Source organism: Methylobacterium sp. CB376 (genome assembly GCF_029714205.1).
Lineage (GTDB): Bacteria > Pseudomonadota > Alphaproteobacteria > Rhizobiales > Beijerinckiaceae > Methylobacterium.
In genome coordinates, this window is record NZ_CP121648.1 from 2,981,394 (window position 1) to 3,037,888 (window position 56,495).

Annotated in this window: 49 protein-coding genes (1 of these 49 only partly in view); 28 read left to right on the top strand and 21 right to left on the bottom strand. The window is 72.8% G+C overall.

Annotated elements, in window-relative coordinates; genetic code table 11:
• Positions 1-32: 32 nt before the first annotated feature.
• The 3 genes from QA634_RS13480 to QA634_RS13490 all read left to right on the top strand — a co-directional run bounded on the left by QA634_RS13480 (position 33) and on the right by QA634_RS13490 (position 2,336).
• On the top strand, positions 33-239 hold the full coding sequence (locus tag QA634_RS13480) for a hypothetical protein (RefSeq protein WP_018260826.1): 207 nt from the start codon (positions 33-35) through the stop codon (positions 237-239).
• A gap of 271 nt (positions 240-510) precedes the next feature.
• On the top strand, positions 511-1,278 hold the full coding sequence (locus QA634_RS13485) for a carbonic anhydrase (RefSeq protein WP_012332505.1): 768 nt from the start codon (positions 511-513) through the stop codon (positions 1,276-1,278).
• Positions 1,279-1,436: 158 nt separating this feature from the next.
• Entirely contained in the window at positions 1,437-2,336 is a 900-nt protein-coding gene (locus QA634_RS13490; protein ID WP_012332506.1) for a DMT family transporter, read from the top strand.
• 112 nt (positions 2,337-2,448) lie between these two features.
• On the opposite strand, the gene QA634_RS13495 is transcribed toward QA634_RS13490, so the two are convergent.
• On the bottom strand, positions 2,449-3,174 hold the full coding sequence (locus tag QA634_RS13495; RefSeq protein ID WP_012332507.1) for a fused DSP-PTPase phosphatase/NAD kinase-like protein: 726 nt from the start codon (positions 3,172-3,174) through the stop codon (positions 2,449-2,451).
• A gap of 230 nt (positions 3,175-3,404) precedes the next feature.
• Here QA634_RS13495 and QA634_RS13500 point away from each other — a divergent pair, with 230 nt between their 5' ends.
• Together QA634_RS13500 and ppa are read left to right on the top strand one after the other, a co-directional pair.
• Positions 3,405-3,911, top strand: coding sequence for a GNAT family N-acetyltransferase (locus tag QA634_RS13500; protein ID WP_012332508.1), 507 nt, complete (start codon positions 3,405-3,407; stop codon positions 3,909-3,911).
• Between the two features lie 197 nt (positions 3,912-4,108).
• Positions 4,109-4,645: an inorganic diphosphatase gene (gene ppa, locus QA634_RS13505; RefSeq protein WP_012332509.1), complete on the top strand. Its 537-nt coding sequence runs from the start codon at positions 4,109-4,111 to the stop codon at positions 4,643-4,645.
• Positions 4,646-4,688: 43 nt separating this feature from the next.
• Here ppa and QA634_RS13510 read toward each other — a convergent pair whose 3' ends face one another.
• The 4 genes from QA634_RS13510 to QA634_RS13525 form a co-directional block, all read right to left on the bottom strand.
• The gene (locus QA634_RS13510; RefSeq protein ID WP_012332510.1) at positions 4,689-4,922 is read right to left on the bottom strand and encodes a hypothetical protein; all 234 of its coding nucleotides are present in this window, start codon (positions 4,920-4,922) and stop codon (positions 4,689-4,691) included.
• Positions 4,923-4,981: 59 nt separating this feature from the next.
• A complete protein-coding gene (gene speG, locus QA634_RS13515; protein ID WP_012332511.1) occupies positions 4,982-5,530 on the bottom strand; it encodes a spermidine N1-acetyltransferase in 549 nt (182 codons plus the stop codon).
• A 61-nt stretch (positions 5,531-5,591) separates the two neighbouring features.
• On the bottom strand, positions 5,592-6,905 hold the full coding sequence (locus tag QA634_RS13520) for an MFS transporter (RefSeq protein WP_012332512.1): 1,314 nt from the start codon (positions 6,903-6,905) through the stop codon (positions 5,592-5,594).
• 164 nt (positions 6,906-7,069) lie between these two features.
• The gene (locus QA634_RS13525) at positions 7,070-8,452 is read right to left on the bottom strand and encodes a M20/M25/M40 family metallo-hydrolase (RefSeq protein WP_012332513.1); all 1,383 of its coding nucleotides are present in this window, start codon (positions 8,450-8,452) and stop codon (positions 7,070-7,072) included.
• A gap of 125 nt (positions 8,453-8,577) precedes the next feature.
• On the opposite strand from QA634_RS13525, the gene QA634_RS13530 reads away from it, so the two are divergent.
• Genes QA634_RS13530 through QA634_RS13540 form a run of 3 tightly spaced genes read left to right on the top strand, consistent with a single transcriptional unit; the run spans position 8,578 to position 12,412 of the window.
• Positions 8,578-9,153, top strand: a complete 576-nt coding sequence (locus tag QA634_RS13530) for a (2Fe-2S)-binding protein (RefSeq protein ID WP_415926907.1) — start codon at positions 8,578-8,580, stop codon at positions 9,151-9,153.
• Positions 9,150-10,163: an FAD binding domain-containing protein gene (locus QA634_RS13535; protein WP_012332515.1), complete on the top strand. Its 1,014-nt coding sequence runs from the start codon at positions 9,150-9,152 to the stop codon at positions 10,161-10,163. The genes QA634_RS13530 and QA634_RS13535 overlap by 4 nt, the downstream gene beginning before the upstream one ends.
• Before the next feature lie 11 nt (positions 10,164-10,174).
• Positions 10,175-12,412 (top strand): xanthine dehydrogenase family protein molybdopterin-binding subunit, encoded by a 2,238-nt coding sequence (locus tag QA634_RS13540; protein ID WP_012332516.1) that lies wholly within the window; start codon positions 10,175-10,177, stop codon positions 12,410-12,412.
• A gap of 25 nt (positions 12,413-12,437) precedes the next feature.
• Here QA634_RS13540 and QA634_RS13545 read toward each other — a convergent pair whose 3' ends face one another.
• Positions 12,438-12,968, bottom strand: coding sequence for a histidine phosphatase family protein (locus QA634_RS13545; RefSeq protein WP_012332517.1), 531 nt, complete (start codon positions 12,966-12,968; stop codon positions 12,438-12,440).
• On the bottom strand, positions 12,965-14,728 hold the full coding sequence (locus tag QA634_RS13550) for a hypothetical protein (protein ID WP_012332518.1): 1,764 nt from the start codon (positions 14,726-14,728) through the stop codon (positions 12,965-12,967). Before QA634_RS13550 ends, QA634_RS13545 begins: the two co-directional genes overlap by 4 nt.
• A 624-nt stretch (positions 14,729-15,352) precedes the next feature.
• Here QA634_RS13550 and QA634_RS13555 point away from each other — a divergent pair.
• Positions 15,353-17,116 carry an ethylbenzene dehydrogenase-related protein gene (locus QA634_RS13555; RefSeq protein ID WP_012332519.1) on the top strand — a complete coding sequence of 588 codons (1,764 nt, stop codon included), beginning with the start codon at positions 15,353-15,355 and terminating at the stop codon, positions 17,114-17,116.
• Between the two features lie 23 nt (positions 17,117-17,139).
• Entirely contained in the window at positions 17,140-18,198 is a 1,059-nt protein-coding gene (locus QA634_RS13560) for a 2Fe-2S iron-sulfur cluster-binding protein (RefSeq protein WP_012332520.1), read from the top strand.
• Between the two features lie 58 nt (positions 18,199-18,256).
• On the opposite strand, the gene QA634_RS13565 is transcribed toward QA634_RS13560, so the two are convergent.
• The 5 genes from QA634_RS13565 to QA634_RS13585 form a co-directional block, all read right to left on the bottom strand.
• Entirely contained in the window at positions 18,257-19,051 is a 795-nt protein-coding gene (locus QA634_RS13565) for a PstS family phosphate ABC transporter substrate-binding protein (protein ID WP_012332521.1), read from the bottom strand.
• A gap of 204 nt (positions 19,052-19,255) precedes the next feature.
• A complete protein-coding gene (solA, locus tag QA634_RS13570; RefSeq protein ID WP_012332522.1) occupies positions 19,256-20,431 on the bottom strand; it encodes an N-methyl-L-tryptophan oxidase in 1,176 nt (391 codons plus the stop codon).
• A gap of 105 nt (positions 20,432-20,536) precedes the next feature.
• Positions 20,537-21,721, bottom strand: coding sequence for an osmoprotectant NAGGN system M42 family peptidase (locus tag QA634_RS13575; RefSeq protein WP_012332523.1), 1,185 nt, complete (start codon positions 21,719-21,721; stop codon positions 20,537-20,539).
• Positions 21,718-23,433 (bottom strand): N-acetylglutaminylglutamine synthetase, encoded by a 1,716-nt coding sequence (gene ngg / locus QA634_RS13580; RefSeq protein WP_012332524.1) that lies wholly within the window; start codon positions 23,431-23,433, stop codon positions 21,718-21,720. The genes QA634_RS13575 and ngg overlap by 4 nt, the downstream gene beginning before the upstream one ends.
• 5 nt (positions 23,434-23,438) lie before the next feature.
• Positions 23,439-25,211 (bottom strand): N-acetylglutaminylglutamine amidotransferase, encoded by a 1,773-nt coding sequence (locus tag QA634_RS13585; RefSeq protein ID WP_012332525.1) that lies wholly within the window; start codon positions 25,209-25,211, stop codon positions 23,439-23,441.
• 271 nt (positions 25,212-25,482) lie between these two features.
• On the opposite strand from QA634_RS13585, the gene QA634_RS13590 reads away from it, so the two are divergent.
• From QA634_RS13590 to QA634_RS13600, 3 genes are all read left to right on the top strand, one after another.
• Complete coding sequence (locus tag QA634_RS13590; RefSeq protein ID WP_012332526.1) at positions 25,483-26,763, top strand: sensor histidine kinase; 1,281 nt, start codon at positions 25,483-25,485, stop codon at positions 26,761-26,763.
• Between the two features lies 1 nt (position 26,764).
• Positions 26,765-27,142, top strand: a complete 378-nt coding sequence (locus QA634_RS13595) for a response regulator (protein ID WP_012332527.1) — start codon at positions 26,765-26,767, stop codon at positions 27,140-27,142.
• 311 nt (positions 27,143-27,453) lie between these two features.
• Positions 27,454-30,408, top strand: coding sequence for a PAS domain S-box protein (locus QA634_RS13600; protein ID WP_012332528.1), 2,955 nt, complete (start codon positions 27,454-27,456; stop codon positions 30,406-30,408).
• Between the two features lie 141 nt (positions 30,409-30,549).
• Here QA634_RS13600 and QA634_RS13605 read toward each other — a convergent pair whose 3' ends face one another.
• A complete protein-coding gene (locus QA634_RS13605) occupies positions 30,550-31,224 on the bottom strand; it encodes a class II aldolase/adducin family protein (protein ID WP_012332529.1) in 675 nt (224 codons plus the stop codon).
• Between the two features lie 422 nt (positions 31,225-31,646).
• On the opposite strand from QA634_RS13605, the gene QA634_RS13610 reads away from it, so the two are divergent.
• Both QA634_RS13610 and QA634_RS13615 read left to right on the top strand, forming a co-directional pair.
• Complete coding sequence (locus QA634_RS13610) at positions 31,647-32,336, top strand: class I SAM-dependent methyltransferase (RefSeq protein WP_012332530.1); 690 nt, start codon at positions 31,647-31,649, stop codon at positions 32,334-32,336.
• A gap of 205 nt (positions 32,337-32,541) precedes the next feature.
• A complete protein-coding gene (locus QA634_RS13615; RefSeq protein WP_012332531.1) occupies positions 32,542-33,156 on the top strand; it encodes a hypothetical protein in 615 nt (204 codons plus the stop codon).
• Between the two features lie 103 nt (positions 33,157-33,259).
• On the opposite strand, the gene QA634_RS13620 is transcribed toward QA634_RS13615, so the two are convergent.
• Positions 33,260-34,381: an NADH:flavin oxidoreductase/NADH oxidase gene (locus QA634_RS13620; protein WP_012332532.1), complete on the bottom strand. Its 1,122-nt coding sequence runs from the start codon at positions 34,379-34,381 to the stop codon at positions 33,260-33,262.
• A 104-nt stretch (positions 34,382-34,485) separates the two neighbouring features.
• Positions 34,486-36,411: a propionyl-CoA synthetase gene (locus tag QA634_RS13625; protein WP_012332533.1), complete on the bottom strand. Its 1,926-nt coding sequence runs from the start codon at positions 36,409-36,411 to the stop codon at positions 34,486-34,488.
• Positions 36,412-36,617: 206 nt separating this feature from the next.
• Here QA634_RS13625 and QA634_RS13630 point away from each other — a divergent pair, with 206 nt between their 5' ends.
• Positions 36,618-38,249 carry an acyl-CoA synthetase gene (locus QA634_RS13630; protein WP_012332534.1) on the top strand — a complete coding sequence of 544 codons (1,632 nt, stop codon included), beginning with the start codon at positions 36,618-36,620 and terminating at the stop codon, positions 38,247-38,249.
• Positions 38,250-38,783: 534 nt separating this feature from the next.
• Here QA634_RS13630 and QA634_RS13635 read toward each other — a convergent pair.
• Positions 38,784-38,969 carry a YdcH family protein gene (locus QA634_RS13635; RefSeq protein ID WP_012332535.1) on the bottom strand — a complete coding sequence of 62 codons (186 nt, stop codon included), beginning with the start codon at positions 38,967-38,969 and terminating at the stop codon, positions 38,784-38,786.
• 338 nt (positions 38,970-39,307) lie between these two features.
• On the opposite strand from QA634_RS13635, the gene QA634_RS13640 reads away from it, so the two are divergent.
• The 3 genes from QA634_RS13640 to QA634_RS13650 all read left to right on the top strand — a co-directional run bounded on the left by QA634_RS13640 (position 39,308) and on the right by QA634_RS13650 (position 41,364).
• A complete protein-coding gene (locus QA634_RS13640) occupies positions 39,308-39,526 on the top strand; it encodes a YdcH family protein (RefSeq protein ID WP_012332536.1) in 219 nt (72 codons plus the stop codon).
• A 207-nt stretch (positions 39,527-39,733) separates the two neighbouring features.
• Positions 39,734-40,231 (top strand): 5-(carboxyamino)imidazole ribonucleotide mutase, encoded by a 498-nt coding sequence (gene purE, locus QA634_RS13645; protein ID WP_012332537.1) that lies wholly within the window; start codon positions 39,734-39,736, stop codon positions 40,229-40,231.
• Between the two features lie 23 nt (positions 40,232-40,254).
• Positions 40,255-41,364 (top strand): 5-(carboxyamino)imidazole ribonucleotide synthase, encoded by a 1,110-nt coding sequence (locus QA634_RS13650; RefSeq protein ID WP_043701174.1) that lies wholly within the window; start codon positions 40,255-40,257, stop codon positions 41,362-41,364.
• A gap of 22 nt (positions 41,365-41,386) precedes the next feature.
• Here the strand turns inward: QA634_RS13650 and QA634_RS13655 are convergent, their stop codons facing one another.
• Positions 41,387-42,748, bottom strand: coding sequence for a serine hydrolase domain-containing protein (locus QA634_RS13655; protein ID WP_012332539.1), 1,362 nt, complete (start codon positions 42,746-42,748; stop codon positions 41,387-41,389).
• A gap of 582 nt (positions 42,749-43,330) precedes the next feature.
• Here QA634_RS13655 and QA634_RS13660 point away from each other — a divergent pair.
• Positions 43,331-44,209, top strand: a complete 879-nt coding sequence (locus QA634_RS13660) for a tetratricopeptide repeat protein (RefSeq protein ID WP_012332540.1) — start codon at positions 43,331-43,333, stop codon at positions 44,207-44,209.
• Between the two features lie 240 nt (positions 44,210-44,449).
• On the opposite strand, the gene QA634_RS13665 is transcribed toward QA634_RS13660, so the two are convergent.
• The 4 genes from QA634_RS13665 to QA634_RS13680 form a co-directional block, all read right to left on the bottom strand.
• Positions 44,450-44,896 (bottom strand): GNAT family N-acetyltransferase, encoded by a 447-nt coding sequence (locus QA634_RS13665; protein ID WP_012332541.1) that lies wholly within the window; start codon positions 44,894-44,896, stop codon positions 44,450-44,452.
• 8 nt (positions 44,897-44,904) lie between these two features.
• A complete protein-coding gene (gene glpX / locus QA634_RS13670; RefSeq protein ID WP_012332542.1) occupies positions 44,905-45,903 on the bottom strand; it encodes a class II fructose-bisphosphatase in 999 nt (332 codons plus the stop codon).
• A gap of 44 nt (positions 45,904-45,947) precedes the next feature.
• On the bottom strand, positions 45,948-47,270 hold the full coding sequence (locus QA634_RS13675; protein ID WP_012332543.1) for a homoserine dehydrogenase: 1,323 nt from the start codon (positions 47,268-47,270) through the stop codon (positions 45,948-45,950).
• Positions 47,271-47,390: 120 nt separating this feature from the next.
• Positions 47,391-48,077, bottom strand: a complete 687-nt coding sequence (locus QA634_RS13680; RefSeq protein ID WP_012332544.1) for a ceramidase domain-containing protein — start codon at positions 48,075-48,077, stop codon at positions 47,391-47,393.
• A gap of 118 nt (positions 48,078-48,195) precedes the next feature.
• Here QA634_RS13680 and xth point away from each other — a divergent pair, with 118 nt between their 5' ends.
• From xth to QA634_RS13720, 8 genes are all read left to right on the top strand, one after another.
• Entirely contained in the window at positions 48,196-49,008 is an 813-nt protein-coding gene (gene xth, locus QA634_RS13685) for an exodeoxyribonuclease III (RefSeq protein ID WP_012332545.1), read from the top strand.
• Positions 49,009-49,204: 196 nt separating this feature from the next.
• Positions 49,205-50,809 carry an ABC transporter substrate-binding protein gene (locus tag QA634_RS13690; RefSeq protein WP_012332546.1) on the top strand — a complete coding sequence of 535 codons (1,605 nt, stop codon included), beginning with the start codon at positions 49,205-49,207 and terminating at the stop codon, positions 50,807-50,809.
• 142 nt (positions 50,810-50,951) lie between these two features.
• Positions 50,952-51,905 carry an ABC transporter permease gene (locus tag QA634_RS13695; RefSeq protein WP_012332547.1) on the top strand — a complete coding sequence of 318 codons (954 nt, stop codon included), beginning with the start codon at positions 50,952-50,954 and terminating at the stop codon, positions 51,903-51,905.
• A gap of 4 nt (positions 51,906-51,909) precedes the next feature.
• Positions 51,910-52,830, top strand: coding sequence for an ABC transporter permease (locus tag QA634_RS13700; RefSeq protein ID WP_012332548.1), 921 nt, complete (start codon positions 51,910-51,912; stop codon positions 52,828-52,830).
• Positions 52,827-53,870: an ABC transporter ATP-binding protein gene (locus QA634_RS13705; protein ID WP_012332549.1), complete on the top strand. Its 1,044-nt coding sequence runs from the start codon at positions 52,827-52,829 to the stop codon at positions 53,868-53,870. The genes QA634_RS13700 and QA634_RS13705 overlap by 4 nt, the downstream gene beginning before the upstream one ends.
• Positions 53,871-53,873: 3 nt before the next feature.
• Complete coding sequence (locus QA634_RS13710) at positions 53,874-54,884, top strand: ABC transporter ATP-binding protein (protein ID WP_012332550.1); 1,011 nt, start codon at positions 53,874-53,876, stop codon at positions 54,882-54,884.
• Between the two features lie 231 nt (positions 54,885-55,115).
• Entirely contained in the window at positions 55,116-55,436 is a 321-nt protein-coding gene (locus QA634_RS13715; protein WP_012332551.1) for a (2Fe-2S) ferredoxin domain-containing protein, read from the top strand.
• Positions 55,433-56,495, top strand: partial view of a lysylphosphatidylglycerol synthase domain-containing protein gene (locus QA634_RS13720; RefSeq protein WP_012332552.1) — the 5' portion only. 26 nt of this gene lie beyond the right edge of the window; the window shows 1,063 of its 1,089 coding nt (coding positions 1-1,063); the start codon lies at positions 55,433-55,435; the stop codon falls past the right edge of the window. Before QA634_RS13715 ends, QA634_RS13720 begins: the two co-directional genes overlap by 4 nt.

Sequence of the window (56,495 nt, forward strand, 5' to 3'; positions counted from 1 at the left end):
CTTCCGCGGTCCGGCCGCGCCCGAGACGGTTCATGACGGCCGACGATGCGGCGTGCCGCGCCTGCATCGCGCAGATGCGCGCCGTGCCCGAGAGCCTGCCGCATGGCCGGCTGATGGTGGTCGCCTCGACGCCGGTGGTGGAAGCGTTCGGGGGCGGGATCGAGACCCGCTATCTCTGCCTGGATTGCGGCCACACGCTGATGCACTCGACCGGCCGCTTCGGCCAGGGCTGGCATTAGGGCCCCGCGACAGCCGCAGGCGAGGACGCGCGCCGGACGCCGCACCGCGGCAAGATCATTAGTCCGTCCGGCTTAGCCTGCCCCTGCGTCCGCCGGCTGGCGGCCGCAGATGCGAATCTGATATGCCCCGGTGAGCCTCGATGAATACCAGCCCCGCCACTCGCCCTCGATTGTCCGTCCCGGACGTGCACGGTTCGCGTGTTGTCGTCCCCGGAATCGTGATCGGTCGATGCGCCTGCGGGACGGCGGACCGAGGCCGTGAAGGGGGGCGATGATGATCGAGCGGCGGGCGTTACTGAGCGGTCTCGGCGGTATCCTGGGATGCGCGCTCTGCGGAGCGGGCAAGGGCTTCGCGTCGGAGGCGCTGCACTGGAGCTATTCGGGCCCGACCGGGCCGGAGCATTGGGGCGAGCTGGACCACGCGGCGCAGGTCTGCTCGATCGGCGGGCAGCAATCGCCGATCGACATCGTCGCCTCGACCCGCTCGGACCTGCCGGCCGTCGAGCTCGCCTGGAACCCCCTCGCCGGCAAGGTGGTCAATAACGGTCACACGATCCAGGTCGACGTCGCCTCGGGCGGCACGATGGCGGTCGGGCCGGCCCATTACGACCTGCTGCAATTCCACTTCCACGCGCCCAGCGAGCACCGGATCGACGGGCGCAGCTTCCCGATGGAGGTCCACTTCGTCCATCGGGACGCGCAGTCCGGCAGCCTCGGCGTGCTCGGCGTCTTCGTGGTGGCGGGCCGGCCCAACCCGGCCTTCAAGGCGCTGATGGCCGCGCGGCCCGAGCAGCCGGGAAGCGCGGTCCCGGTCCCGCCCGGCACCGACATGACCGCCCTCCTCCCGGCCGGCCGGCGCTACTACGCCTACGAGGGCTCCCTGACCACGCCGCCCTGCAGCGAGACCGTGGATTGGCGCGTCTGCGTCGACCCGATCGAGGTCGACGCGGAGGACATCCGGCGCTTCACCGCGCTCTACCCGATGAATGCGCGCCCGGTGCAGGAGCGCCACCGCCGCTTCGTGCTGGTCTCCGGCTGAGGAGCGCCCCGCCCGGGCCATGCAGCCCGGGCGCGGCAGCGCCCCGCGGGCCCGCATTGCCGGCCCGCGGCGTTCGTAGTAGCGCCGCACTCGCATTCAGTGGGAGGCGCTACCATGGCGCGTGTCGCGCGCGGGGGCCGGGCCGTCGGCGGGCCGGCGTGAAACCCTTCCCGCCCCCGGTCGGCCTCGCTGCGCCGCGCCCCCGCACGGCCCTGGCGGGGATCGCCTGGGCGCTCCTGGCCGTCAGCATCTGGGGCGGCTGGTTCGTGGTGACGCGCCGCGCCGTCGGCAGCGGCGGCAGCCTCGCCCCGGCCGACCTGGTGGCGATCCGCTTCGGCTGCGGCGGGCTTATCCTGCTGCCGGTGGTGCTGCGCCTGCGCCGCCTGTCCCGGCGCGAGGCGGCCGACGCGGCCTGGCTCGTCCTCGGCCAGGGCGCGCCCTTCGCGCTGCTGATCTCGATCGGCCTGCGCTACGCGCCGGCCGGCCACGGCGCGGCCCTCACGCCGGGCACCATGCCGCTGATGGCCGCCGCCCTCGGCATCGCGCTGCTGGGCGACCGGCCCGGACGCGTCGCGCTCCTCGGGCTCGGCCTGATCCTGGCCGGGGCCCTGACCCTGGCGGGTGCCGCGACGACGGGCGACGAACTGCTGGGCGACGCCATGTTCCTGACCGCGGCCCTCCTCTGGGCGCTCGGCACGGTGCGGATGCGCCGCTCGGCCCTGCGTCCCGTCGAGGCCACCGCCCTGATCTGCGTCGTCTCGCTGGTCGGCTACCTGCCGCCCTACTTCGCGCTGGGGCTCTCCCGCCTGCGCGAGGCCGGGGCGGCCGAACTGGCCCTGCAGGTCGCCTATCAGGGCGTGCTGGTGAGCGTCGTCGGGCTCATCGCCTTCAACCGCTCGCTCGCCCTGATCGGCCGGCGCACCCCCGCCTTCACGGCGCTGGTGCCGGCGATCGCGACCCTGCTGGCGATCCCGGTCCTCGGCGAGGTCCCGAGCCTGCCGGCCGCCGCCGCCGTCGCGGCGATCGGCCTCGGGGTGCTGCTGACGACGCGCGGCTGAGGCGGGGTCATACCCAATCCGCTCGATCCCTTCGGGATGGCGGGTTCGGGCTTCGCTCAGGCGCCGCGCGGGCTCGTGGTCCGGGATCCGCTGCGATCAACCGGATCCCGGATCACTCCCGCTTGAGCAGGCGGTCGACGAGCATGTCCGACCAGAAGCCGGCCCGGAACTCCCGCTGCAGGGCCTCCGGGTCGTAGACGGTCTCGACCCATTCGAGGAAGCTCAGCCCGCGCCTCTCGCCCTGCGCGAGGTAGCTCTCGAAGAAGGCGTCGAGGATGCCGGTCTTGGCGAAGCGGAAATGCCCGAAGCGCGGGGAGAGCTGGCGCGCCGCCTCGGCCACCGGCCGGCCCTCGTGCAGGATCAGGTAGAGCGCCGCCGCGAAGCCCGCCCGGTCCGCCCCGGACTTGCAGTGCAGCAGGGCCGGGTACTCGACGCTGGCGAAGAAGTCCCGGGCCCCGAGCAGCATCTCGCGGTTCGGTGCCTCCCGCGAGCGCACCACGAATTCCCGCAGCACCAGCCCCTCGCGCTCGCATGCCTCGCGCTGGAGCTGCCAGGAGCCGTGCTCGCGCCCGCCGCGCAGGGACACGATGGTGCGCACGCCGTGGCGCTTGAACCAGGAGAAATCGTGCGGCGCCGGCTGCGCGGAGCGCCAGACCAGGCCGCGACCGACCCGGTGCCGGTTGAGATAGGCCAAGCGCAGCACGCCGTGGTCGACGAGCAGCATGTTGACCCAGGCGCGCAGGCGGCTCCGGCGTCCGGCGATCGGCTTCTCCCAGCGGGCGATGCGGGCCATGCGCCGGGCGTAGCGGGTCTCGGGCGAGAGGAAGCGGTTGAACACGCGGTCTGGATCGTTGCGAGAGACGGTCGGGCCGGCGCGGAGCCGCGGCGAGTCCGCCCACCCGCCGGTGTCCTGACAAGCCTTGCCCTGTAGCAGCCGCGTGGCGGCTCCGCAACGACGCGACGCGATGCGAGCCGGCTCACAACCGTGGCATTGCACTTGCTCGGATTCCTCCCGCATCCTGGCGGCCACACCCGCCGCGCGGGCGCCGGGTCGGAGGAGGATTCACCGTGAGCACGCAGGTCGTCAGCATCCGCCGGGCGCGGCAGCACGATGCCGGGATGCTGTCGGAGGTCTTCGACGCCGCGTGGCGGGAGGCCTATCAGGGCATCATTCCGGGCGTCGCCCTCGACCGCATGCTGGCCCGCCGCGGGCCGGCCTGGTGGCGGGCCACGCTGGGCCGGGGCCGGCCCCTGGTGGTGCTGGAGGTCGGCGAGGCCGTCGTCGGCTACGTCTCCTACGGGCGCTGCCGCGACCGCTCCCTGAAGGCGGAGGGCGAGATCGACGAGATCTACCTCGCGCCCTCCTACCAGGGGCTCGGCTACGGCACGCGCCTGTTCCGGGCCGTGCGCAACGACCTGCGCGACCGCGACGTGGCCCGCCTCGCCCTGTGGTCCCTGGCGGAGAACGGGCGGGCGCGCGCCTTCTACGAGCGCATGGGCGGGACGGTCGTGGCGGAGGCCGTCGACCGGATCGCGGGCGCGACCCTGGCCAAGGTCGCTTACCTCTTCGCGTGAGGCCCCGCGCGCGGGCGCATCGCCCGGCGCACCGTCGACGGTGCCGCACGATCAGCCGTCGAGAACTGGGCCAGAGGGCCGCCCGACCGCCGTCCGCCCAAGTCGAGACCAAGCTCAACGCGCTTGTCTTGACCGGCCCGGGTCTCTAAGCACCGAGCGACCCGGGGCACGGCGCCCCGCAGGGAAGGAGTGCGGTCATGCGTCTCGACGCCGTTTCCATCGGCAAGAGCCCGCCCGACGACGTGAACGTCGTCATCGAAGTGCCGGTCGGCGGCGAGCCGATCAAGTACGAGATGGACAAGGAGGCCGGGACGCTGGTCGTCGATCGCTTCCTGTACACGGCGATGCACTATCCGGGGAATTACGGCTTCATCCCGCACACCCTGTCGGGCGACGGCGACCCCTGCGACGTGCTGATCGCCAACACCCGCGCGATCGTCCCGGGAGCGATCATGAGCGTGCGCCCGGTCGGCGTGCTGGTGATGGAGGACAATGCCGGCGAGGACGAGAAGATCGTCGCGGTCCCCTCCCGCCACCTCACCAAGCGCTACGACCGGATCGAGAACTACACCGACCTGCCCGACATCACGCTGCACCAGATCCAGCACTTCTTCGAGCACTACAAGGATCTGGAGCCCGGGAAGTGGGTGAAGATCGTGCGCTGGGGCGACAAGGCCGAGGCGCACCGGCTGATCCTGGAGGGGATCGAGCGGGCCAAGACCGGCAAGGCCTAAGCACCGGCAAGGCCTAAGGAGCGGCAAGGCCTGAGCCGGGGCCTCAGCGGGCCCGCACCCCGCCCTCGTCCCACGCGCTCCAGGCGAAGACCTCGCGACCGGCGCCGTCCGTGACCCGGACGGTCTCCGCGATCGGGCCGAGGCGCTGAGGCACCCGGGCGCGGCGAAACAGCCGCAGCGCCCGCTCGCGGGCCGCCTCGAGCCCGGAGACGCGGATCGAGGCCCGCTGGACCAGGCCTTCCGGCCCCGTGACTTCGATGTGGAAGGTCTCGCGCAACGACGGGCTCCTCGGGGGCGCCCTCCATAAGGCACCCGGACCCGTCCCGCCAGGGCCGCTCAGGTCCTGAGCACCGGCTCCTGCACGTCGCCGCCGCCGCGCCGGGCCAGGTAGGCGGGCTGGAACAGGCACATCCGCACCGCGTCCCGGTAGCGCCCGTTCACGAAGAACTCGTCCTTCAGCACGCCCTCGATCGTGAAGCCGGCCCGCTCGTAGATCCCCACCGCCCGCCGGTTGTCCTTGTCCACGTGCAAGTAGAGCTTGTGGATGTTGAGGACGCTGAACGCGTAGTCGATGGCGATGCGGGTGGCCTGCGAGGCGTAGCCGCGGCCCTGGAAGGCCGGGTGGATGGCGATCTGGAACTCGCAGCGGCGGTGGAGATGGTTGATCTCCACGAGCTCGACCATGCCGGCCCGCTCCGCCTCGGGCGAGCCCACGATGAAGCGCCGCTCGGTCTGGTTGTGGATGTTGCGCTCGTAGAGCTGCGCGAGTTCGGCGAAGGATTCGTAGGCCTCCTCGAACCAGTAGCGCATGATGCTGTCGTTGTTGTTCAGCTGGTGGACGAAGAGCAGGTCCTCGCGCTCCAGCGGCCGCAATTTCACGGTCATGGGGATCCCGGCCGGCAGGCTGTCCTCGCGGTCGGGATCCTAATCGCGCGTCGCGGTTCCGTCACTCACCCGGGACCGGCCGGACCACGCCCGGGGCGGCGCTCGTCCCGGCCCGGCGGTAGATCAGGACCGTCGCGACCAGTCCGGCGAGGCCGCCGAACGCCATCCAGAGGCCCGGCGCCGCCTTGTCGCCGGTGACCTTGATGAGCCAGGTCGAGACGGCGGGCGTGAAGCCGCCGAACAGGGCGGTGGCCAGCGAGTAGGCGAGCGAGAAGCCGGCCGTGCGCACGCTCACCGGCACGATCTCGGTCAGCGCCACCACCATGGCGCCGTTGTAGCTGCCGTACAGGAAGGACAGCCACAGCAGCACGATCAGCATGTTGAGGAACGAGACGTGGCCGACGAGCCAGAGCAGCGCCGGGTAGGCGGTGAGCGCCGCGAGGCCCGAGAAGGCGATCAGCAGGGGCTTGCGGCCGACCCGGTCGCAGAGCGCGCCCATCACCGGCAGCCAAACGAAGTTCGAGACCGCGACGCAGAAGGTGACGACGAGGCTGTCGGTCGCCGAGAGCTTCAGCACGTCCTTGCCGAAGGTCGGGGTGTAGACCGTGATCGTGTAGAAGGAGATCGTCGTCATCGCGACGAGGAGCATGCCGAGCAGCACGATGCGCCAGTTCTGCCCGAGCGAGCGCGCGATCTCGCGGCCGCTCGGCCGGTGGCGCCGCTGCAGGAATTCCTGGGTCTCCTCCAGCGAGCGGCGGACGTAGAACAGGAACGGCACGATCAGGCAGCCGATGAAGAACGGCACCCGCCAGCCCCAATCCTGCATCTGCGGCGGCAGCAGCGCGAGGTTGAGGGCGTAGCCGATCAGCGCCGCCACCATGATGGCGACCTGCTGGCTCGCCGATTGCCACGCCACGTAGAAGCCCTTGCGGCCCGGCGTCGCCATCTCCGAGAGGTAGACCGAGACGCCGCCGAGTTCGACGCCCGCCGAGAAGCCCTGCAGCAGCCGCCCGATCAGGACCAGGAGGGGCGCCGCGAGGCCGATCGTCTCGTAGGCGGGCACGAAGGCGATCAGGATCGTGCCCATCGCCATGATGCCGAGCGTGACGATGAGGCCCCTCCTCCGCCCGACCCGGTCCACGTAGGCGCCCAGGAAGACGGCCCCGAGCGGGCGCATCAGGAAGCCGGCCCCGAAGGTCACGAAGGTCAGCAGCAGGGAGGCGACCTCGTTCCCGGCCGGGAAGAACGCCTTGGAGATGTAGCTGGCGTAGAACCCGAACAGGAAGAAGTCGAACATCTCCAGGAAGTTGCCGCTCGTGACGCGCAGCACCGTGGCGATCTTCGAGGCGGACGGATCGGGGGCTGGACCTGCCACCGGGGAACTCCCTCCCTGGGCGGGACGTGCGCCATCCCTATCGCCAGAGTTGAACGTCCGATAGGGACTTTTCATCCCGCGCCCGTCCGGGATTTCCGCCCGGCGCGGCCCGGCCGGGGACAGCCCCGGCGGCGGGCGCGAGGCCCGCCCCGCGCCGCCGCCGCTCAGCCGGCCAGGGCGGCCAGCACCCGGGCCCAGCTGCGAATGCCCTTGTGGAAGCTCTTCAGGTCGTACTTCTCGTTCGGCGAGTGCACGCGGTCGTCGTCGAGTCCGAAGCCGATCAGCAGCGTGTCGAGGCCGAGGCTGCGCTTGAAATCCCCGACGATCGGGATCGAGCCTCCCGAGCCGATCGTGGCCGGGGCGACGCCCCACTCGTCCTCCAGCGCCCGCCGGGCCGCCCCCAGGGCCGGCATGTCGAAGGGCAGCGCGATGGCGCGCGAGCCCTTGTGCGTCACGACCCGCGCCGTGCAATCCGCCGGCACCCGCGCCGCCACGAAGGTGCGGAAGCTCGCCGCCACCGCCTCGGGATCCTGGTCCTCGACGAGGCGGAACGAGATCTTGGCGCTCGCCTCCGCGGGGATCACCGTCTTGGTGCCCTCCCCGGTATAGCCGCCGACGATCCCGTTCGCGTCGCAGGTCGGGCGCGACTGCACCTGCTCGATCAGCATGCGGTCGCGCTCGCCCGCCGACGCCTTGAGCCCGATCGGCCCCAGGAAGTTCTCGGGGGTCAGGCCGAGGGCGCGCCAGCTCTCCAGCACCGCGGCGGGCGGCTCGCGCACCGCGTCGTAGAAGCCCGGCAGGGTGACGCGGCCCTCGGCGTCGTGCAGGTCGGCGACGATGCGCGACAGGACGTGGATCGGGTTCGCGGCGGCGCCCCCGAACAGGCCCGAATGCAGGTCGCGGTCGGCGCAGCGCACGAACACCTCGAAATAGGCGAGCCCGCGCAGCGAGGTGGTGATGGCCGGGGTGTTGCTGTCCCACATGCCGGTGTCGCAGACCAGGGCGAGGTCGGCCCTCAGCTCCGCGCGGTTCGCCTCCACCCATTCGGGCAGGAACTGCGAGCCGTTCTCCTCCGCCCCCTCGATCAGCAGCGTGACCCCGACCGGGAGCTCGCCCGCCACCGCCTTCCAGGCCCGGCAGGCCTCCACGAAGGTCATCACCTGTCCCTTGTCGTCGCAGGCGCCCCGCGCGCTGATCGCCCGGCGCCCGTCCGGCAGCGTCTTGAGCCGCGGCTCGAAGGGGGGCACTTCCCAGAGGTCGAGGGGATCGACCGGCTGCACGTCGTAATGGCCGTAGAACAGCACGTGCGGGGCGCCGGGCTTGGGGCAATGCGCCAGCACGACCGGATGCCCGCCGGTCTCGCGCAGCGAGGCGTCGAAGCCGATCGCCGCGAGGTCTCCCGTCAGCCACTCGGCCGCGCGCCGGCACTCCGCCGCGTAGGCCGGATCGGTCGAGATCGACGGGATCCGCAGGAAGGCGAAGAGCCGCTCCAGCGAGGTGTCGAGGTCGCGGTCGATGTCGGCGAGGATCGGGTCGAGAGCGGGCATGCGGCTCCTCCATCAGGGCCGCGAAGGGGTATCCCAGAGTCTTGCCGGCTTGAACCCCGTCCGGCGCGGGACGGGGGCCGCGGCGCCGCGGCTCCCCTGCGGAACGCGGTCAGCTTGGAATCGTTATGGCTGCGATCCGACGGAACCCGGCCCCGGGGCCGGCCACCAGGGAGTTCCGAGGCGTGAGCGAGAGCGGCACCAGCGCGGACGGCGAGCGGGTCGCCGTCACGCTGACGATCAACGGCGAGGAGCGCCAGCTCCGGGTCGCCCCCTGGACCAGCCTCCTCGACCTGCTGCGCGAGGAGCTCGATCTCACCGGCACCAAGAAGGGCTGCGACCACGGCCAGTGCGGCGCCTGCACCATCATCGTCGACGGGCGGCGGATCAATGCCTGCCTCGCCCTCGCGGTGATGAGGGACGGGGCGTCGGTCACGACGATCGAGGGCCTGTCGTCGGGCGCGCTGCACCCGCTCCAGGCGGCCTTCATCGCGCGCGACGCCTTCCAGTGCGGCTACTGCACGCCCGGCCAGATCATGTCGGCCCTGGCGCTGATCGAGGAGGGAAGGGCCCGCAGCCGCGAGGAGATCCGCGAATACATGAGCGGCAATCTCTGCCGCTGCGGCGCCTACACCAACATCGTGGACGCGATCGAGGACGTGCTCAACGCCCGCGCGGGCGCCGGGCAGGAGGCCGCGGAATGAACCGCTTCGCCTACATGCGCGCCGGCAGCGTGGCCGAGGCGGTGAGCGCCCTCGCCGCCGATCCGGCCGCCCGGATCATCGCCGGGGGCACCAACCTCGTCGACCTGATGAAGTACAATGTCGAGCGGCCCGACCGGCTGATCGACATCACCCGCCTGCCCCTGGCGGAGATCGAGCCGCTCCAGGGGGGCCTGCGCATCGGCGCCCTGGTCCCGAACAGCGCGGTCGCGGAGGATCCGCGCGTCGCGGAGCGCTACCCGCTGCTGGCGAGCGCCATCCTGGCCGGGGCGTCGCCGCAGCTGCGCAACGCCGCCTCGACCGGCGGGAACCTGCTGCAGCGGACGCGCTGCTACTACTTCTACGACGAGGGCACGCCCTGCAATAAGAGGGTGCCCGGCAGCGGCTGCCCGGCGATCAGCGGCGTCAACCGCATCCACGCCATCCTGGGCACCTCCGACCAGTGCATCGCCACGCACCCCTCCGACATGTGCGTGGCGCTGGCCGCCCTCGACGCCGTGGTGCAGGTGGAGGGACGCGGGGGCCGCCGCGCGATCCCCTTCGGCGACCTCCACCGGCTGCCCGGCGACGCGCCCGAGCGCGACACCACCCTCGCGGCCGACGAGATCGTGCTCTCGGTCGACCTGCCGGCCGAGAGCTTCCCGCACCACTATACGTACCTGAAGCTGCGCGACCGCCTCTCCTACGCCTTCGCCCTGGTCTCGGTGGCGGCGGCGCTGGAGCTGGAGGGCGACACGATCCGCTCCGCGCGCCTCGCGCTCGGCGGCGTGGCGCACAAGCCCTGGCGCAACCGGGAGGCGGAGGCGGGCCTGGCGGGCCGGCCCGCGACGCCGGAGAGCTTCCGGGCCGCCGCCGACCTGATCCTCGCCGAGGCGAGGCCCTACAAGCACAACGCGTTCAAGATCGAACTCGCGCGGCGCGCGATCGTGCGCGGCCTCGCGCAGGCCGCCGCCGGCACGCCGCAATCGCAGACCGACAAGCGCATCCGCTGAGGTTCCGCCGCATGGCCACCACCCCCCTCCACGTCGGCGCGGCCCGCAGCCGGGTCGACGGTCCCGCCAAGGTGACGGGCGCGGCCCGCTACGCCGCCGAGTTCAAGGCGGCGGACCTCGCCTACGGGGTGGTGGTGTCGAGCGCGATCACCCGCGGGCGCGTCACCGCCATCGACGCCGCCGCCGCCCTCGCGGTCCCGGGCGTGATCCAGGTCTTCACCCACGAGAACCGGCCGCGCACCGCCTGGCTCGACTACAATTACCGCGATCAGGTCGCCCCGCCCGGCTCGCCCTTCCGGGCCCTGCACGGGCCCGAGATCGTGTTCGGCGGGCAGCCGGTCGCCCTGGTGGTGGCGGAGAGCTTCGAACTCGCCCGCTACGGCGCGTCGCTGATCCGGGTCACCTACGCCGAGGAGGTCCCCCACACCGACCTCGCCGCGGTTCGCGACGCCGCCTACGTCCCGCCCAGGAAGCGCTCCGGGATCAAGCCGCCGCCCGACCCGCGCGGCGATGCCGAGGGCGCCCTCGCGGCCGCCCCGGTCCAGCTGCGCCAGGAGTACAGGCAGGCGATCGAGCACCACAACCCGATGGAGCCCCACGCCACCACAATCGTCTACGAGGGCGACGGCAAGCTCACCATCCACGACAAGATCCAGGGCGTGAACAACACGCAATCCTACGTCTGCAGCGTGTTCAATCTCAAGCCAGACGATGTGCGCGTGATCTCGCCCTATATCGGCGGCGCCTTCGGCTCCGGCCTGCGCCCGCAATACCAGCTGTTCCTGGCGGTCTCGGCCGCTCTCAACCTGAAGCGCTCGGTGCGGGTGGTTCTGAGCCGCGACCAGATGTTCACCCTCGGCTATCGCCCCGAGACGATCCAGAGCGTCGCCCTCGGGGCCGATCGGGACGGGCGGCTGCAGGCGCTGCTGCACGAGGCGGTCGCCGGCACCTCGACCTTCGAGGATTACCAGGAATCGGTCGTCAACTGGTCCGGTCTCCTCTACCATTGCCCCAACGTCAAGCTCGGCTACAAGCTCGCCAAGATCGACACCGCGACGCCGGCCGACATGCGGGCGCCGGGCGCGGCGACCGGCGTCTACGCGCTGGAAGTCGCGATGGACGAACTCGCCGACGCGACCGGGATCGACCCGCTGGACCTGCGGCTGCGCAACTACGCCGAGCGCGACGAGGGCGAGAACAAGGACTTCACCTCGAAGGCCCTGCGGGAGGCCTACGCGCAGGGCGCCGAGCGCTTCGGCTGGAGCCGCCGCGGCCGTGCGCCGCGCTCGATGCGCGAGGGCCGCGAGCTGGTCGGCTGGGGCCTCGCGACCGGGGTCTGGGAAGCCTACCTGATGAAGTCGAGCGCCCGCGCCCGGCTCGCCCTCGACGGCACGCTCGAACTCGCCTGCTCCACGGCCGATCTCGGCACCGGGACCTACACGATCCTGAGCCAGATCGGCGCCGACGCCCTCGGGGTCCCGCTCGACAAGGTCCGCACCCTGCTGGGCGACACGACCTTGCCCGAGGCACCCCTCGCCGGGGGCTCCTGGACGGCGGCCTCGTCGGGCTCCGCGGTGGAGATGGCCTGCCGCGCGGTGGCCGAGCAGCTCCTCGGCTTCGCCCGCCGGATCGACGACTCGCCCCTCGCCAACGCCGACCTCGCCCACGTCACCTTCGCGGACGGCGCGATCCGCCTGGCCTCGGACCCCTCCGCCAGGATCTCGCTCGCCGAAGCGATGCGGGCGGGCGGCGTCGAGAGCGTCGAGGCGACCGAGACCGTGAAGCCGAGCCTCCTCACCGGGCTGCGCTACGCCGCCTACACGCATTCGGCGGTGTTCGCGGAGGTGCGGGTCGACGAGGATCTCGGCGTGGTCCGGGTGACCCGGGTGGTGAGCGCCGTCGCGGCGGGCAGGATCCTGAACCCGAAGACCGCCCGGAGCCAGATCATGGGCGGTGTGGTGATGGGAATCGGCGCGGCCCTGGAGGAGGAGTCGATGCTCGACCACACCCTCGGGCGGTTCATGAACCACAATCTCGGCGAGTACCACGTGCCGGTGAACGCCGACATCCACGACATCGAGGTGATCTTCGTGGAGGAATCCGACGACAAGGTGAGCCCGATCGGCGCCAAGGGCCTGGGCGAGATCGGCATCGTCGGCACGGCCGCCGCGGTGGCGAACGCCGTCTTCCACGCCACCGGCAAGCGCATCCGCGAACTGCCGATCACCCTCGACAAGATCATCGCCTGAGCGGGAGCGGTCCCGGCCTCGCCGCTCAGGCGGCCGGGCCGCGCTCCAGGCGGACCCACTCGCCGTTCGAGAGGCTGCGTCCGGTCAGCGCCTGGATCACGCCCCAGTGGCAGACGACGAGGGTGTGGGCCCAGTCGGGATGGGCGTCCATCTCGGCCAGGAAGGCGGCGGTGCGGGCCTCGAACGCGTCGTGCGGCTCCTCCTCGCCGGGCCACCACACCTCCTCGATCGCCCCGAAATCGAGGTGGGGCCAGGCCGCCGCGAGCGCGGCCGAGCCGGTGCCGATGTCGCAGCTCGCCCCGAAGCGCTCGCGCACCAGCGCGGTGACCGTCACGGGCAGGCGCAGCCGCGCCGCGACCGGCGCCGCGGTCTGCAGGGCCCGCGTGTAGGGCGAGCAGAGGATGCGCCGCACGCCCTCGCCCACCAGGGCCTCGGCGGCCTCCTCGGCCTGCCGGTGGCCGAGTTCCGTCAGCGGCGCGTCCGGGATGCCGGGATCGACCCCGGTCGCCCCGTAATGCAGGTTGAACGCGCTCTGGCCGTGGCGGAGGAGGATCATCGGGACTCCCTCAGGAGGCGGTCGAGGCGGGTCGCGCAGGCCGCGGCGGCGGCCCGCAGGCGCAGGGCCTCGTCGGGCGCGGCCCCGCTCTCGGCCGCGAGCGTGCAGGCGCCGAGCCGGAAGGCGAGGTAGCACAGGGTGTGGAGCCCGAGGAGGTCCGGGTCCGGCGGGCGGATCCCGGCGGCCGCCAGCACCGCGCCGATCCGCTCCGCCGCCGCGGAGGGCAGGTCGAGTTCGACGCGTGCCCCGGCCACGTCCCAGGCGATGTCCTGACAGCCGACGAGGTCGTGGCCCGCGTGGTGGTCGAGGGCGTCCGCCTTGCGCAGGCTCCCGTCCGGCAGGACCAGCCATTCCCAGGGCTGCAGGCGGGCATCGACCCGGACGGGCCGGCGCCGCTCGCCGAGGGCGGCGAGCCGCGCCGCGCCGTAGGGGGAGAAGCCGCGGGCGGCCTCCTCGCCGAGGGCGGCCGCCGCGTTGTGCCGGGCCATGGCGACGAGGTCGGGCAGCGTCGCGCCCTCCTCCGGATCCGCCGGGAAGGCGGCCGCCCGGAAGGCGAGGTAGCGCCCGACCGCCTCCGCGAGGGGCAGCGGGGCGAGGGCGCCGGGCCGCAACGGGCGGGCCTCGGCGAGCCACCGCTCCACCAGGAAGCCGTGAACCAGCCCGGCGACGGGGGGCGTGAAGCCGGCCGCGTGGAGCCTCCGCGCCCGGGCGAGCGCCGCCTCCCCGGTCGGCCCGAGCCCGACGAACTTGACGAGCCAGGTCGCGCCGCCGGCCCGCGCCAGGAACTTGCGCCGCTCCAGCTGGGCGTTGACCGGCGGCCAATCGGCCTCCCGCGCGAAGTGGTGGCGGCGCCAGGCGCCGCCCGAGACCTCCTCCAGCGGCCCGTCGAGGGGCCCGAGCAGGCCGGAGACCCAGCCGGCGAGCCGGTGGGCGGGGTTCTCCGCGTCGAGCAGGAGGCGCTCGAAGGGGACCAGGTGGCGCCGCGCCCGCGCCCAGGCCCGCCGGTGGCGCGGCGCCGCCCGCGGGCCGGGCTCGCCCGGATGGCTCGGGAAGAAGGCGAGGCGCTCCGGCCCGGCCCCCCGCGCCGCGAGCGCGTCGGAGGCGGCGCCGAAGGAGCTGCCCGAGAGGCCCGGCCCCTCGTCCACGATCGCCACCTCCCCCCGGGCGGCCTCGGCGAGGGCCCGCTCGGCCCCGGGGCCGAGGGCGAGGCGCCGGTCGAACGGGTGCCCGACCGGGCGCACCGACAGCGGGGCGCGCGCGCCGAGCGCGGCGGCGACCATCGCGGCGAGGGGCAGGCCGATGCTGCGGATGCCGAGGCAGGTCGTGCCCGGCGTTAGGCCGGAGCCCGCGGCGGCGGCCCCGTAGCCCTCGGGGTAGAGCGCGTAGAAGGCGAAGCCCTCGGCGCGGCGGCCGCTGATCCGCGCCGGCAGCGCCGCTCCCGCGAGGGCGGCGAGCGGGCCGGGCGCGACCGGCGCGCCCGCGCAGCCCGCCCGCCAGGAATGCCACGCCGCCCGCGCCAGGGCCATGAGCAGGGCCGTGGCGAGGTCCTGCGCCCCGGAGGGCGCGTCCTCGCCGCGCGCCGCGAGGTCCGCGTCGGCGATCCCCTGCGCGAGTTCCCCGGCCTCGATCAGGCTCCCGACCAGTATCGCGTGCCGCGCGAGGCCGGGCGGTGCCCCGCTCTGGGCGCGAAGCGCCGCCTCGATCCGCGCGATCCAGGCACCCGGATCCCCCTCCCGCGCGCGATCGCCGAAGACCAGCATTCCGTCCCGTGCCCCCGCCCGCCGCGCCCGGCCCGCTCCCTCATCGCGCGCGCCCGCGCCGGGTTCCCTGCCCGTCCCGGCCGGCCGCCCGGTCGCGCGCCGTCGATCTCCGCCGAGATGAGGTCAGATCTCGCCGCCCGGGCGAACACTTCCCGCCAAGCTGTTCGCTCCGGTGGGCCAGTCGATCGCCGTCCCGGCCGCGCGGCCTTTGCAGTGGAGGCGGTATTCGATCCGGTTCTTCTCGCCTGACCCTGCTGCCGCCCCGCGCCGGAGCGGCGGCGCGCCCTGACGAAACCGGCGCCGCAAGATGCAACCTGAGGTGAGCGGCCGATCGGGCAGCTTCGCGGGGCCGCGCGACCGCCTGGACTGTCGCTGGTCTTTCGGCGAATTGCCGCAGCGGAGCGACATTGCAGGAAGATCGGGACGGCCTCGGTGTCGACATCGTGAGTGAGCCATTCCCCAGCGGATCAGGATGGCAGTCCTCGGCCAAGCTGCGGTTTACCATACCCAAAAAAATCGCCCGATGCTGGAACCGCGCGTTGCAACCCGGGCGAGCTTGGATAAAGTTTTCTTACGAGCAAGCATAAAGTCTGGCGATCGGCTGCGTGCCGCCCGGGGGCCGTCATGAACGAGATGGTGTCGAAGGATCGCTTGGCGGGCGCGCAGCCCCAGTCGACGGACGGTTTGCGACCGAGATTGCAACCCAGAGGGAGCGGGCTGCCGACGAGCGACGTCGGGACCGTGATCCTGCACTGGACGAGCGCCGTCGCCATGACGGCGAGCCTGGTCACGGGCCTCCGGATCTCCGCCGACGCGCTCGACGCCGTCGTGGCGCGCTGGCTCTCCCCGATCCTGCCCCAGGGCGAGGTCTGGACCGTCCACATCTATGCCGGGCTGCTGCTCTTCGGCGTCTCCGTCGCCTACGTCGCCTACATGGCCCGCAGCGGCCTCGCCAACCGCGTCGCGCTGCGCAAGGCGCGGGCGCTGAAGCTCGCCCAGAACGCCCAGCTGCGCTGGATGGGCGCGAACGTGCTCCTGCACTGGCTGCTCTTCGGCCTCGTGATCGTCCTGACGGCGACCGGGATCCTGCTCTATCTCGGCCATGGCGGCCTCGTGGTGACCATCCACGAGGCGGCGGCCTACGGCACCCTCGCCTACACGCTGCTGCACCTCGTCGGCCATTTCGGGTATGGCGGCTGGCGGCAATGGCTGCGGATCTTCCGCCCGGCGGCGCTCGCCCCCAATCCGGCGCAGCGCAGCCGCCGGCCGATGCTGGTCGCCGGGCTGGTCACGGTGCCGGCCGTGGCCGCGGCGGTCGGCCTCGACCTCGTCGACCGCGACACCCTGACCGTCGAGACGGTCGCCCAGGCGCCGACCCTCGACGGCGTGCTCGACGACGCGGCGTGGCGGGCGGCGCGGCCGGTGCGGGTGCGCACCCAGCAGGGTGCCAATCTCGGCGGCACCGGCGAGTCCACGGTCGAGATCCGGGCCGTCCAGGACGGCACCAGGATCTACTTCGCCTTCCGCTGGCAGGATCCGACCCGCTCGATCGCCCGCGTGCCGATGATCAAGGAGGCCGACGGCTGGCACGTGCACGCGAGCCGGGCCGGCGAGGCCGACGTGGTCGACTTCTACGAGGACAAGTTCGCGGCGATCTTCTCCCACTCGGACGGGTTCGGCGCCGGCGGCGTCACCCATCTCGGCCCGCGGCCGCTGCCCGACAAGCCCTCCTCGCTCAACCAGCGCGGCCTGCACTACACGACCGACGGCTCCTACGTGGACATGTGGCAGTGGAAGTCGTCCCGCGGCGGCCTCCTCGGCCACGTCGACGACCAGTACATGGGCCCGCCGCGGGAGCCGACGCCGGACGAGGCCCGGAAGCGCGCCCGCTACCAGGGCGGTTACTGGAACGACCCGGGCTCGACGATCTACAGCTACAATTTCCCGTTCGAGGGTCCGGGGGGCTATGCCGGCCCGGTCAAGCCGAAGCGCCTGCCGGTCGATCCGGCCGCGACCATGGCGGCGCTCGGCCACTTCGACCTCAAGAACCCGGACACGCACCAGGACGAGGGCGCCCGCTGGTGGCTGACCGGCGCGGATTCGAAGCCCTACACCGAGGAGGACGACGCCCGGATCCCGGTCGGGACGGTGATCCCGGGCGTCCTCAACACCGGCACCTACGAGGGCGACCGCGCCGACCTCAGCGGCGGGGCCAAGTGGAAGGACGGGTACTGGACGCTCGAGGTCTCCCGCGCCCTCAGGACCGGCAGCCGCTACGACGTGGATTTCGTGCCGGGCGAGCCGCTCTATCTCTGGGTCGCCGTCTTCGACCACACGCAGACGCGGCACACCCGGCACGTCCGACCGGTCCGCGTCGTCCTGCGCTGATCCCCGCCTTCCGGAGCGCATCCATGGCCTCTTCCTGCTCGCTCGTCGTCAACGGCAAGACCATCCGGGCCGCGCGCGGCGACACGCTCGTGGACGCCGCGATGACGGGCGGGGTCGTGATCCCGCACGATTGCGCCACCGGCCAGTGCGACACCTGCCGGGTGCGGGTCTACGCGGGGGAGGTGGACGAGTCCGGCACCCGCCAGGGCGACACGGTTCTCGCCTGCCAGGCGCGGGTGGCGGGCGACGCGGTGATCGAGTTCGACGCCGTGCCGCCGGTCGCGAAGCGCCGCGGCACCCTCGTCGGCATGGTCGACCTCTCGCACGAGATCGTCGAGGTGACCGTCGCGCTCGCCAAGCCCCTCACCTCCCTGCCGGGGCAGTACGTGTCCTGCGCCTTCGCGGGCTTCCCGGCCCGCGACTACAGCCCGACGCTGCGCAGCGACGGCTCGGGCGAGATCAACGAACTCATCTTCCACATCCGCCGCGTCCCGGACGGCGCCGTCTCGGCGGAGCTCGGCGGGCGGATCCGGCCCGGCCACGACGTGCAGATCCGCGGCCCCTTCGGGAGCGCCTTCCACCGGCTCGGGCCGGGGCGCCTCGTGCTGATCGGCGCCGGCACCGGCTGGGCGCCGATCTGGAGCATCGCTCGCGCGGCGCGCTTCCGCGAGCCCGGCCGCGAGATGATGGTGATCGCCGGCGCCCGCGATCCCCGCAACCTCTACATGGGCGAGGCCCTCGACTGGCTTCGCCGCAGCGGCGTCGAGCGGGTGATCGCCACGGCGAGCGGCGGCGAGCCCGGGCCCGGCCGGCTCGCGGGCCGTCCGACCGCCCACCTGCCGCTGCTGCGCGAGAGCGACGTGGTGCACGTCGCGGGCTCGCCCGGGCTGGTGGCGGCGGTCCGTCTGGTCGCCGCGGGCGTCAACGCGACCTGCTACGCGGATCCCTTCGTCGCCTCCGCGCGCAAGCGCACGATCCGCCACGCGCTGTTCGACCTGCTGTTCGCGCGCCGGCCGAGGGCCGAGCCCGGACGCGCCTTGTCCGTCGCCGCGCCGGCCGAAGCGGCGCGCGGCGCCGCCTGATCCCGACGGTCACGTCTCCGGCCCGGTGGCTCGGCGTCCCGGGCGGTCGGGACGAGTCTCAGCGCGCCACCGGCACGGCGCCGAAGCTGCGGATCACCTCCCGGGCCGCCGGCGCCTGCGTGAAGGCGACGAAGCGGGCGGCGGCGGGCGTCAACTGCCCGCCCATGTGCACGAAGGCGAGTTCGCCCGCGCTCGGATAGCCGGCATCGGTCGGCAGCTTGCCGTCGATGGCGAGCACCTGCGTGCCGACCTCCAGGGAGCGGCTGTAGGGGCCGAAGCCGATCGCGCCCTCGACGGAGCGCACCGTCTCGATCGCCTCCTGGGTGGAGACCGCGGTCTTCGAGCGCTCGGTGATCGCGAGGTCCTTCCAGCCCGGCATGCTGGCGCGCAGGATGCGCAGGGTGCTGTCGGTCTCCTCCCGGCGCACGACGCGGATGCGCAGATCCGCCCCCCCGACCTCCTTCCAGCCGGTGATCCGCCCCGCATAGATGCCCGCGAGCTGCTCGGCGCTGAGCCGCGTCACCCCCGCGCTCGGATGCGCGAAGATCGCCGAGGGCAGCCGCGCCACCGGGGTGTAGACCAGGCCGCGGCCGAGCTCGGCCTCGGTGAGGTGGCGCGCCACCCGCGCCAGGGAGGCCTTGCCCGACCCCACCGCCGTGATGCCGCCGTCCGAGCCGATGCTTGGCGGGACCGTCACGTCGAGCTCCGCATCCGCCTCGCGGGCGCTGGCGCCGAGCGCCCGCATCAGGTCGATCGCGTCGCCGGTCCCGACCACGGTCAGTTCGGCCGCGCCGGCCGGCGCGGCCAGGATCAGCGCTGCGAGCGCCAGGGCGGGACGGGTGGGAAGCGGCATGGCACGCACCGGACGCGGTTCGATCTCGCGCGATCCTGCGGGGCCGATCGTAAACAATGCCTGAGCGTCGCCCCGCCGCCCCCGGGTTTCCTCGGGCCCTCACAGGACATCCGACGGATTGCTTTGCTAAGCGGATCTCGGCGGCGCTCACGCGCCGCGCGAGCGTGTCATACGCTCTCCGGACGTGATCGTCCGGACAGCGGATCAGCGGAACCGGGCGAGCCCGAACGGCGCGAGGTCGACCGGGGAGCGGCCGGTGACGAGGCGCTCGGCCAGGGCGGCCCCGAGCCCGGCCGAGTGCTTGAAGCCGTGGCCCGAACAGGCCGAGACCGCGAGGATGCGGTCGCTCTCCGGATGGTCGTCGATCAGGAAGTCCCGGTCGGGCGTCACCGTATAGAGGCAGGCGGCGGAGGCGACCGCCCCGGGCGCGACCCCGGCGAGGCGCCCGGCGACGTGCGAGGCGTAGAAGGCCTCGGCCTCGGCCGGATCCGCGGCGCGGGCCTCCTCGGCCCGGCTCGGGCGGACGAACTGCTCGGTCCCGAGCTTGACCCGGGCCTCGCCGGGAAGCGGCGGGAAACCGTACAGGAAATCCACCCCGGGGGACGGCGCGATCCAGATGAAGGCCGGCGCGCGCGCCGGGAACGGGGCGCCGGGATCGACCGGAAACCAGTGCAGCACCTGCCTGTTCACGGTGAGGAGCGCGTCGAACGGGGGACCGAGGAGCGGCCCCAGCCACGCGCCCGCCGCCACCACGACGCGGTCGGCCGTGACCGCGCCCGCGTCGGTCTCGACGCGCACGCCGGCCGCCTCCGGCCGCAGCGCCCGCACGGGCGCGTCCGTGCGGATCTCGGCGCCGTGCGCCGCGGCGAGCCGCAACTGCGCGGCGATGCAGCGCTCGGGCGCCACGTAGCCGCCGCCGGGCTCCAGGTAGGCCTGCTCGCCGCCGCGCAGCCCGGCGAAGTGGGGAAAGCGCCGCGCCAGTTCGGCCGCGTCGATCACCTCGTGCGCGATTCCGCCCGCCCGCGCGGCCGCGGCCGAGCGCCCGACGAAGTCCGAGCGGCCGTGGGCGAGAGAGGCGCCGTCGGCCGGGGCGATCAGGACGAGGCCGCAGGCGGTCAGCAGCTTCTCGCCGGTGCGCGCCTCGAGGTCGCGCCAGATGCGGTGGCTCTCCCACACCAGCGGCCGATAGGCCTCGCCCTCGCCGACGCCCTCCCGGGTGATCCGCGTCTCGCCGTGGCTCGATCCCTGGGTGTGGGGCGGGCTGAAGCGGTCGAGGCCGAGGACGCGCACGCCGCGGCGGGCGAGCTGGTACAGGATGGCGGCGCCGACCGCGCCCAGGCCGATCACGGCGACGTCGGTGCGGCGGGAGGTGACGGGCATGGCGGGGCTCGGCCGGGACGGCTCGCGCGGGAGGTCCGGCGCGGCGCGCCGCCCTGATACGCCGGGCGCGGGCGCCCGCCCAGTGCGGCGTCGCGGCCGCGCGCCTCAATCCGGCGGGATCGCGCCCTCCTGGATGTCCGCCTGCGGGTCGGCGGTCTCGCTCTCCTGGTGGGGGAAGTCGGCGAGCGGCCCGAGGGGCTTCACGTCCCTTCGGAAGAGCACGTCGCTCTGCAGGTAGAGGCAGGAGAGCTCCGCGAGCGAGCGCAGGGCGTTCACGTGGGTGCGCTCGTAGCCGTGCGAGGAATCCACCCCGAAGCAGATCAGCGCCGTGCGCAGGTCGTTGCCCGCCTCCAGCGCCGAGGCACTGTCGCTGCGGTAGAAGCGGAACACGTCGCGCTCGTAGCGGATGTCGTTCGCCTCGCAGAGCTCGATGAGGCGGCGGGTGAGGTGGTAGTCGAAGGGCCCGGCCGAATCCGCCATGCTGATCGTCACGCCGGATTCCCGGCTGCCCTGGCCGGGCGCGACGGTGCCGTTGTCGATCGTCACCATCTCGGCGATGTCGCCGTGCAGCACCGAGGAGGCGCCGACCCCGACCTCCTCGGCGATGGTGAACAGCATGTAGGTGGTGACGGTGGGCCTGCGCCCGGCATCCGCCATCGCCTTCATGGCAGCGAACATCACGGCGACGCCCGCCTTGTCGTCGAGGTAGCGGGAGTTGATGTAGCCCCGGGGCGAGATCTCCGGGTTCGGGTCGATGGCGACGAAGTCGCCGACGTTGAATCCGAGCCGGCGCAGATCGTCCCGGCGATACGCGAAGGCGTCGACCCGCAATTCGACGTTGGTCCAATCGACCGGCTGGGTGTCGACCTCCTCGTTGTAGGTGTGGCCCGAGGCCTTGAGGGGCAGGATCGTGCCGCGGTAGCTGCCCCGGTCGGTGAAGATCGTGCAGCGCGCGCCCTCGGCGAAGCGGGCCGACCAGGTCCCGATCGGGACGAGGCCGAGGCGCCCGTTCTCCTGGAGCTGGCGCACCATCGCCCCGAGCGTGTCGAGATGCGCGACCATGGCGCGGGCCGGCCCCGGCCCGGCGCCCCGCAGGGTCGCCCGGATGGCGCCGCGCCGCGTCAGTTCGAAGGGCACGCCGAGGCGCTCCAGCTCGCGCCCGCAGAAATGCACCGCCTGATCGGTGTAGCCGGTCGGGCTCGGGATCTCGATCAGGCGCTTGAGGACGTCGAGCATGTAGTCGATGTCGATCCGCACCCCGGCGGAGTGCGCCGCGAAAGGCCTGTTCACGCGAAGGGCCTCCGGATGCGGGCGGCGGTGATGGTCTGCGGGAAGAGCATGTCGACGAAACGCTCGGCGGTGGGCTGCGGTTCGTGGTTGGCGAGGCCGGGCCGCTCGTTGGCCTCGATGAACCAGTGCTCCGGCCGGCGCACGTCCGGCACCATCAGGTCGAGCCCGACGACCGGGATGTCGATCACGCGGGCGGCCTTCACGGAGGCCGCGACGAGGTCGGGATGGATCTCGTCGGTCACGTCGTGGATGGTGCCGCCCGTGTGCAGGTTGGCGGTGCGGCGCACGAGGAGCGTCTCGCCCGCCTCCGGGACGTCGTCGAGGCGGCGCCCGGCCCGCTCGACGCAGCGCCGCGTCTCGTCGTCGAGGGGAATGCGCGACTCGCCCCCGGTCGCCGCCGCCCGGCGGCGGCTCTGGCGCTCGATCAGCTCGCGCAGGGTGTGGCGCCCGTCGCCGATCACCTGCGCGGGCCGGCGGATCGCCGCCGCCACGACCTTGAAGTCGATCACGATCACCCGCAGGTCGCTGCCCTCGACGAATTCCTCGAGCAGCACCGTGTCGCAGAGCGTGCGCGCCTCCGCGATGGCCGCCTCCATCTCCTCGGGCGTGGTGAGGTTCACGGCGATGCCGCGGCCCTGCTCGCCGCGGGCCGGCTTCACCACCACGGCGCCGTGCCGCTCCAGGAAGGCGCGGCACGCCGCCGCGTCGCCGGCGACCGTCTGGTCGGGGACGCGCAGGTCCGCCCCGGCGAGGAGGCGGCGGGTCAGGGCCTTGTCGTCGCAGATGGTCATCGCGGTGGCCGAGGTCGCCGAGGACAGGCTCTCCCGGCAGACGAAGCTGCGCCCGCCATGGGTCAGGCGGAAGATCGAGGTCGGCTCGTCCACCACCTCGACCGTGATGCCGCGCCGGCGCGCCTCGTTGGTGATGATCTGCGCGTAGGGGTTCAGCGCCGCCTCCGGCGAGGGCCCGATATAGAGCTTCTCGTTGAAGGAGTTCTTCGTCTTGATGGTGAAGGTCGGCAGGCGCGTGAAGCCGAGCTTCTCGTAGAGGGCGATGGCCTGGGCATTGTCGTGCATGACCGACAGGTCCATCAGGGCCCGGCCGCGCTGGCGGAAATGGGCCGCGAGGGCCCGCACCAGGCCCTCGCCGACCCCCGGATGCGGCGTCTGCGGGTCGACGGCGAGCGACCACAGCGAGGAGCCGTCCTCCGGGTCGCCGAAGGCCACCGCGTGGTCGATGCCGGTCGCCGCACCCAGGACGGCGCCGGTCTGGGCATCCTCCGCCACCAAGTGGGTGAGGAGCCCCCCCGGGCGGGGGGGCCAGGCGTGGGCCGGGTCGATCTGGACCATGTGGCGGGCCCGGCAGATCCGGTTGATCTCCTCGATGTCGGCCGGCCCGGCGACCGGCCGCACCCGGAAGCCCCGCGGCGCCTCCGTCTCCGCCGGGAGGTCGCCGAGGTCGAGGCGGAAGGCGTGGGACGGGTCGAGGAAGAGCTCGGTCGGGGCGAGCGCCAGCACCACGTGGGGCTCCGACACGTAGAAGGCGACGTCGCGGTGGCCCGGCTCCTCCTGCAGCAGGCAATCGACCAGGTCGGCGGGATCGCGGAAGGTCTGGCCGAAGATCAGCCGGCCCCAGCCGCAGGAGACGGCGACGTTCTCCGCCCGGGCCGCGGCGGGCTCGGGGCTGGGCGGGTTCGGATCGGGAGAGGCCATGGCGGTCAGATCGCGTGGGTCTGGAGCCAGAATTCGAGCAGCGCGACCTGCCAGAGCTTGGAGCCGCGCAGCGGCGTCATGTGGGCCTCCGGCTCGGCGAGCAGGCGCTCGACGTAGGGCCGGTTGAACAGGCCGCGCTGGCGGGCCACCGGCTCGTTCAGCACGTCGCGCACCAGTTCGAGGAACGGCCCGCGCAGGTATTTCAGGGCCGGGACCGGGAAGTAGCCCTTCGGCCGGTCGATCACCTCGGAGGGCACGACCCGCCGTCCGGCCTCCTTCAGGATGTACTTGCCGCCGTCGCGGATCTTCAGGGATGCGGGGACGCGGCCGGCGAGCTCGACGAGGTCGTGGTCGAGGAAGGGCACCCGAGCCTCCAGGCCCCAGGCCATGGTCATGTTGTCGACGCGCTTCACCGGGTCGTCGACCAGCATGATCTCGGTGTCGATGCGCAGCGCCTTGTCGATCGGGCGCGGTGCGCCGGGGCGGGCGAAATGCGCCGCCACGAAGTCCCGGCTCACGTCGCCGCCGAGGAGGTCGGGCGCCAGCGCCTCCGCCATCTCGGCGTGGTCGCGGTCGAAGAAGACGCGGGCGTAGTCGGCGACCGGGTCGCGCGATTCCATCATCGGCGGGTACCAGTGGTAGCCGCCGAAGATCTCGTCGGCCCCCTGCCCGCTCTGCACGACCTTCACGTGCTTGGAGACTTCCTGGGACAGAAGGTAGAAGCCGATCGCGTCGTGGCTGACCATCGGCTCGGCCATCGCCGCGACGGCCCCGTGCAGGGCCGGCAGGGCGCGGGAGGAATCGATGCGGATGCGGTGGTGATCGGTGGCGAAGCGCTCGGCGATCACGTCCGAGTAGGTGAACTCGTCGCCCGCCTCGCCGCCCACGCTCTCGAAGCCGATCGAGAAGGTCTTGAGCCCGCTCTGGCCGGCCTCGGCCAGGAGCGCCACCACGATCGAGCTGTCGAGGCCGCCCGACAGGAGCACGCCGACCGGCACGTCCGAGACGAGCCGCCGCTCCACGGCCCTGCGCAGGGTCGCCAGCACGGCCTCGCGCCAGTCGTCCTCCGCCATGCCGGCATCCTCGGGCCGCTCGCCGACGGCGGCCTCCCAGTAGGTGCGCTGGCGGCGGGTGCCGTCGGGCTCGATCGTGATCGTCGTCGCGGGCGGGACCTTGCGCACCCCGCGCAGGATGGTGAGCGGGGCCGGCACGACGGCGTGGAAGCTCATGTAGTGGTGCAGGGCCGCCGGATCGATCGTCCGGTCGACGTCGCCCGCCGCCAGGAGCGCCGGCAGGCTCGACGCGAAGCGCAGCCGCCCGCCCGCCTCGGCGTAGTAGAGCGGCTTGATGCCGAGCCGGTCCCGCGCGATCAGGATCCGGCCGCTGTCGCGCTCCCAGAGCACGAAGGCGAACATCCCGTAGAAGCGCTCGACGCAGGCCGGCCCCCAGGCGTGGTAGGCCTTGAGGATGACCTCGGTGTCGCCGTCCGAGAAGAAGACGTAGCCCTTGTCCCGCAAGTCCTGGCGCAGGTCGCGGAAATTGTAGATGCAGCCGTTGAACACCACGGCGAGGCCGAGCTGCGGGTCGACCATCGGCTGCTGCGAGGCCGGGCTCAGGTCGAGGATGCTCAGGCGCCGGTGGCCGAAGGCGACGGCCCCCTGCGAGAAGCTGCCGCCCGCGTCAGGGCCGCGCGGGCGAAGCAGCCCGGCCATGGCCTGGACCGCCGCCGCGTCGGGCGGGGCGCCGTCCAGCCGGATTTCGCCGCAGATCCCGCACATCCGATCCCATCCCGTTCGGTTTCGCCAAGCCCCTCCGCAGCGCGACGTCCCGCGGCGCACCCGAGGGCGGGCTGCCGAGGGACGTGGGATGGGGCGTGCGACCCCAATGCGCGTGGTCGGGCAAGGTTCCCGGGCCGGCCGGCCGGCCCGGCCACGCCGCAGCGACAGGCACCCCCCCGCCATGATTTCGTGAAGGAAACGGATGCGCGCCCGCGCGCGAGCCGCCATACTCGCACCGGCTGCGCGGCGGCCGACTTCAGGTGATGTCCACATGATCGACTTCGTCGGCCGACTGCTCGAGACGGGGAGCCTGTCGCCACATGGCATCTGCCTGCTCTGGCGCCCGGAGCTGATCTGGACCCATGTCGTCGCGGACTTTCTGATTGGTCTGTCCTACCTCTCGATCCCTGTCGCCCTCGGGGTGCTGGTGACGCAGCGGCGCGACGTCGCCTTCGGGTGGATGTTCTGGTGCTTCGCACTCTTCATCCTGGCCTGCGGGACCACGCACCTCCTCGCGATCTGGACCCTGTTCGTGCCCGATTACGGCATCGAGGCGCTGGTGAAGGTGGTGACCGCGGCGGCCTCGGTCGTGACCGCGATCATGCTCTGGCCGCTGCTGCCGCGCCTCCTGGCCCTGCCCTCCCCCTCGGAGCTGCGGACCGTCAACGCGGCGCTGACCCGGCGCATCGCCGAGCACGACGCGGCGCTGGCGGCCCTGCGCGAGGCCGTGGCCGAGCGGGAGAGGGCCGAGGCGATGCTGCGCCAAGCGCAGAGGATGGAGGCGATCGGCCAGCTCACCGGCAGCCTCGCCCACGACTTCAACAACCTCCTCGGGATCATCGTCGGGAGCCTGGAGCGGCTGCAGCGCCTCGTTCCCGAGCGCGGCATCGGCGAGACGACGCTGCAGGGCGCCATGCGGGCGAGCGAGCGGGCGGCCGCCATGGTGCGGGACCTCCTGGCCTTCGCCCGCCAGCAGCCCCTGATCCCGGAGCGGCTCGACATCAACGCGCTGCTGCGCGGGATGACGGACCTCGTCGCGGGCGCCATGCTGCCGGAGGTGCGGCTGGCGACCGAGCTCGAGGACGGGCTCTGGCCGGCCTGCATCGACCGCAACCAGCTCCAGAGCGCCGTTCTCAACCTCGTGGTCAATGCCCGCGACGCCCTCGATGCCGGCGGGACCCTCACCCTCGCGACGCGCAACGTCCCGCGGGCGGACGCCCGAGGGATCCCGTCGCTGGCGGAGCACGACTACGTCCGGATCAGCGTCCGCGACACCGGCCGGGGCATGCCCCCGGAGGTGCTGGAGCGGGCGGTCGAGCCCTTCTTCACGACCAAGCCGCAGGGGCGCGGCACCGGGCTCGGCCTCAGTCAGGTCTTCGGCTTCGTGCGGCAATCGGGCGGGCACCTCGCCCTGCACAGCCGCCCGGGCGAGGGCACCACCGTGGAGATCTACCTCCCGCGCGCGCCGGGCGTGGACGGCGCCCGCGACGCGTCTTCCGGGAACGCGTCCGAGCCGGTAGCATCGCTGCCGGCCGATGCGGGGTTGGCGTGAGATGAGTCGGGGCCGGATCGCGAACGTCCTCGTGGTGGAGGACGAACTCCTCCTCCTCGACCTCGTCACGGCCGAGCTGGAGGATGCGGGCCTGACCGTGATCCAGGCCGGGACCGCCGAGGCGGCCCTCGCGGCCCTCGCCGGCGAGGCGGCGATCGACCTCCTGTTCACGGATATCCGCCTGCCGGGCGCGATGGATGGCTGGCGCCTCGCCGAGGAGGCCGTGCGCCTGCGCCCGGACCTGCGCGTGATCTACGCGACCGGCTTCTCCGGCGCCGCCCCGCGCCTCACCCCCGGCAGCCTTTTCTTCACCAAGCCCTACCGTCCCTCCGCCATCATCGCGGCGATTCGGTCCTTCCAGGACGCGGCCCGGGGCTGAGGCCGGCCCGGGCGCCGCGCTTCCCGGGCGAGTTTGCCTTTAGGACATCTTCCCATCGCTCGGCCTCAGCTGCTATTCGTAGACGAACGACTGTCGAATCGCGTGGCAGCACTTGGGCGCGGCGTTCGAGGGGAGCGCGGCCTGACGCGGGCGATGGGATCGCGCGCCGCTTTCGATCGCGCGCAATCCAAAACGTTGACAAGGCTCGGGCCGATGCGTCAGGTGGCAGCCTCGACGCCAGCCGTGGGGAGCCTGGGGGCTTTGCAAGCGAGGGCCAGCGCAGCGTGGCCGTGGCCAGGTTAGGCGGATTTATGGGTGAGGACCGGAGCGACGCGGGATTCGGGGCGCGGCGCGCGCGCTGGCCGCGCCTGCGCGCCGCCCGCCGCGACCGGCCCGCCTGCGCGGCGTCGGCGGCCTGCGTGGCGGCGTCGCCGGCCGCCGCGTCCGTGCCCGACCTGCCGGCCGGATGGTTCGAGAGCGCGTCGCTCGGCCTCACGGCCTCCCTGGTGGCGCTCGCGGCGACCGCCTCGGTCGTGCTGCGGCGAAAGCGGCGGCGCCTCGCCCAGGACGCCCCGGGCGAGCGCGAGCGGGCTGCGCCCTCGGTGCGCGAGGCCGCGGCGGTGGCGGAGGCGACGCGCGCCGCCGCGCTCCTCGGCAAGACCCTCGACTGCATGGATCAGGGGGTGATCCTGGTCGGGCCGGACCGCACGGTCCAGGTGGCGAACCGGCGGGCGCGGGAGTGGCTCGGCCTCTCGGAGGAGTTCATCGCCGGCCGGCCGAGCTACCGGGAGGTGCGGGCGCGGGCGCGGCTGAGCCCCCACTGGGGCACCCTCGTCTCGGACACCCCCCTCCAGCTCTCCGAGGAGGATCCGGAGGCCACCCACACGATCGCGGAGCGGCGCAACGCCGACGGGACCGTGCTGGAGATCCGCACGGTCCGCACGGAGGATGGCGGCCTCATCCAGACCCTCACCGACATCACCGAGCGCCGCAGCGCGGAGGATCGCTACCGGCTCCTCGCGGAGAACGCCACCGACCTGATCTCGCTGCGGCCGCGGGGCCGCGACGGGCGGGTCTACGTCTCGCCCTCCTCCCGGGCCGTGGTGGGCTGGGAGCCGGAGGAATTCGCGCAGCTGCGGGCCGACCAGCGGCTGCACCCGGACGATCTCGACCGCGTGCGCCGGGAGGTGACGGCGCTGACGCCCGACTCGCCCCGGCGCACGAGCGAGCACCGGCTGCGCCACAAGGCGGGCCACTACGTCTGGGTGGAATCGACGCTCCTGCTCACCAAGCCCGGCACGCCCGAGGAGGCGGTGATCGTGGCCTCGCGGGACGTGACGGCCCGCCGGGCCGCCGACGCGGCCCTGCGCGAGAGCGAGGCGCGCCACCGGCTCCTCGCCGAGCGCACCGGGGACATCATCGCCCGGGCCGACCTCAACGGCGTCCTGCGCTACCTCTCGCCGGCGGTCGAGCGGGTGATCGGCTACCCGGCCGACGAGCTCCTCGGCCGCTCGGCCCTCTCCCACATCCACCCGGACGACCGTCCGATGGTGATGCGGCGCTACAGCGCCCTGGTGGAGGCCGGCCCGGGCGCGCGCGCCAAGTTCGAGTACCGGGTGCGCCACCGGCACGGCCACGACGTCTGGCTCGAGGTGAACCCGACCGTCCTGTACGACGAGGGCGACCTCGCGCCGCTCGGCTTCGTGGACGTCGCCCGCGACGTGACCGCCCGCAAGGCGGTCGACGCGGAACTCGCCGCGGCCCGCGAGCAGGCCGAGGCGGCGCGCATCCAGGCCGAGCACGCGAGCCAGGCCAAGACCGACTTCCTGGCCTCGATGAGCCACGAGATCCGCACGCCGCTGAGCAGCGTGATCGGCTACACCGAGATGCTGCTCGACGACGCGGAGCTGACGCAGAGGCAGCACCTGCAGGCCTCCCGGATCCGCTCGGCCGGCTCGGCCCTGCTCACGGTGGTCGACGACATCCTGGACTTCTCGAAGATCGAGGCGGGGCAGGTCGATCTCGACCTCGTGCCCTTCGCCCTCGACGGCCTGATCGAGAACGCCGTCGCGATCGTGCGCCAGCTCGCCGAGCGCAAGGGGCTGGAGATCCGCGTCGAGCTCGATCCGGCCCTGCCGCGGGCCCTCGTCGGCGACCAGAACCGCCTGCGCCAGATCCTGCTCAACTTCCTCAACAACGCGCTCAAGTTCACCCGCCGCGGGCGGGTCGTGCTGGCGGTCGAGAAGGCCGGCGACGGGGCGGGCGGCTGGCCGATCCGGTTCTCGGTCACCGACACGGGCATCGGCATCGCCCCCGAGCAGCAGGCGCGGCTGTTCAAGCGCTTCAGCCAGGTCGACGGCTCGATCCGGCGGGAATTCGGCGGCACCGGGCTCGGGCTCGCCATCTCCAAGAAGCTGATCGAGCTGATGGGCGGGGCGATCGGCGTGCGCAGCGCCCCCGGCGAGGGCTCGACCTTCTGGTTCGAGGTGCTGCTGCCCGAGGCCGACGAGGCGCCGCCGGCCGCCTGCGCGGCGCCGCCCCCGGCGGTGCGGCCGGCGCGCATCCTCCTCGTCGAGGACCTGATCGTGAACCAGGACCTCGCGCGCGCCGTGCTGGAGAAGGGCGGCCACAGCGTCGACGTGGCCAATGACGGGCTGGAGGCGATCGCGGCCGTCCAGGTCAACCGCTACGACCTCGTGCTGATGGACGTGCAGATGCCGGGCATGGACGGGGTCACCGCCACCCGCCACATCCGGGCGCTGCGCCCGCCCGTCTGCACCATCCCGATCATCGCCATGACGGCCAACGTCCTGCCGAGCCAGGTGGCCGAGTTCCGCGCGGCCGGGATGAACGACCATCTCGGCAAGCCCTTCCGGCGCGAGGAATTGCACGCGGTGATCGAGCGCTGGATCAACGGCGCCCGGCCGGGCCCGTCGCGGGAGGCCCTCGACCGCATCGTCTACGACGACGTGGTCGGCCTGCTCGGCGCCGACCGCCTCGGCTACTTCCTCGACGAGCTCGCCCGCGAGATCCGCGACCGGCTGAGCGACCAGAAGCTCTGCGGCGCCGACCCGGAGCGCCTCGCCCGCGACGCCCACGGCCTGATCGCCTCGGCCGGGACCCTCGGCTTCGCCGAGCTCTCGGGCCTGTGCAAGCGCCTGGAAGTGGCCTGCCAGAGCGGCGCCTTCGAGGACATGCTGGCCGAGGTGCGGGCGGGGCGCGACCGGGCGCTCGGCGAGATCGACCGGCTGCGGCCGGCCGCCTGATCCGGGATCCGCTCGATCGAGCGGATCCCGGATCACGAGCCCGCGCGGCGCCTGAGCGCGGCGCCTGAGCGACGCCGACATCCGCATGGCCGAAGTCGGAGATGGCGAAGCCATCAACCGGATGTCGTAAGATCCGACCGTTCAGGGCGTGCCGGCCGCCGCGCCGCGCAGCCCGTAATCGGCGAAGCGCTCCAGCACCGCGTCGATCTCCGCGCGCGAGAGGATCACCGGACCGCCCTCGAGCTGCAGGCTGTGATGGTACTGCTTGGCGAGCGTCTCCAGCTCGACCGCCCGCCACATCGCCTTCTCCAGGCTCTCGCCGATCGCGATGATGCCGTGGTTGGCGAGCAGGCAGGCGGTGCGGTCCCGGAGGGCCGCCAGCGCCTCCCGCGACAGGGCCTCGGTGCCGTAGAGCGCGTAGCCCGCGCAGCGCACGTCGTGGCCGCCGAAGGCCGCCACCATGTAGTGGCAGGCCGGGATCGACCGGCGGGTGATCGCGATCGCCGTCGCGAAGGTCGGGTGCGCGTGGACCACCGCCCCGGCATCCGGGCGGCTGCGCAGGATGTCCCGGTGGAAGCGCCACTCGGTCGAGGGCTTGAGCGGGCCCTCCCAGACGCTCCCGTCGCCGTCGAGCGGCATCGCGGCGATCATCTCGGGCGTCATCAGGTCGTAGGGCGTGGCGCTCGGGGTGAGCAGCATGCGCGCGCCGTGCCGCGCCGAGATGTTGCCGGCCGTGCCCTGGTTGAGGCCGTTGCGGTTCATCTCGCGGCACAGCGCCACGATCCTCTCCCGCAGGTGTCGCTCGGTCCCGTCCATCCGCACCTCCCCGCCTGCGCGCGCCTTATCACGGGCCGGCGGGCCGGTCATCGGCGGCCGTGACGCCCGGGACACAGCCCCAGCATCTGCCTTGCGCCGGATAGAATTGAGCCAGCTCATCGCCTATCATCCCCGCGGGAAGCCGCCGCGGGCGGGCCAGATGGCGCCGCGTGTCGCAGTGACGTCACAATATAGCTGGCAAAACGGCCCCGTTGCGGGGCGCGGGACGGGCCGGTTCTGCTCGGGCGCGGCCGGAAGCGACGTGACGGATTGAAGTCGTCATGCTTCTGTTAAGGACATCCTCTACCGCTCGGAGCGCCCGAGGGGGGATGCGACGGAATCCGGAACGGTGCGCCCGCCTCGGCGCGGCGCCGTCCCGGCCGAGCGCGCGGCAGCCCCCTTCCATCCGGAGAGCCGAAGCGATGTCCTCCATGCCCCACAGTCACGCCGCGACGGCGGACGCGATGCCCGCGCGGGATCTCGACACCGACGCGGTGGCGAAGGCCTATGGCCGCTGGGCGCCGGTCTACGACCTGGTGTTCGGCCGCGTCTTCGCGCGGGGGCGCAGCCTGTCGATCGAGGCGGCCGAGCGGGTCGGCGGCCGCGTGCTGGAGGTCGGCGTCGGCACCGGCATCTCGCTCCCGGCCTACCGGCGCACGACGCGGCTCTACGGCGTCGACATCTCGGAGCCGATGCTGGAGAAGGCCCGCGAGCGCGTCCGCGGCCTGCGCCTGCAGAACGTCGAGGGGCTCGCGGTCATGGACGCGGAGCATCTCGACTTCCCGGACGGCGCCTTCGACGTGGTGGTGGCGCAGTACGTGGTCACGGCCGTGCCCGACCCGGAGGCCGCCCTCGACGAGTTCGCCCGCGTCGTGCGGCCGGGCGGCGAGATCGTGATCACCACGCGGATCGGGGCCGAGGGCGGCCTGCGCGGGGCGCTGGAGAAGGCCTTCTCGCCGATCGCCAACCGCCTCGGCTGGCGGACCGAGTTCTCGTGGAGCCGCTACGCCCGCTGGGCCGAGGCCCATGGCGGGGTCTCCATCGTGGAGCGCCGCTCCCTGCCGCCGCTCGGCCATTTCTGCCTGATCCGCATCCGGAAGGCGGCCGGCTGAGGCCATTCCCACGCGATCCCGGATCCGGGTTCCGGTTGATCCAGGCGGATCCCGGATCACCAGCCCGCGCGGCGCTTGAGCGAAGCCCAAATCCGCCATCCCGAAGGGATCAAGCGGATCACCAGCCCGCGCGGCGCCTGAGCGAAGCCCAAATCCGCCATCCCGAAGGGATCAAGCGGATCGGGCATGAGAGGAGACAGGTGCGATGACGAGCTTTCTCGAGGCGCTGCGGATCCAGCGCTGGGACGACCACCGCTACTATCACCACAGCCGGATCAACCAGTCGCTGCACCTCGTGAGCGCGGTGAGCTTCCTGGTCGCCTACGCGATGGCGTTCAAGGACCCGGCCATGGCGGCCGTGATCGGCTGGCTGGTTTCGATGCTGTCCCGGCAGGCGGGCCACTTCTTCTTCGAGCCGCACGGCTACGACGAGGTGAACCAGGCCACCCACGAGCACAAGGAGGAGATCAAGGTCGGCTACAACCTGCAGCGCAAGGTCGTGCTGATGGCGGTGTGGGCGTTGTCGCCGCTGCCGCTCTACTACGACCCGACCTTCTTCGGCCTGTTCGCGGAGCCGGAGGGTCCGCTGGACGTGATGCGGCAGGTCGGCCTGATCTGGCTGGCGATCGCGGTCGGCGGCCTGCTGTTCCGGGTGGCGCAGCTCTGCCTGACGCAGAGCGTGCAGACGGGCCTGGTCTGGGCGACCAAGATCCTCACCGACCCGTTCCACGACATCAAACTCTACTACAAGTCGCCGCTCTACCTCCTCCAGGGCGAGCTGATCGACCGCGGCGGCGACGTGGCGCACAAGCCCAACTGATGGCCCGCGGCGGCGCGGCCCCCGCCCTCCGGGCGGGGGCTCGTCGGCTTTCCAGCGACCGTTTCCGCCTCCCGGCCCGGTGAGGACGCGATCGGCGGCGCGCTCAGCGCTGGCCGAAGGCGGCGTCCTTGAACAGTTCCTTGAACTCGCGGGGCTGCGAGCGCCAGTACTGTTTCGGCGCGTGCACGCGGGCGCCGAGTTCGGCCGCGGCGTGCCAGGGCCAGCGCGGATCGTACAGCATGGCGCGGGCGAGCGAGACCGCGTCCGCCCGCCCCTCCTGCAGGATCTGCTCGGCCTGGGCCGGCGTGGTGATCAGGCCGACCGCGATGGTGACGAGGTCGGTCGCCTGCCGGACCCGCTCGGCGAAGGGCACCTGGTAGCCCGGGCCGAGGGCGATCTTCTGCCTGGGCGAGACGCCGCCGGTGGAGACGTGGATCGCCGCGGCGCCGCGCTCCTTCAGCGCCTGCGCGAAGGCGACGGTCTGCTCGACCTCCCAGCCCTGCTCCACCCAATCCGTCGCCGAGACCCGCGCCCAGACCGGCTTGCCCGCCGGCACCGCGTCGCGCACCGCGTCGAACACCTCGAGCGGGAAGCGCATCCGGTTCTCCAGGCTGCCGCCATAGACGTCGGCGCGCTGGTTGGAGAGGGGCGAGAGGAACTGATGCAGCAGGTAGCCGTGCGCGGCGTGGAGTTCGACCGCGTCGATGCCGAGCCGCATGGCCCGCTTGGCGGTGGCGACGAAGTCGTCGCGGATGCGCTTCAGGTCGGCGGCGTCGAGGGCGCGCGGCGCCACCTCGCCCTCCGCGTGCGGGAGCGGAGAGGGCGCCTCGGTGAGCCAGCCGTAGGGATGGTCGGGGGCGATCTGCGCGCCGCCGTCCCAGGGGGCCTGGCTCGACGCCTTGCGGCCCGCATGCGCGAGCTGGATGCAGATCGGCCGCGGCGCGTAATCGCGGATCGCCGCCAGCACGCGGCCGAGCTCGCGCTCGCAGGCATCGTTGTAGAGGCCGAGATCGCCGGAGGTGATGCGCGCCTCGGGCGACACGGCGGTCGCCTCCAGGGTGAGCAGCCCGGCGCCCGACATCGCGAGCTGTCCGAGATGCATCATGTGCCAGTCGCTCGCCTCGCCGTCCCGCGCCGAGTACTGGCACATCGGGGCGATGATGATGCGGTTCTCAAGTTCCAGGCTGTCGAGGCGCAGGGGCTCGAACAGGCGGGGCGCGGTCATGCGGGAGACCTCCGTTGGCGGACCGCGTCTATCTGGACGCGGCGCGCCCGCCCGGAAAGCCCTCCGGGCCTCCCCGCGCATCATCCCCGCGCCGCGGGCATGTCTCAGCCGAGGCCGCGCGCCCGCAGGGTCGCGCCGATCTCGTCCAGGATGGCGGGATCGTCGATGGTCGGCGGGGTGGTCCAGGGCTCGCCGTCGGCGATCTTCTTCATCGTGCCGCGCAGGATCTTGCCCGAGCGGGTCTTGGGCAGCCGCCCGACCGTCAGGGCGAGCTTGAAGGCGGCGACCGGGCCGATGCGCTCGCGCACCAGGGCCACCAGCTCGCCCTCGACCTCGACGGGGGAGCGGGCGACGCCGGATTTCAGCACCACGAAGCCGCAGGGCACCTCGCCCTTCAGGCTGTCGCGGATGCCGATGACCGCGCATTCGGCCACGGCCGGGTGGGAGGCCAGCACCTCCTCCATGCCGCCGGTGGAGAGCCGGTGGCCCGCCACGTTGATGATGTCGTCGGTCCGGCCCATGACGTAGACGTAGCCGTCGCGGTCGAGGAAGCCGGCATCCGAGGTGTTGTAGTAGCCCGGGAAGGTGGCGAGGTAGCTCTCGCGGAAGCGCTCGTCCTGCTGCCAGAGGGTCGGCAGGCAGCCGGGGGGCAGCGGCAGCGCGATCGCGATCGTGCCCATCGTGTCCGGGGGCACCGGCCTGCCGCCCTCGTCGAGCACCTGCACGTCGTAGCCCGGCATGGCGACGGTCGGGCTGCCGTGCTTGACCGGCAGGATGCCGAGGCCGACCGGGTTCGCGGCGATCGGCCAGCCGGTCTCGGTCTGCCACCAATGGTCGACGACCGGCACGGCGAGGATGCGCTCCGCCCAGGCGACGGTGTCCGGATCGGCCCGCTCGCCCGCCAGGAACAGGGTGCGGAAGCCCGACAGGTCGTGCCCGCGCAGCAGGGACGCCTCGGGATCCTCCTTCTTGACCGCGCGCAGCGCCGTCGGCGCGGTGAACAGGGCGACGGCCCCGGTCTCGGCGATGACCCGCCAGAAGGCGCCCGCATCGGGCGTGCCGACCGGCTTGCCCTCGTACAGGACGGTGGTGCAGCCGTGCAGGAGCGGCCCGTAGACGATGTAGGAATGGCCGACGACCCAGCCGACGTCGGAGGCGCACCAATACACCTCGCCGGGCCGGATGCCGTAGAGGTTCGGCATCGACCAGGCGAGCGCCGCGAGGTAGCCGCCCGTGTCGCGCACCACGCCCTTCGGCTTGCCGGTCGTGCCGGACGTGTACAGGATGTAGAGCGGGTCGGTGGCGGCCACCGGCAGGCAGGGCGCCCGCCGCCCGGCGGCGCGGGCTTCGGCGACCGCCGCGGCCCAGTCGCGGTCGCGTCCGGCCGCCAGGGCGGCCTCGGCCTGGGGGCGCTGCAGGATCAGGCAGGCGAGCGGCCTGTGGGCGGAGAGCCGGCAGGCCTCGTCGAGGAGGGGCTTGTAGGCGACGACCCGCCCCGGCTCGATCCCGCAGGAGGCCGCGAGCACAACCTTGGGGGCCGCATCCTCGATGCGGGCGGCCAGTTCCTTGGCGGCGAAGCCCCCGAACACGACCGAGTGGACCGCGCCGAGGCGGGCGCAGGCGAGCATCCCGAACAGCGCCTCGGGCACCATCGGCATGTAGAGCACGACGCGGTCGCCGCGCCCGACGCCGAGATCCTGCAGCACGGCGGCGAGGAAAGCGACCTCGTCCTGCAACTCGGCGTAGGTGATGCGCCGCTTGGTGCCGGTGACGGGGGAATCGTAGAGGATCGCCGCCTGCTCGCCGCGGCCCGCCGCCACGTGGCGGTCGACGGCGTTGTGGCAGGCATTGACCTCGGCGCCGACGAACCAGCGGCCGTAGATCCCGGCCTGCGGGTCGAAGACGCGGTCGGCCGGCCGGTGCCAGTCGATGGCGCCGGCCGCCTCGGCCCAGAACCCGGCGGGATCCGCCTTCCAGGCCCCGTAGACCTCCGCGTAGCGGCTCTGCGTCGTGCTCCCGAGCGGCGCCATGGCCTGCCTCCCTGGTCGGGCCGCGGGGCGCCGGTCCGGCGCCGCGGCTCCTGGTTGGGGTGAGCTTTAAGCGACCCGCCGGCGCCGGTGAATCCGCCGATGCGCCTACGCCTTTGGTGGGACGGCCCGCATCTTGCGATTTTTCTCGCCGCGGCGGCCCGCTACATTGCGCCAGGGGCGCGCGACGCGCCACGGGAGGCATCCGCATGAGTGCCGGGACCATCTACGACCATGGCCTCGACCGGAATCCGGCCAATTTCCAGCCGCTGACGCCCCTCACCTTCCTGGAGCGCGCGGCCACCGTGTTTCCGGACCACGTGGCGGTGGTGCACGGGCCGCTGCGGCATTCCTACGCGAACCTCTACGCGCGCACCCGCCGGCTCGCCTCGGCGCTCGCGGCGCGCGGGATCGGGCGCGGCGACACGGTGGCGGTGATGCTCGCCAACACGCCGGCCATGATCGAGTGCCACTACGGCGTGCCGATGACCGGCGCCGTGCTCAACACCCTCAACACCCGCCTCGACGCGGCGATCATCGCCTTCTGCCTCGATCACGGCGAGGCCAAGGTGCTGATCACCGACCGGGAATTCGCGCGGGTGATCAAGCCGGCGCTGGCGCTCGCCAAGGTCAGGCCGCTCGTCATCGACTACGACGACCCGGAATTCGGCGGCGAGGGCGAGCGCCTGGGCAGCCTGGATTACGAGGCCTTCCTCGCCTCCGGCGACCCCGCCCACGCCTGGTCCCTGCCCGGCGACGAGTGGGACGCGATCTCGCTCAACTACACGTCCGGGACCACGGGCGATCCGAAGGGGGTCGTCTACCATCACCGCGGCGCCTCGCTGCTCGCGGTCGGCAACGTGATCACCACCGGCCTCGGCAAGCACCCGGTCTATCTCTGGACCCTGCCGATGTTTCACTGCAACGGCTGGTGCTTTCCCTGGACCCTGTCGGTGGTGGCGGGCACGCATGTCTGCCTGCGGCAGGTGCGGGCCAAGCCGATGTACGACGCGATCGCCGATCACGGCGTCACGCATCTCTGCGGCGCGCCGATCGTGATGCAGCTCCTGCTGAACGCGCCCGCGGCGGAGCGCCGGGCGCTGCCGCACCGGGTGTCGTTCTTCACCGCCGCCGCCCCCCCGCCCGAGGCGGTCCTGGCCGGCATGGCGGAGGCGGGCTTCGACGTGACCCACCTCTACGGCCTCACCGAGACCTACGGGCCGGCGGTGGTCAACGAGTGGCACGCGGATTGGGACGCGCTGACCAAGCCCGAGCAGGCGGCCCGCAAGGCGCGCCAGGGCGTGCGCTACCCGCCCCTCGAAGCGCTCGACGTGCTCGATCCCGAGACGATGCGGCCGGTGCCGGCGGACGGGCAGAGCCTCGGCGAGGTGATGTTCCGCGGCAACGTGGTGATGCGCGGCTACCTCAAGAACCCGACCGCCACCCAGGCCGCGTTCCGGGGCGGCTGGTTCCACTCGGGCGATCTCGGCGTCAAGCACCCGGACGGCTACATCCAGCTCAAGGACCGCTCGAAGGACATCATCATCTCGGGGGGCGAGAACATCTCGTCGATCGAGGTGGAGGAGGCCTTGTTCAAGCACCCGGCCGTGGCGGCGGCCGCGGTCGTCGCCAAGCCGGACGAGAAATGGGGCGAGACGCCCTGCGCCTTCGTGGAGCTGAAAGGGTCCGAGATGGTCTCGGCCGAGGAGCTGATCGGCTGGTGCCGGCAATCGCTCGCCGGCTACAAAGTGCCCAAGCACGTCGTCTTCACGGAACTCCCGAAGACGTCGACCGGCAAGATCCAGAAATTCGTGCTGCGGGAGATGGCGAAAGCGCTGTGACACGACATCCGACGGGTTGCGTCACCATGCAGATGTCGGCTTCGCTCACGCGCCGCGCAGGCTCGTGATCCGGGATCCGCTGCGATCAAGCGGATCCCGCATCATCCGCTGCCCGGACGTGATCGTCCGGGCAGCGGATGATGCGGCGCGGCCGATGAGGTCCCCCCTCTTCCCGGGCCCGTTCGGCCCCGCATGGCGGGAGCGGGGCGGACGGAGATCCGGAGACAAGGGGGACTTGGGGGGACTTGGGAGGGGGACTTGGGACAGGCCGGGCCTTGAGAAACCGTGCCGCCGGCGGCCTTCGATCGCTCTGCGGAACCGGTGCGCAGAGAATCGTGCGAGGGGCCGGCGCGGCGGCCGCGCGACCGCGGCGCGGCGTGTCGATGGAGTGTCGTGGGGGATGGCTCGCCTGGACCGCGAGCGCCTCGTCCGAACCGGGACGGTGTCGGGATCCTCACCGCACCGACCGCCACGCGGTCGCCGGGACTTCCGTTCCGTTCGAACGGGGCCGCCCGAGGTCTGGCGGCGCGGAGCCTAGTGCACCACGCGCGCCGCGCTGGTGCGAAGTCGGTTGATCTCGTCCTTGAGGTGCAGCTTGCGTCGCTTGAGCTCGACCACCCGGAGGTCGTCGGTCGAGGGATGGGAGATCGCGTCCTGGATTTCGCGCTCGAGCGCCTCGTGCTTGCGCTCGAGTTCGGACAGATGCGTCTGCAGCGACATCGGCTGAGTCCTCCTGTCATGGTTGCGACATAAGCAGATTGCCACAGGCCGGGGCGCCTGTCGAAGGCATTCGTCGCTGCACTGCACGGTGACGCCGCGGCGACGACAGGACGACACTCGCGGCAGCACGGCGGTTCAGCGTTGCCCGCCATCCCGGAAGCGTTGCCGTTGCGGCGTTTCGACGATGCCGCCGGGGCGCGCCGGGCGAGGATTCCGCTACGACACGACGCAGGGAGAACGGGCCGGACGCCCGCGCGGCGGGGCCAGCCCCCCAACCTCCGCCTTGCTGGAATCGGCGGCCTGGCGCATCCTCCGCGCAGGGCGTCGGGATGGACGATATGGCGTTCGAGTTGAGTGCGGAATCGGCGGCCGAGTACGAGGCGGAGCTGGCGCGCCTGCGCGAGGAGCACCGCGACCTCGACGACGCGATCGAGGCGCTGATGCAGCTCGCGAGCGGGGACCGGCTGCAGGTCCAGCGGCTCAAGAAGCGCAAGCTCGCCCTGCGGGACCGGATCAGCTTCCTGGAGGACCAGCTCACCCCGGACATCATCGCCTGAGGGCGGCCGGCCCGACCATCGTGCGGTTGCGGCGCGCCGCCCGGGCCGCTAGTGCGGGGAGAGGGCCCGGCATCGCGGGGCGGTTCCGTTCCGGGATCCGAACCATCGGTTCGGCACCCGGATCCTCGACCCGCGCGGCGCCCGAGCGAAGCCGATTTCCGCATTGCGGGGCAATCGACCGGAAATCGTACGGGAGGGCGTGAGAGCATGGCGGCATCGCCCGCGGTCGCGGTCATCATGGGCAGCCAGTCGGACTGGGCCACGATGCGGCACGCCGCCGAGACCCTCGACGCCCTCGGGATCGCCTACGACGCCCGCATCGTCTCCGCGCATCGCACGCCCGAGCGCATGGTCGCCTTCGCCAAGGGCGCCAGGGCGGCGGGATTCCAGGTGGTGATCGCGGGGGCGGGCGGCGCGGCGCACCTGCCCGGCATGGTGGCGTCGCTGACGCCGCTGCCGGTCCTCGGCGTGCCCGTGGAGTCCAAGGCGCTCTCGGGCCAGGACAGCCTGCTGTCGATCGTGCAGATGCCGGCCGGCATCCCGGTCGGCACGCTCGCGATCGGCCGGGCCGGCGCCGTCAACGCCGCGCTCCTCGCGGCCGCCATCCTCGCCCTCTCGGATCCCGACCTCGCCGCCCGGCTCGACGCGTGGCGCGCCCGCCAGAGCGGGGCGGTGGCCGAGCGCCCGGATTCCTCCGCCCCGTGAGTGCCGAGACCAGCGACCCGCCCATGACTCAGCCCACCCCGCTCGCCCCCGGCCGCACCGTCGGCATCGTCGGCGGCGGCCAGCTCGGCCGCATGATCGCGCTCGCCGCGGCGGCCTACGGCCTCAAGGTCCACGTCTACGCGCCGGACGACGACAGCCCGGCCTTCGACGTCGCCGCCGCCCGCACGGTGGCGGCCTACGAGGACGAGGCGGCCCTCGCCGCCTTCGCGGCGGCAGTCGACGTCGTCACCTACGAGTTCGAGAACGTCCCGCGCCGGACCGCCGAGATCCTGTCCGCCGCCAAGCCCCTGCACCCGAGCGCCGCGGCGCTCGCCACCACCCAGGACCGGCTGGCGGAGAAGAGCTTCGTGGCGGGGCTGGGCATCCCCACCGCCCCGTTCCGGGCCGTCGACGACGCGGCGGGCCTCGCCGAGGCGGTGGCCGCGCTCGGGCTGCCCGCCGTGCTCAAGACCCGCCGCTTCGGCTACGACGGCAAGGGTCAGCGCATGCTGCGCCCGGATGCGCCGCTCGACGCCGAGGCGGTGATGGCGTCGCTCGGCCACCAGCCCTGCATCCTGGAGGGCTTCGTGCCCTTCGAGAGCGAGGTCTCGGTGGTGGCGGCCCGGGCCGGGGACGGCACCTTCTCGGCCTACGATCCCTGCGGCAACGAGCACCGCGACCACATCCTCGACCGCACCCTGGTGCCGGCGCCCGGGATGGACCCGGAGAGCTGCGAGGAGGCGCTCGGCATCGCCCGCCGGATCGCCGAGGCGCTCGGCTACGTCGGCGTGCTCGCGGTCGAGATGTTCCTGGTCCGGGGCGGCGACGGCCGCGCCCACGTCGTCGTCAACGAGATCGCCCCGCGGGTGCACAATTCCGGGCACTGGACCATCGAGGGCGCGCTGACCTCGCAATTCGCCCAGCACGTGCGGGCGATCTGCGGCTGGCCCCTCGGCGCCACCGGGCGGGTCGGCGGCGCCGCCGTCGAGATGCGCAACCTGGTCGGGCCGGCGGTCGAGGCGTGGCGCCAGATCCTCGCCGAGCCCGGCAGCCACCTCCACCTCTACGGCAAGGGCAAGGCCCGCCCCGGCCGCAAGATGGGCCACGTGACGCGCCTGCTGCCGCCGGCCTGACGGCGGCAGCAGGCGCGCCGCCTCAATCCGCGATCGCGGCGTAGACCAGCTGCTTGAACGCGCGCCGGTAGAAGGCCCGGCTCGGGCCCGGCGCCTGGGTCATGATCACCACCGCGAGATCCTCCCTGGGATCGACCCAGAAGAAGGTGCCGGCGTAGCCCGCCCATATGAACTCCCCGGCCGAGCCCGGCACCCCGGCGATCCCCGCCTCCTTGCGCACCATGAAGCCGAGCCCGAACGTGTAGCCGGGCACGCCCATCAGCAGGTCGCCCGGCGTGGCGACGGGCCGGATGCGCTCGCCGAGATGGTCGGAGGTCATCAGCTCGACGCTCTTGCGGCTGAGGATCCGCGTGCCGGCGAGGCGGCCGCCGTCGAGCATGGCCTGCGCGAAGCGCAGGTAATCCGCCGCCGTGCCGTAGCCGCCGGCCCCGCCCGAATCGTTCCGCGGCACCGCGCCGTCGATGAGCCGGTTGGGCGCCCCGGTGGCCGGGTCGGTGGCGAGCGGCAGCGCGATCCGGCCCGCCTTCTCGGGCGGGACCGAGAAGCCGGTCTCGGTCATGCCGAGGGGCCGGAACAGGCGCTCCTCCAGGAAGGCGCCGAGCCGCTTGCCGGAGACCTTCTCGATCACGCGGCCGAGCACGTCGACCGCGAGGCTGTACTGCCAGACCGTGCCGGGCTGGTAGGCGAGCGGGGCGGCGGCGATGCGGCTCGTGAATTCCTCGGGCGTGAGGTCGGTGGTGTTGTAGTCGAAATCCGGCTTGTACAGGCCGGCTTTGACGTAGGCGGCCTTGACCAGCGGGTTGGTGGTGATCTCCCCGTAGGCGAGCCCGGCCGTGTGGCGCAGCAGATCCTGCACGGTCGGCGCGCGCTCGGCCGGCACGAGGTCGTAGGCCACCTCGCCGAGGGCGTTCGGCTTCTGGACCGCGACCTTCAGGTCCTTGAAGTCCGGCAGGTGCTTGGCGACCGGGTCGGTCAGCTGGAGCGCCCCGTCCTCCACCAGCATCATCGCCCCGACCGAGACCAGCGGCTTCGTCATCGAGTAGATGCGGAAGATCGCGTCCTTGGCGAGGGGCTCCCCGGCCGGCCGGTCGCGGAAGCCGAAACTCTCCGCGAAGGCAAGGCGCCCGTGCCGGGCGATCATCACGACCGCGCCCGGGAGCCGGCCGGCCGCGACCTCGGCCTCGATCACCCGCCCGATTCCCTTCAGGCGCTCCGAGGAGAGCCCGACCTCCTCCGGACTGGCCGGCGCGAGGACGTCTCCGCCGCGCCGCGCCGCGGGGGCCTCGGCCAGGACGGGCCCGGCGAATCCCAGCAGCAGGGCCGTCATCCCGGCCAGCATCGTCCGCCGCAGGCCCCCGCGGGGCCCGCGCTCCGTCTCCCTCATCGCATCCTCCCTCGTCCGCGGGCCTCTGTCGGACCCGGGTGCAGCACTCTAAGCGCAAACGCCCCCAGGATGCTGACGCATCGGGGCGTTGACCATCCCGGATTGTCGACACCAAGCCAAAGGCTTGGCGAGACGGCTTGGCGGGACGGCTTGGCGAAAAGGCTTGGCGACGATCCGAGAACGGAACCAGCGGTCACGAGAAATCACCGCCGGGATAAGCGCAAACGCCCGACGGGATTCCGCTCAGAGTCGCGATCCCGCGTCACTTCCGCCGCCGAAGCGGTCATCGCTTCGGCGAAGGATATGGCGAGGCCGTCCCGGCGAGGCGCGGGCGGCAGCCGCGCGCCGCCTGCGGCGCCGGCGCCACAGAGGGCGCCTCCCCGCACCGTCCGGCCCGGCGCACCCGGCCGCAGCCACACCTTCGCCACATCGGCCCTGTGAAGCGGGGCCACGCGGACGCTTAAGGCGGCATTCACCGCGATCCCCGACGGTCCATTCCGGACGGGATCACGCGGGTGCCGCGATCCGATGGGGTGACAGACCGCGCGGCCAGGGCTTGCGCCGCCGCTGGGGGACGAGGGGATGAAGGCTGTGATCGTGCTGCGCCGGACGAAGCCGGCGGCCGTGCTCGGAGCGACCGCCCTCGCGGCGTTGCAGCTCGCCGGCTGCGACACCGTCAGCCGCGCCACCGCGACGCGGCAATTCGCCGTGCTGGAGACCGACAAGACCGGCGCGGCCGACGTGAACATCGCCTCGCTCACGGACGTGATCCAGCGCAACCCGAGCGATCCGGCCGCCTACAACACCCGCGGCGCCGCCTATGCCCGGGCGGGCAATTACGGCGAGGCGATCGCGGACTTCACCAAGGCGGTGCAGCTCGATCCGAATTCCGCCTCGGCCTACAGCAACCGGGCGCTGGCCTACCGTCAGTCGGGCCGCAACGACGCCGCGCTGCAGGACTTCACGCGCGCCCTCACGGCCGATCCGAACTACAGCGCGGCCTATATCGGGCGGGCGAACCTGCAGCGGGCGATGGGCAATTACGAGGCGGCCTACTCGGACCTGAGCCAGGCGATCCGCCTCACGCCCGAATCGGCGGAGGCCTACCACGCCCGCGGCCTGGTGCGGCAGGCGCAGGGCCAGCACCGGGCGGCGATCGGCGATTTCGACGCCGCGATCGACCGCAACCCCTTCGTGAGCGCCCCCTACGCGGCCCGCGGCCAGAGCCTGATCGCCACGAACCAGTACGACAAGGCGATCGAGGACTTCAACGCGGCCCTGAACGTGAACAACAAGGACGCGGATTCCTGGGCCTATCGCGGCGTCGCCTACGAGAAGTCGGGCCGTCGCCAGGAGGCGATGGAGAGCTACCAGCGCGCCACGGCGATCGACCAGAACAACGCGGTCGCCCGCCAGGGGCTCGGGCGTGTGCAGGGCGGGATGGCCTCGCTGTTCCGGTGAACCGTCGCGCGCCGCTCCGGCCCGATCCGTGCGGCGCGCGCCGCGTCCCCGATGCGGATGTGGCGGCCGCCGCAGCGCGCCCGACATGCTGCGCCGAAAGCCCCGGCCGCTCACCGCCTCATCCGCCATCCGGTTGATGGCTTCGCCATCTCCCATGTCGGCCATGCGGATGTCGTCTTCGCTCAGGCGCCGCGCTCAGGCGCGTGATCCGGGAGCCGCTCCGATCAAGCGGATCCCGGATCACAGGATCTTCCGGTACTGGATGAAGCCCGAGCGGTCCGCCAGCGTGTCGTAGAGCGCGCGGGCCGTGATGTTGCCCTCCTGGGTCAGCCAGTAGACCCGGCTCGCCCCCGCCTCCCGCGCCTTCTCGTAGACGGCCTCGATCAGCGCGCGCCCGGCTCCGCGGCCGCGGGCCGCCTCCGCCGTGAACAGGTCCTGCAGGTAGCAGTAGGGTCCCACCGTCCAGGTCGAGCGGTGGAAGATGTAGTGCACGAGGCCGATCACCGCCCCGTCCGCCTCCGCCACCAGCCCGTGCATCGGCTCGGACGGATCGTGCAGGCGCGCCCAGGTCGTGTCGCAGACCTCGGGCGCGACGCTCCCGCCGTAGAAGCGCAGGTAGCCCTGCCAGAGGGGCTCCCAGACGGCCCGCTCGTCGGGCCGCAACGGCCGAACCAGAGGAGCCGTCATCGCGCCTCCTACTTCAGGTGGAACTTGGTGAAGTCGCGGTGCTCCGCCTGGATGCGGCGCACCGTGCCCGTGTGGGATCGATAGACGATCGTGTCGGTCTGCACCACCTCCCGCCCGAAGCGGACGCCCTTGACCAGGGCGCCGTCGGTCACGCCGGTGAGCGCCACCACCACGTCGCCGCGGGCGAGATCCTCCAGGTCGTAGCGGCGGTTGGGATCCTGCACGCCCATCTTGGCGGCGCGGTCCCGCTTCTCCTGGGTGTCGAGGATCAGCCGCCCCTGCATCTGGCCGCCGATGCAGCGCAGGGCGCCGGCCGCCAGCACGCCCTCGGGGGCCGCGCCGATGCCGAGATAGATGTCGATCCCGGTCTCCTCCGGCATGGTCGTGAAGATCACGCCGGCCACGTCACCGTCCGAGATCAGGCGCACGCCGGCGCCCGTCCGGCGGATCGCCGCGATCAGGTCGGTGTGGCGCGGCCGGTCGAGGACGAGGGCGGTGATCTCCGAGGGCGGGACCCCCTTGGCCTTGGCGAGCGCCTGGATGTTGTCCTCGGGGCTCGCGTCGAGGTCGACCACGCCGCGCGGATAGCCGGGGCCGACCGCGATCTTGTGCATGTAGACGTCCGGCGCGGCCAGCAGCGTGCCGCCCTCCGCCATCGCCATCACGGCGACCGAGCCCGGCATGTCCTTGGCGCAGAGCGTGGTGCCCTCGAGGGGATCGACCGCGATGTCGACCTTCGGCCCCTGGCCGTTGCCGAGGGTCTCGCCGATGAACAGCATCGGGGCCTCGTCGCGCTCGCCCTCGCCGATCACCACCGTGCCGGCGATCGGCAGGCGGTTCAGCTCGCGCCGCATCGCGTCGACGGCGGCTTGGTCGGCGGCCTTCTCGTTGCCCTGGCCGCGCAGGCGGGCGGCGGCGACGGCCGCGCGCTCCGTCACGCGCACCAGTTCGAGGGTGAGGATGCGCTCGATGATCGGGCTCGGGGCGGCCTTGGTGGCGTCCGACATGCGGTCAGGTTCCTCGTCAAACTCTGTCAGGGCGGCGCGGGCCGTCAGTCCCGCTCGATCCGGATGACCTGCGGCGGCTCCGAGAGGAAGCCGTCCGCCGCCATCGCGTCGAGGCTGGCGCGGATCGCCGCCTCCGTCGCCGCGTAGGTGATGAGCACGAGCGGCACCGGCATGCCCGATCGCCCGTGCGGGTCCTGGGCGGCCGCGTTCTCGGAGCGGCGCTGCAGGATGCTCTCCAGCGAGATCTCGCGCTCGGCCATCCGGGCCGCCACGCCCGCCGCCACGCCCGGCCGGTCGTGCACGGTCAGGCGGATGTAGTAGCCGCCCTCGTGGCGCTGCATCTCGGCCCGGGGCGGGCGCACCAGCGAGCCGGCCGGGCGCCCGAAGGCCGGGACGATCCGGCCGGCGGCCACGTCGGCGATGTCGGCGACCACCGCCGAGGCGGTGGCGTCGCCCCCGGCGCCGGGACCGATCAGCGTCAATTCGCGCAGCGCGTCCGTGTCGATCGTGACGGCGTTCGTCACGCCCATCACCTGCGCGATCGCCGAGGAGCGCGGCACCATGGTCGGGTGCACGCGCTGCTCGATGCCGGCCGGCGTCGCCTCGGCCACGCCCAGGAGCTTGATCCGGTAGCCGAGTTCCTCGGCCATGCGCAGGTCGAGGGGCGTGATCGCCGAGATGCCCTCGACCGAGATGCCCTCCGCGTCGATCTCGCTGCCGAAGGCGAGGCTGGTGAGCACGGCGAGCTTGTGGGCGGTGTCGAAGCCCTCGACGTCGAAGGTCGGGTCGGCCTCCGCGTAGCCGAGGGCCTGCGCGTCCTTCAGGCAGGCCTCGAAGGTCAGGCCCTCCAGCTCCATCCGGCTCAGGATGTAGTTGCAGGTGCCGTTCAGGATCCCGTAGACCCGCGAGATCGCGTTGCCGGACAGCGCCTCGCGCAGGGTCTTGACCACCGGGATGCCGCCGGCCGCCGAGGCCTCGAAGGCCAGCGCCGCGCCCGCCCGCTCGGCCGCCCGGGCGAGATCCGCGCCGTGGCGGGCGAGGAGCGCCTTGTTGGCGGTCACCACGTGCTTGCCGGCGGCGAGCGCCGCCTCGACGGTGGCGCGGGCCGCGCCCTCCGCCCCGCCGATCAGCTCGACCACGCAATCGACCTCGCCCGAGCGGGCGAGGGCCACGGGATCGTCGAACCACGCCACCTCCGCCAGGGAAAGGCCGCGGTCGCGGCCGCGGTCGCGGGCCGAGACGGCCGTCACGGTGATCGGGCGCCCGGACGCGGCCGTCAGCACCGCGGCGCGGCGCTCCAGCATGCGCATGACGGCGGCGCCCACCGTGCCGAGGCCGGCGACGCCGAGGCGGAGGCTCTGAGTCATGCGCGCATCCAACGACCTTCGCGGCGCCCGAAGCGCGGCCTCAGGCAGACGCGGACCTTCTGCAACGATTTCCGGGCCCGTGCAAGGAAGCGCGGGCCGGCCTTTCCCGAGCGGACGGGATCAGCCCGGCGGCTCGCGCCCTGCTTGCGCGAGCAGCGTCACGAGTCCGGCGAGCAGGGCCGCATTCATCACGTGCCACAACCAGTGGATGCCGATCGGGATCGCCCCGCAGAGCGGCGCGTCGAGGGTGCGGGCGGCGAGCGAGGCGAGGAACAGGCCGGAGAGGCCGAGCATCGCCGATCCGGCCTGGACGCGGGCGGGCCGCGCCGAGGCGCGCAGGGCGGCGCCGACGCCCAGCAGGGCGAGCAGGGCGGGCAGGTAGGCGAGCGAGCCGTTCGTCGCCGCCGCGAGCCCGCGGCCGGCGAGCGCCGAGAGGCCCGGCTCGAAGCCTAATCCCGCCGCCGCGAAGGCGAGGGTCGCGAGCGCGCTCCGTCCCGCGCCGAGGCCGAGCAGCCGGTGCAGGGCGAGGAAGAAATAGGCGTGGATGAAGATTGCGATCGGCAGCACGTCGGCGAGTTCGGCCCAGCGCACCGCGAGCGTGTGGAACAGGAAGCTGCCGATCCCGATCACGCCGATCAGCGCGGCGAGCGCCAGCGAGGCGGCGTTGCGGGGCCGGCGCCCGGCCCGGGCGAGGAGCAGCAGGCACGCCGCCAGGAAGGCCGCGTTCGAGACCGCGTTCAGCGGCTCGGCCCAGAACCCCGCATCCCCGCGCTCGCAATAGGCGCGAACCGGCTCCCACCATCCCATCGGCCAAGCCCCCCTCGCCCCGCCTCTCCTTGCAAAGGCTCGGCGAAACCCCGATGACGGGCGCCGCCCTCCTCGCGCGCGACGCGGGCACGGCCCTCCTCGGCGGAAGCGGGTTGCGATGCGGATCACCACCTGGAACGTCAACTCGATCAGGCAGCGCCTCGGCCACCTGCTCGCCTTCCTGGAGGAGGCCAAGCCCGACGTGGTCTGCCTCCAGGAGCTGAAATGCGTCGACGAGAGCTTCCCGCGCACCGAGATCGAGGAGGCGGGCTACGTGGTGGCGACCCACGGCCAGAAGGCGTTCAACGGCGTCGCCCTGCTGGCGCGCCAGCCCCTGCCCCTGCGCGAGCTGCGCCGCGGCCTGCCGGGCGATCCCGAGGACGCCCAGGCCCGCTACATCGAGGCCCTGATCCCGACGCCGGCGGCGAACCTGCGGGTCGCCTCGATCTACCTGCCGAACGGCAACCCGGTCGGGACGCCGAAATTCGACGACAAGCTCGCCTTCCTGCGCCGCCTCACCGCCCACGCGCGCCAGCTTCGGGAGCGGGAGGAGGTGCTGGTGCTGGCCGGCGACTACAACGTGATCCCGGAGCCGGTCGACGTGGCCGATCCCGCGGCCTGGCTCGGCGACGCGCTGTTCCGGCCCGAGAGCCGCGCGGCCTTCCGGGCGCTCCTCAACGAGGGCTTCGCCGACGCCCTGCGGGCCTGCGACGAGCGGCCCGGCCTCTACACCTTCTGGGACTACCAGGCCGGCGCGTGGCCGCGGAATCTCGGCATCCGCATCGACCACCTGCTGCTGTCGCCCCAGGCCCTCGACCGGCTGGTCTCCGCCTCGGTGCAGAAGCACCTGCGCGGCCTGGAGAAGCCCTCGGACCACGTGCCGGTGACCGTCGAACTCGATCTCGACCGACCGGCCGCTGCCTATTTCTGAAGCAATCCGCTCCGCCGCATCCTTGCCTGCACGTCTATGCGACGCATTCGCGCCGGCCCTGATCCGAGGGCCGATTGATCGCGGCTTTCCTGCCTTCGGTTTAGTCGCCTCGACGACGGCCTCCCGGCCGCGCCCCGGCGGACGATGGCAGGCCTCTTGCTAAGCCCCCGGCGCCAACAGAAGCGCGAGGTGTTCCGTGAGGCCATGGTCTTTCCGCAGCCCGATCCTGGGTCTCGTTCTCGCTGCCGTCCTGGCCCTGCCGGCCGCGGCGCAGGGCGTGCTCCGCATCGGGATGACCGCCTCCGACATCCCGCTGACCACCGGCCAGGCGGACAATGGCGGCGAGGGCATGCGCTTCATGGGCTACACGGCCTATGACGCGCTCATCAACTGGGACCTCGGCAGTGCCGACAAGGCCTCCGAACTGACCCCGGGCCTCGCCACCGCCTGGAAAACCGACCCCGACGACACGCGCAAGTGGATCTTCACCCTGCGCGAGGGCGTGACCTTCCACGACGGCTCGCCCTTCGACGCCGACGCGGTGGTCTGGAACCTCGACAAGCTCCTCAAGAACGACAGCCCGCAATTCGACCCGCGCCAATCGGCGCAGGGGCGCACCCGCATCCCGAGCGTGGCGAGCTACCGGGCCGTCGACCCCAAGACGGTCGAGATCGTCACCAAGACCCCGGACGCCACCTTCCCGTTCCAGATCGCCTGGATCCTGATGTCCTCGCCGGCGAACTGGGAGAAGCAGGGCCGCAGCTGGGACGCGGTCGCGAAGGCGCCCTCCGGCACCGGCCCGTGGAAGATCACCACCTTCGTGCCCCGGGAGCGGGCGGAGCTCACCCCGAACAAGGCGTACTGGGACAAGGCGCGGGTGCCCAAGCTCGACAAGCTGGTGCTGATCCCCCTGCCCGAGGCCAATGCCCGCGTGGCGGCCCTGCGCTCGGGCCAGGTCGACTGGATCGAGGCGCCGGCCCCGGACGCGCTCGCGTCGCTCAAGGCGGCGGGCTTCCGGATCGTCACGAACCTCTACCCGCACAATTGGACGTGGCACCTGTCGCGGGTCGAGGGCTCGCCCTGGAACGACATCCGGGTCCGCAAGGCGGCGAACCTCGCGGTCGACCGCGAGGGGCTCAAGGAGTTCCTGGGCGGCCTCGCGGTGCCGGCCGAGGGCTTCATGACCCCGGGCCATCCCTGGTTCGGCACGCCGGCCTTCAAGGTGAAGTACGACCCCGAACAGGCCAAGGTGCTCCTGAAGGAGGCCGGCTACGGCCCGAACAAGCCGGTCACCACCAAGATCCTGATCTCGGCCTCCGGCTCGGGTCAGATGCAGCCTCTGCCGATGAACGAGTTCATCCAGCAGAACCTCGCCGAGGTCGGCATCAAGGTCGATTTCGAGGTCGTGGAATGGAACACGCTCATCAACATCTGGCGCGCCGGCGCCAAGAGCGAGAGCGCGCGGGGCGCCACCGGCATGAACTACTCCTACCTGATCCAGGATCCGTTCACCGCCTTCATCCGCCACGCCCAGTGCAACCTGGCGCCCCCGAACGGCACCAACTGGGGCTCCTACTGCGACCCTGAGATGGACAAGCTGTTCGATCAGGTTCGCACCACCTTCGATCCGGCGGCGCAGACCGCCGTGCTGCGGAAGATCCACGAGAAATTCGTCGACGACGCGCTCTTCCTGATGGTGACGCACGACGTGAACCCGCGGGCGATGAGCCCGAAGGTGAAGGGCTTCGTCCAGGCGCAGAGCTGGTTCCAGAACTTCTCGTCGATCTCGATGGACAAGTGACCCGGCCCGCGCGGCAGGCGTCGACCCGGCCCGCGCGGCGGGCCGGGCCGCCATCGGGGAACGCCGCCGTCCGGAAAGCCGGTCCCGCGCCCGCGCCGCGCGCTCCGGGCGCCGGCCGCCACTCACGGAGGCCCGAAGCCCCATGCTCTCCTTCGTCCTGAAGCGCGTCGCCTACGCGGCGCCGGTCGCCCTCGGGGTGAGCCTCGTCTGCTTCCTCCTCGTGCACCTCGCCCCGGGCGATCCGCTGAGCGCGATCCTGCCCGTCGACGCCACCGCCGAGATGCAGGCGCAGATGCGCGCGGCCTACGGCTTCGACAAGCCCCTCCCCGTCCAGTACGGGCTCTGGCTCTGGAAGGTGCTGCACGGCGATCTCGGCACCTCGATCGCGACCGGCCGCCCGGTCGCCGCGGAGGTCGGCCGCGCGGTCACCAACAGCCTGATCCTGGCCGCGGTGGCGACGCTGATCGGCTTCACCTTCGGCACCTTCTTCGGCTTCGTCGCCGGCTACGCCCGCGATTCCTGGCTCGACCGGCTCGCCTCGGCCGTCGCGGTGTTCGGGGTGAGCGTGCCGCATTACTGGCTCGGCATCGTGTTGGTGATCGTGTTCTCGGCGACGCTCGGCTGGCTGCCGCCCACCGGGGCCGGGCCGCAGGGGTCGGGCGATTGGTGGCCCGACGCGGAGCACCTGCGCTACCTCGTGCTGCCGGCCATCACCATGTCGGTGATCCCCATGGGCGTGATCTCCCGCACCGTGCGGGCGCTGGTCGGGGACATCCTGCACCAGGACTTCGTCCAGGCGCTGCGCGCCAAGGGCCTGTCCGAGTTCGGCGTGTTCCGGCACGTGGTCAAGAACGCGGCCCCCACCGCCATCGCCATCATGGGGCTGCAGCTCGGCTACCTGCTCGGCGGCTCGATCCTGATCGAGACCGTCTTCGCGTGGCCGGGCACCGGCTTCCTCCTCAACGCGGCGATCTTCCAGCGCGACCTGCCCCTCCTCCAGGGGACGATCCTGGTGCTGGCGATGTTCTTCGTGACCCTCAACCTCCTGGTCGACGTGGTGCAGACCGCCCTCGACCCCCGCATCCAGAGGGCCTGAGCCGATGACGCCTCCGACCACCCTCGCCTCCGCCGATCCGGGCGCGGCGGCCCCCGCGGAGAGCGCCGAGGCCCCGGTCCAGGCCGGCCGCGGCTACTGGGGCAGCGTCCTCTCCCGCCTCCTGCGCGACAGGGTCGCGATGGCCGCCCTGCTGGTGATCCTCCTGATCGTGCTCGCGGCCGTCTTCGCCCCGCTGATCGCTCCGATGGATCCGTTCAAGGGCTCGATGATCCGCCGCCTCAAGCCCGTCGGCGACGCCACCTACCTGCTCGGCTCCGACGAGCTCGGCCGCGACATGCTGAGCCGCCTCCTCTACGCGGGCCGGCTCTCGCTGTTCATGGGCGTGCTGCCGGTGGTGATCGCCTTCTTCGTCGGGTCGGGCCTCGGCATCCTGGCGGGCTACGCGGGCGGCTGGGCCAACACGCTGATCATGCGGGTCGTCGACGTGTTCTTCGCCTTCCCGTCCGTGCTCCTCGCCATCGCGCTCTCGGGGGCGCTGGGGGCGGGAATCCTCAACTCGATCGTGTCGCTCACCGTGGTGTTCGTGCCGCAGATCACCCGCGTGGCCGAGAGCGTGACGGTCCAGATCCGCAATCGCGACTACGTGGAGGCGGCCCGGATCTCGGGGGCGAACCCGCTCCGCGTGGTGCGGGTGCAGGTGCTCGGCAACGTGCTCGGCCCCGTCTTCGTCTACGCGACGAGCCTGATCTCGGTCTCGATGATCCTGGCCTCCGGCCTCTCCTTCCTGGGCCTCGGCGTGAAGCCGCCGGAGCCCGAATGGGGCCTGATGCTCAACACCCTGCGCACGGCGATCTACGTGAACCCCCTCGTGGCGGCGCTGCCGGGCGCGATGATCTTCGTCACCTCGATCTCCTTCAACCTGCTCTCGGACGGGCTGCGCTCGGCCATGGAGGTGCGCTCATGAGCGAGACGCTCGACCCGCGCGACCGCGGCGGCCCCGCCCAGCCCCTGCTCTCGGTGCGGGGCCTCGTGAAGCATTTCGGGTCGAAGGGCGGGCTGTTCGGCAAGGGGCCGGTGGTGCGGGCCGTCGACGGCGTCGACTTCGACATCCTCAAGGGCGAGACGCTCGGCGTCGTCGGCGAGTCCGGCTGCGGCAAGTCCACCACCGCCCGCCTGCTCATGCAGATCATCGCGCCGGACCAGGGCGACGTCGTCTTCGACGGCGAGCTCCTCGGCTCGCGCGCCCTCGACCTGAAGTCCTATCGCCGGCAAGTGCAGATGGTCTTCCAGGATTCCTACGCCTCGCTCAACCCGCGCCTCACCGTCGAGGAGACGGTGGCGTTCGGGCCGCAATCGCACGGGCTGTCGCGCCGCGCGGCGCTCGGGCGCGCCCACGACCTGCTGCGCCGGGTCGGGCTGGAGCCGCGCCGCTTCGGGGCGCGCTACCCGCACGAGGTCTCGGGCGGCCAGCGCCAGCGCGTCAACATCGCCCGGGCCCTCGCGCTCGAACCGCGCCTGCTCATCCTCGACGAGGCGGTCTCCGCCCTCGACAAGTCCGTCGAGGCGCAGGTGCTCAACCTCCTCACCGATCTCAAGCGCGAGTTCGGCCTGACCTACATGTTCATCTCGCACGACCTCAACGTCGTGCGCTTCATGTCGGACCGCGTGATGGTGATGTATCTCGGCAAGGTGGCCGAGCTCGGCCCGGCCGACGCCATCCTGGCGAGCCCGCGCCACCCCTACACGGCGGCGCTGCTGGCCTCGCAGCCCTCGACCGATCCGGGCGCCCGCATCGAGGAGGCGCCCCTCACGGGCGACCCGCCGAACCCGATCAACCCGCCGCCCGGCTGCCGCTTCCACACCCGCTGCCGCTTCGCCGCCGCGATCTGCGGCGCGCGCGAGCCCGGCCTCGACGAGGTCGCGCCGGGCCACGCCGCCGCCTGCCACAGGGCGGTGGCCGGCTCCGGCCACCCCGAGGCCCCCGCCCTCCCGATGGCAGCCTGATCCATGAACGCACCCCTGCGCAGCCCCGAGGCGGCGGCCGCCGACGCCCTCGTCGAGGTCCGCGGCCTCACGGTGGATTTCCTGGGCGGCCGCAAGCCGGTCCGGGCGGTCGGCGGCGTCGACCTCGACCTGCGGGCCGGCGACGCCCTGGCGCTGCTCGGCGAATCCGGCTCGGGCAAGAGCGTGACGCTGCGCGCCCTGATGCGGCTCCTGCCCGAGAGGCGCACCCGGATCGGCGGCAGCCTGCGGGTCGACGGCCAGGACGTCCTCGCCCTCGGGCGGCGCAGCCTCGCGGCCTATCGCGGCGGCACGGTCTCGATGATCTTCCAGGATCCCGGCCTCGCCCTGGATCCCGTCTACCGGATCGGCGACCAGATCGCCGAGGCGGTGGTCCGCCACGAGGGCGCGAGCTTCGCGAAGGGGCGGGCGCGGGCGCTCGAACTCTTCGAGCGGGTGCACATCCCCTCGGCGTCGCGCCGGCTCGACGCCTACCCGCACGAGATGTCGGGGGGCATGCGCCAGCGCGCCATGATCGCGCTGGCGCTGGCCTGCAAGCCGAAACTGCTCCTCGCCGACGAGCCGACCACCGCCCTCGACGCGACCGTGCAGATCCAGATCCTCCTCCTGCTGCGCGAGCTGCAGCGGGATCTCGGCCTCGCGGTGATCTTCGTGACCCACGATGTCGGGGTCGCCGTCCAGGTCGCGGACCGGGTGGCGGTGATGTATGGCGGCCACCTCGTCGAGGTCGGGGCGAGCGGCGAGGTGATCGGCACGCCCGCCCATCCCTACACGCAGGGACTGCTCGCCTCGCGCATCACGCCGGCCTCGCCGAAGGGCGTGCGGCTCGCGACCATCCCGGGCTCGCCGCCGGACCTCGCCGATCCGCCGCCCGGCTGCCCCTTCGAGCCCCGCTGCGCCCGCGCGGCGCCGCCCTGCCGGGCGGGTCTGCCGCCCCGGATCGCGGTGGCGCCGGGCCACGCGGCGCGCTGCGTCCGCCTCGGCGCGTCACCCTGACGGCGCGAGCGTGGCGGAACCGCCGCGCGACCTCGGCCGTTCCGCGATGGTCGCGTCCGTCGCAGGCAAGTCGCTCCCGTGCCGAAAGCCCCCTTCCCGTCCCGCCGGAGCGATCGCCCGCGATCCTCCGGCGCTTCCCCGTGTCGCGGGGCGCCGCAGCATGCCGCGTTGCGGGGCCGGCCGGCCCTCGCTACCTCCCCGGCCGGCCCGTCGGGGGCCCGGAGGGACGGTGTGAGCGCGAGCGACAGCGCGGTGCGGCGGCCGAGAGCGGCCGCGGCGCCCTGGAACGACCTCGTCGTGGTCTGCGCGAAATGCGCCAAGCGGCAGGGCCTGGGCGGCCGGGTGCGCAAGGACCTGAAGCGGGCGCTCAAGCGCGCCCGCCCCGAGCGCAAGGTCCGCGTCGTCGAGACCGGCTGCCTCGGCCTCTGCCCGAAGCGCAGCCTCACCTTCGCGACGCCGGCCTCCCTGCGGGCCGGGCGCCTCCTCGTCCTCGATCCGGCGACGGAGGCCGAGACCATGGCGGAGATCCTGGTGCCGGAGCCCCACCGGTGAGCGGCGGCCCGCCCGCGGCGACGCGCCGGCTCGCCCGCGCCCTGATGCGGCGCGTCCCCCTGATCGGGGCGCTCGCCGGCCTCGTCCTCGCCCTCTGGCTGGTGAGCGTGCACGATCTCTCCGCGGTCGCCACCGCCTTCGGGCGGATCGGCCCGGCGGGCCTGGCGGCCGTGGTGCTGGTGCGGGCGCTCGTCGTGCTGCTCTGCGGCCTCGCCTGGGCCCGGGTGGCGGGGGTGCCGCAGATCGGTGCCGGGCCCTTCGTGCTGCTGCGCTTCGTGCGCGAGGGCGTGAACGTGCTCCTGCCCGTCGCCTCGGTGGGCGGCGAGGTGCTGGGCGGGCGTCTCCTCACCTTCTGGGGCGTGGCCGGGCCGGTCGCGGCGGCGGGCATCGTGGTCGACCTGTTCTTCCAGATCGTCGGCCTCGCCCTGTTCGCGCTGTTCGGGATGGTCCTGCTGCTCCGGGTCGAGGGCGAGCAGGCGGCGCAGGTCGCGGCCTGGTGCGCGCAGGGTCTCGCCCTCGCCGCCCTGGTCCTCGGCGGCTTCTACGCGGTGCAGCGCTTCGGCGGCGCGGGCGCGGTCGAGCGCCGGATCGCGGCGCTCGGGCGGCGCTTCATGCGCGAGGCCTCCGGGACCGCGCCCGAGATCGGCGTGCAGCAGGCCCTCGACGCGCTCTGGGACCTGCGGCGCTGGCGGGTGCTGGCGGAGGGGTTCCTGCTGCACCTCGCGGCCTGGTTCGCGGGCGCGCTGGAGATCTGGATCGCCCTCACCTGCATCGGGGTGGAGCACGTCTCGCTGACCGAGGCGCTGGTGCTCGAATCGCTCAGCCAGGCGATCCGCTCGGCGGCCTTCCCGGTCCCGAGCGGCCTCGGCGTGCAGGAGGGCGGGCTGGTCCTCCTCGGCGGGCTGTTCGGCGTCGATCCCGGGACGGCGCTCGCCCTCTCGCTGGTCAAGCGCGTGCCGGACGTGGTGCTCGGCCTGCCCTCCCTCCTGCTGTGGCAGGCGATCGAGGGGCGCCGCGAGGCGGTGGCGCGCCCGGCCGCGTGCGGGGCGCGCATGGCGG

Excerpts from the sequence above, each read along its gene's own strand:
- QA634_RS13630 (WP_012332534.1), top strand. The coding sequence starts at position 36,618 with ATGAGTGCCGGGACCATCTACGACCATGGCCTCGACCGGAATCCGGCC.
- QA634_RS13680 (WP_012332544.1), bottom strand. The coding sequence starts at position 48,077 with ATGGGATGGTGGGAGCCGGTTCGCGCCTATTGCGAGCGCGGGGATGCG.
- QA634_RS13585 (WP_012332525.1), bottom strand. The coding sequence starts at position 25,211 with ATGTGCGGGATCTGCGGCGAAATCCGGCTGGACGGCGCCCCGCCCGAC.
- glpX (WP_012332542.1), bottom strand. The coding sequence starts at position 45,903 with ATGTCGGACGCCACCAAGGCCGCCCCGAGCCCGATCATCGAGCGCATC.
- speG (WP_012332511.1), bottom strand. The coding sequence starts at position 5,530 with ATGACCGTGAAATTGCGGCCGCTGGAGCGCGAGGACCTGCTCTTCGTC.
- QA634_RS13480 (WP_018260826.1), top strand. The coding sequence starts at position 33 with ATGACGGCCGACGATGCGGCGTGCCGCGCCTGCATCGCGCAGATGCGC.
- solA (WP_012332522.1), bottom strand. The coding sequence starts at position 20,431 with ATGCCCGTCACCTCCCGCCGCACCGACGTCGCCGTGATCGGCCTGGGC.
- QA634_RS13665 (WP_012332541.1), bottom strand. The coding sequence starts at position 44,896 with ATGACGGCTCCTCTGGTTCGGCCGTTGCGGCCCGACGAGCGGGCCGTC.
- QA634_RS13550 (WP_012332518.1), bottom strand. The coding sequence starts at position 14,728 with ATGCTGGTCTTCGGCGATCGCGCGCGGGAGGGGGATCCGGGTGCCTGG.
- QA634_RS13675 (WP_012332543.1), bottom strand. The coding sequence starts at position 47,270 with ATGACTCAGAGCCTCCGCCTCGGCGTCGCCGGCCTCGGCACGGTGGGC.
- purE (WP_012332537.1), top strand. The coding sequence starts at position 39,734 with ATGGCGGCATCGCCCGCGGTCGCGGTCATCATGGGCAGCCAGTCGGAC.
- QA634_RS13625 (WP_012332533.1), bottom strand. The coding sequence starts at position 36,411 with ATGGCGCCGCTCGGGAGCACGACGCAGAGCCGCTACGCGGAGGTCTAC.
- QA634_RS13555 (WP_012332519.1), top strand. The coding sequence starts at position 15,353 with ATGAACGAGATGGTGTCGAAGGATCGCTTGGCGGGCGCGCAGCCCCAG.
- ngg (WP_012332524.1), bottom strand. The coding sequence starts at position 23,433 with ATGGCCTCTCCCGATCCGAACCCGCCCAGCCCCGAGCCCGCCGCGGCC.
- QA634_RS13635 (WP_012332535.1), bottom strand. The coding sequence starts at position 38,969 with ATGTCGCTGCAGACGCATCTGTCCGAACTCGAGCGCAAGCACGAGGCG.
- QA634_RS13705 (WP_012332549.1), top strand. The coding sequence starts at position 52,827 with ATGAGCGAGACGCTCGACCCGCGCGACCGCGGCGGCCCCGCCCAGCCC.
- QA634_RS13700 (WP_012332548.1), top strand. The coding sequence starts at position 51,910 with ATGACGCCTCCGACCACCCTCGCCTCCGCCGATCCGGGCGCGGCGGCC.
- QA634_RS13710 (WP_012332550.1), top strand. The coding sequence starts at position 53,874 with ATGAACGCACCCCTGCGCAGCCCCGAGGCGGCGGCCGCCGACGCCCTC.
- QA634_RS13650 (WP_043701174.1), top strand. The coding sequence starts at position 40,255 with ATGACTCAGCCCACCCCGCTCGCCCCCGGCCGCACCGTCGGCATCGTC.
- QA634_RS13640 (WP_012332536.1), top strand. The coding sequence starts at position 39,308 with ATGGCGTTCGAGTTGAGTGCGGAATCGGCGGCCGAGTACGAGGCGGAG.
- QA634_RS13540 (WP_012332516.1), top strand. The coding sequence starts at position 10,175 with ATGGCCACCACCCCCCTCCACGTCGGCGCGGCCCGCAGCCGGGTCGAC.
- QA634_RS13530 (WP_415926907.1), top strand. The coding sequence starts at position 8,578 with ATGGCTGCGATCCGACGGAACCCGGCCCCGGGGCCGGCCACCAGGGAG.
- QA634_RS13590 (WP_012332526.1), top strand. The coding sequence starts at position 25,483 with ATGATCGACTTCGTCGGCCGACTGCTCGAGACGGGGAGCCTGTCGCCA.
- QA634_RS13595 (WP_012332527.1), top strand. The coding sequence starts at position 26,765 with ATGAGTCGGGGCCGGATCGCGAACGTCCTCGTGGTGGAGGACGAACTC.
- ppa (WP_012332509.1), top strand. The coding sequence starts at position 4,109 with ATGCGTCTCGACGCCGTTTCCATCGGCAAGAGCCCGCCCGACGACGTG.
- QA634_RS13615 (WP_012332531.1), top strand. The coding sequence starts at position 32,542 with ATGACGAGCTTTCTCGAGGCGCTGCGGATCCAGCGCTGGGACGACCAC.
- QA634_RS13655 (WP_012332539.1), bottom strand. The coding sequence starts at position 42,748 with ATGAGGGAGACGGAGCGCGGGCCCCGCGGGGGCCTGCGGCGGACGATG.
- QA634_RS13600 (WP_012332528.1), top strand. The coding sequence starts at position 27,454 with ATGGGTGAGGACCGGAGCGACGCGGGATTCGGGGCGCGGCGCGCGCGC.
- QA634_RS13660 (WP_012332540.1), top strand. The coding sequence starts at position 43,331 with ATGAAGGCTGTGATCGTGCTGCGCCGGACGAAGCCGGCGGCCGTGCTC.
- QA634_RS13620 (WP_012332532.1), bottom strand. The coding sequence starts at position 34,381 with ATGACCGCGCCCCGCCTGTTCGAGCCCCTGCGCCTCGACAGCCTGGAA.
- QA634_RS13545 (WP_012332517.1), bottom strand. The coding sequence starts at position 12,968 with ATGATCCTCCTCCGCCACGGCCAGAGCGCGTTCAACCTGCATTACGGG.
- QA634_RS13535 (WP_012332515.1), top strand. The coding sequence starts at position 9,150 with ATGAACCGCTTCGCCTACATGCGCGCCGGCAGCGTGGCCGAGGCGGTG.
- xth (WP_012332545.1), top strand. The coding sequence starts at position 48,196 with ATGCGGATCACCACCTGGAACGTCAACTCGATCAGGCAGCGCCTCGGC.
- QA634_RS13560 (WP_012332520.1), top strand. The coding sequence starts at position 17,140 with ATGGCCTCTTCCTGCTCGCTCGTCGTCAACGGCAAGACCATCCGGGCC.
- QA634_RS13695 (WP_012332547.1), top strand. The coding sequence starts at position 50,952 with ATGCTCTCCTTCGTCCTGAAGCGCGTCGCCTACGCGGCGCCGGTCGCC.
- QA634_RS13565 (WP_012332521.1), bottom strand. The coding sequence starts at position 19,051 with ATGCCGCTTCCCACCCGTCCCGCCCTGGCGCTCGCAGCGCTGATCCTG.
- QA634_RS13610 (WP_012332530.1), top strand. The coding sequence starts at position 31,647 with ATGTCCTCCATGCCCCACAGTCACGCCGCGACGGCGGACGCGATGCCC.
- QA634_RS13485 (WP_012332505.1), top strand. The coding sequence starts at position 511 with ATGATGATCGAGCGGCGGGCGTTACTGAGCGGTCTCGGCGGTATCCTG.
- QA634_RS13525 (WP_012332513.1), bottom strand. The coding sequence starts at position 8,452 with ATGCCCGCTCTCGACCCGATCCTCGCCGACATCGACCGCGACCTCGAC.
- QA634_RS13605 (WP_012332529.1), bottom strand. The coding sequence starts at position 31,224 with ATGGACGGGACCGAGCGACACCTGCGGGAGAGGATCGTGGCGCTGTGC.